At 37.7% G+C, this 57,671-nt stretch carries 52 protein-coding genes and 1 tRNA gene (1 of these 53 cut by a window edge); 21 read left to right on the forward strand and 32 right to left on the reverse strand.

The window, feature by feature from the left end:
* Positions 1-259: 259 nt before the first annotated feature.
* The 3 genes from F938_RS20010 to prfB all read right to left on the reverse strand — a co-directional run bounded on the left by F938_RS20010 (position 260) and on the right by prfB (position 2,890).
* Positions 260-1,318 (reverse strand): alkene reductase, encoded by a 1,059-nt coding sequence (locus F938_RS20010; protein WP_005034642.1) that lies wholly within the window; start codon positions 1,316-1,318, stop codon positions 260-262.
* Positions 1,319-1,354: 36 nt separating this feature from the next.
* Positions 1,355-1,654, reverse strand: coding sequence for an ArsR/SmtB family transcription factor (locus tag F938_RS20015; protein WP_009585144.1), 300 nt, complete (start codon positions 1,652-1,654; stop codon positions 1,355-1,357).
* A gap of 140 nt (positions 1,655-1,794) precedes the next feature.
* Positions 1,795-2,890, reverse strand: a protein-coding gene (gene prfB / locus F938_RS20020; protein WP_100250478.1) for a peptide chain release factor 2 whose coding sequence is annotated in 2 segments (ribosomal slippage) — positions 1,795-2,817 and positions 2,819-2,890 — 1,095 coding nt in all. Because the reading frame shifts where the segments join, the coding sequence is not laid out codon by codon here.
* A 175-nt stretch (positions 2,891-3,065) separates the two neighbouring features.
* Between prfB and F938_RS20025 the strand changes: the two genes are divergently transcribed.
* Both F938_RS20025 and F938_RS20030 read left to right on the forward strand, forming a co-directional pair.
* Positions 3,066-3,938 carry a hypothetical protein gene (locus F938_RS20025; protein ID WP_005034646.1) on the forward strand — a complete coding sequence of 291 codons (873 nt, stop codon included), beginning with the start codon at positions 3,066-3,068 and terminating at the stop codon, positions 3,936-3,938.
* Between the two features lie 298 nt (positions 3,939-4,236).
* Positions 4,237-5,004 (forward strand): putative porin, encoded by a 768-nt coding sequence (locus F938_RS20030; protein WP_004832053.1) that lies wholly within the window; start codon positions 4,237-4,239, stop codon positions 5,002-5,004.
* Between the two features lie 94 nt (positions 5,005-5,098).
* Here the strand turns inward: F938_RS20030 and F938_RS20035 are convergent, their stop codons facing one another.
* From F938_RS20035 to F938_RS20050, 4 genes are all read right to left on the reverse strand, one after another.
* Positions 5,099-5,773, reverse strand: coding sequence for an HNH endonuclease (locus F938_RS20035; protein WP_005034648.1), 675 nt, complete (start codon positions 5,771-5,773; stop codon positions 5,099-5,101).
* Positions 5,774-6,053: 280 nt separating this feature from the next.
* The gene (gene guaA / locus F938_RS20040; RefSeq protein ID WP_004832057.1) at positions 6,054-7,622 is read right to left on the reverse strand and encodes a glutamine-hydrolyzing GMP synthase; all 1,569 of its coding nucleotides are present in this window, start codon (positions 7,620-7,622) and stop codon (positions 6,054-6,056) included.
* Positions 7,623-8,093: 471 nt separating this feature from the next.
* On the reverse strand, positions 8,094-8,369 hold the full coding sequence (locus F938_RS24825) for a hypothetical protein (protein ID WP_005034650.1): 276 nt from the start codon (positions 8,367-8,369) through the stop codon (positions 8,094-8,096).
* Positions 8,370-8,485: 116 nt separating this feature from the next.
* Positions 8,486-8,902 (reverse strand): DoxX family protein, encoded by a 417-nt coding sequence (locus F938_RS20050; protein WP_004832061.1) that lies wholly within the window; start codon positions 8,900-8,902, stop codon positions 8,486-8,488.
* Between the two features lie 196 nt (positions 8,903-9,098).
* On the opposite strand from F938_RS20050, the gene F938_RS20055 reads away from it, so the two are divergent.
* Positions 9,099-9,749, forward strand: a complete 651-nt coding sequence (locus F938_RS20055) for a DedA family protein (RefSeq protein WP_004832063.1) — start codon at positions 9,099-9,101, stop codon at positions 9,747-9,749.
* A 72-nt stretch (positions 9,750-9,821) separates the two neighbouring features.
* On the opposite strand, the gene F938_RS20060 is transcribed toward F938_RS20055, so the two are convergent.
* From F938_RS20060 to F938_RS20075, 4 genes are all read right to left on the reverse strand, one after another.
* On the reverse strand, positions 9,822-10,235 hold the full coding sequence (locus F938_RS20060; RefSeq protein WP_005034652.1) for a hypothetical protein: 414 nt from the start codon (positions 10,233-10,235) through the stop codon (positions 9,822-9,824).
* A 13-nt stretch (positions 10,236-10,248) separates the two neighbouring features.
* Entirely contained in the window at positions 10,249-11,085 is an 837-nt protein-coding gene (locus F938_RS20065; protein ID WP_005034655.1) for a ParA family protein, read from the reverse strand.
* Between the two features lie 84 nt (positions 11,086-11,169).
* On the reverse strand, positions 11,170-11,562 hold the full coding sequence (locus F938_RS20070) for a SirB2 family protein (protein WP_005034657.1): 393 nt from the start codon (positions 11,560-11,562) through the stop codon (positions 11,170-11,172).
* An 18-nt stretch (positions 11,563-11,580) separates the two neighbouring features.
* Complete coding sequence (locus tag F938_RS20075; RefSeq protein ID WP_005034659.1) at positions 11,581-11,889, reverse strand: BolA family protein; 309 nt, start codon at positions 11,887-11,889, stop codon at positions 11,581-11,583.
* 217 nt (positions 11,890-12,106) lie between these two features.
* Between F938_RS20075 and F938_RS20080 the strand changes: the two genes are divergently transcribed.
* The 9 genes from F938_RS20080 (at position 12,107) to F938_RS20120 (ending at position 23,426) form a co-directional block, all read left to right on the forward strand.
* Positions 12,107-12,182 (forward strand) — tRNA-Gly (locus F938_RS20080).
* An 892-nt stretch (positions 12,183-13,074) separates the two neighbouring features.
* Entirely contained in the window at positions 13,075-13,827 is a 753-nt protein-coding gene (locus tag F938_RS20085; protein ID WP_005034660.1) for a class II aldolase/adducin family protein, read from the forward strand.
* A 6-nt stretch (positions 13,828-13,833) separates the two neighbouring features.
* A complete protein-coding gene (locus F938_RS20090; RefSeq protein WP_005034662.1) occupies positions 13,834-14,745 on the forward strand; it encodes a C-terminal binding protein in 912 nt (303 codons plus the stop codon).
* A gap of 23 nt (positions 14,746-14,768) precedes the next feature.
* Entirely contained in the window at positions 14,769-16,280 is a 1,512-nt protein-coding gene (locus F938_RS20095; RefSeq protein WP_005034665.1) for a sodium:solute symporter family protein, read from the forward strand.
* 40 nt (positions 16,281-16,320) lie between these two features.
* On the forward strand, positions 16,321-17,283 hold the full coding sequence (gene speB, locus F938_RS20100; RefSeq protein WP_005034667.1) for an agmatinase: 963 nt from the start codon (positions 16,321-16,323) through the stop codon (positions 17,281-17,283).
* A gap of 721 nt (positions 17,284-18,004) precedes the next feature.
* Positions 18,005-19,159 (forward strand): iron-containing alcohol dehydrogenase, encoded by a 1,155-nt coding sequence (locus tag F938_RS20105; protein WP_005034669.1) that lies wholly within the window; start codon positions 18,005-18,007, stop codon positions 19,157-19,159.
* A 2-nt stretch (positions 19,160-19,161) separates the two neighbouring features.
* Positions 19,162-20,598: a sigma-54 interaction domain-containing protein gene (locus F938_RS20110; protein ID WP_227567308.1), complete on the forward strand. Its 1,437-nt coding sequence runs from the start codon at positions 19,162-19,164 to the stop codon at positions 20,596-20,598.
* Between the two features lie 6 nt (positions 20,599-20,604).
* Positions 20,605-22,062, forward strand: a complete 1,458-nt coding sequence (locus F938_RS20115; protein WP_005034672.1) for an NAD-dependent succinate-semialdehyde dehydrogenase — start codon at positions 20,605-20,607, stop codon at positions 22,060-22,062.
* Between the two features lie 26 nt (positions 22,063-22,088).
* Positions 22,089-23,426, forward strand: coding sequence for an MFS transporter (locus tag F938_RS20120; protein ID WP_005034674.1), 1,338 nt, complete (start codon positions 22,089-22,091; stop codon positions 23,424-23,426).
* 207 nt (positions 23,427-23,633) lie between these two features.
* Here the strand turns inward: F938_RS20120 and F938_RS20125 are convergent, their stop codons facing one another.
* The 3 genes from F938_RS20125 to F938_RS20135 are packed head-to-tail and all read right to left on the reverse strand — an operon-like array spanning position 23,634 to position 28,578.
* Complete coding sequence (locus F938_RS20125; protein ID WP_005033560.1) at positions 23,634-24,896, reverse strand: HlyD family type I secretion periplasmic adaptor subunit; 1,263 nt, start codon at positions 24,894-24,896, stop codon at positions 23,634-23,636.
* Positions 24,893-27,028, reverse strand: coding sequence for a type I secretion system permease/ATPase (locus F938_RS20130; protein ID WP_005033558.1), 2,136 nt, complete (start codon positions 27,026-27,028; stop codon positions 24,893-24,895). Before F938_RS20130 ends, F938_RS20125 begins: the two co-directional genes overlap by 4 nt.
* The gene (locus F938_RS20135) at positions 27,025-28,578 is read right to left on the reverse strand and encodes a TolC family protein (RefSeq protein WP_005034677.1); all 1,554 of its coding nucleotides are present in this window, start codon (positions 28,576-28,578) and stop codon (positions 27,025-27,027) included. The genes F938_RS20130 and F938_RS20135 overlap by 4 nt, the downstream gene beginning before the upstream one ends.
* 414 nt (positions 28,579-28,992) lie before the next feature.
* Here F938_RS20135 and F938_RS20140 point away from each other — a divergent pair, with 414 nt between their 5' ends.
* The gene (locus F938_RS20140; RefSeq protein WP_010590921.1) at positions 28,993-30,363 is read left to right on the forward strand and encodes a phosphohexomutase domain-containing protein; all 1,371 of its coding nucleotides are present in this window, start codon (positions 28,993-28,995) and stop codon (positions 30,361-30,363) included.
* A 52-nt stretch (positions 30,364-30,415) separates the two neighbouring features.
* On the opposite strand, the gene galE is transcribed toward F938_RS20140, so the two are convergent.
* The 16 genes from galE to rfbB form a co-directional block, all read right to left on the reverse strand.
* Positions 30,416-31,435 (reverse strand): UDP-glucose 4-epimerase GalE, encoded by a 1,020-nt coding sequence (galE, locus tag F938_RS20145; protein ID WP_005034682.1) that lies wholly within the window; start codon positions 31,433-31,435, stop codon positions 30,416-30,418.
* Positions 31,436-31,445: 10 nt separating this feature from the next.
* Positions 31,446-33,056 (reverse strand): glucose-6-phosphate isomerase, encoded by a 1,611-nt coding sequence (gene pgi / locus F938_RS20150; RefSeq protein ID WP_010590920.1) that lies wholly within the window; start codon positions 33,054-33,056, stop codon positions 31,446-31,448.
* A gap of 17 nt (positions 33,057-33,073) precedes the next feature.
* On the reverse strand, positions 33,074-34,333 hold the full coding sequence (locus F938_RS20155; protein WP_005034687.1) for a UDP binding domain-containing protein: 1,260 nt from the start codon (positions 34,331-34,333) through the stop codon (positions 33,074-33,076).
* Between the two features lie 15 nt (positions 34,334-34,348).
* Positions 34,349-35,224, reverse strand: a complete 876-nt coding sequence (galU, locus tag F938_RS20160) for a UTP--glucose-1-phosphate uridylyltransferase GalU (protein WP_005034689.1) — start codon at positions 35,222-35,224, stop codon at positions 34,349-34,351.
* 24 nt (positions 35,225-35,248) lie between these two features.
* Entirely contained in the window at positions 35,249-35,869 is a 621-nt protein-coding gene (locus F938_RS20165; RefSeq protein ID WP_005034690.1) for a sugar transferase, read from the reverse strand.
* A gap of 16 nt (positions 35,870-35,885) precedes the next feature.
* Positions 35,886-36,716: a glycosyltransferase gene (locus F938_RS20170; RefSeq protein WP_010590919.1), complete on the reverse strand. Its 831-nt coding sequence runs from the start codon at positions 36,714-36,716 to the stop codon at positions 35,886-35,888.
* 12 nt (positions 36,717-36,728) lie between these two features.
* Entirely contained in the window at positions 36,729-37,538 is an 810-nt protein-coding gene (locus F938_RS20175; RefSeq protein WP_005034695.1) for a beta-1,6-N-acetylglucosaminyltransferase, read from the reverse strand.
* A gap of 1 nt (position 37,539) precedes the next feature.
* On the reverse strand, positions 37,540-38,583 hold the full coding sequence (locus F938_RS20180) for an EpsG family protein (RefSeq protein WP_005034698.1): 1,044 nt from the start codon (positions 38,581-38,583) through the stop codon (positions 37,540-37,542).
* A 27-nt stretch (positions 38,584-38,610) separates the two neighbouring features.
* Complete coding sequence (locus F938_RS20185) at positions 38,611-39,450, reverse strand: DUF707 domain-containing protein (protein WP_005034701.1); 840 nt, start codon at positions 39,448-39,450, stop codon at positions 38,611-38,613.
* A 95-nt stretch (positions 39,451-39,545) separates the two neighbouring features.
* Complete coding sequence (locus F938_RS20190; protein WP_005034703.1) at positions 39,546-40,592, reverse strand: glycosyltransferase; 1,047 nt, start codon at positions 40,590-40,592, stop codon at positions 39,546-39,548.
* Between the two features lie 10 nt (positions 40,593-40,602).
* On the reverse strand, positions 40,603-41,739 hold the full coding sequence (gene wecB, locus F938_RS20195) for a non-hydrolyzing UDP-N-acetylglucosamine 2-epimerase (protein WP_005034706.1): 1,137 nt from the start codon (positions 41,737-41,739) through the stop codon (positions 40,603-40,605).
* Positions 41,736-42,998: a flippase gene (locus tag F938_RS20200; RefSeq protein WP_005034708.1), complete on the reverse strand. Its 1,263-nt coding sequence runs from the start codon at positions 42,996-42,998 to the stop codon at positions 41,736-41,738. The genes wecB and F938_RS20200 overlap by 4 nt, the downstream gene beginning before the upstream one ends.
* Positions 42,999-43,050: 52 nt before the next feature.
* Positions 43,051-43,623: a dTDP-4-dehydrorhamnose 3,5-epimerase gene (gene rfbC / locus F938_RS20205; RefSeq protein ID WP_005034711.1), complete on the reverse strand. Its 573-nt coding sequence runs from the start codon at positions 43,621-43,623 to the stop codon at positions 43,051-43,053.
* Between the two features lie 36 nt (positions 43,624-43,659).
* A complete protein-coding gene (gene rfbA / locus F938_RS20210; protein WP_005034713.1) occupies positions 43,660-44,562 on the reverse strand; it encodes a glucose-1-phosphate thymidylyltransferase RfbA in 903 nt (300 codons plus the stop codon).
* A complete protein-coding gene (rfbD, locus tag F938_RS20215) occupies positions 44,559-45,467 on the reverse strand; it encodes a dTDP-4-dehydrorhamnose reductase (protein ID WP_010590917.1) in 909 nt (302 codons plus the stop codon). The genes rfbA and rfbD overlap by 4 nt, the downstream gene beginning before the upstream one ends.
* A gap of 15 nt (positions 45,468-45,482) precedes the next feature.
* Complete coding sequence (gene rfbB / locus F938_RS20220; protein ID WP_005034717.1) at positions 45,483-46,553, reverse strand: dTDP-glucose 4,6-dehydratase; 1,071 nt, start codon at positions 46,551-46,553, stop codon at positions 45,483-45,485.
* Between the two features lie 389 nt (positions 46,554-46,942).
* Here rfbB and F938_RS20225 point away from each other — a divergent pair, with 389 nt between their 5' ends.
* From F938_RS20225 to F938_RS20245, 5 genes are all read left to right on the forward strand, one after another.
* Positions 46,943-48,043: a polysaccharide biosynthesis/export family protein gene (locus tag F938_RS20225; RefSeq protein WP_005034719.1), complete on the forward strand. Its 1,101-nt coding sequence runs from the start codon at positions 46,943-46,945 to the stop codon at positions 48,041-48,043.
* A gap of 1 nt (position 48,044) precedes the next feature.
* The gene (locus F938_RS20230; RefSeq protein ID WP_005034721.1) at positions 48,045-48,473 is read left to right on the forward strand and encodes a low molecular weight protein-tyrosine-phosphatase; all 429 of its coding nucleotides are present in this window, start codon (positions 48,045-48,047) and stop codon (positions 48,471-48,473) included.
* Positions 48,474-48,494: 21 nt separating this feature from the next.
* Positions 48,495-50,690: a polysaccharide biosynthesis tyrosine autokinase gene (locus F938_RS20235; RefSeq protein WP_005034723.1), complete on the forward strand. Its 2,196-nt coding sequence runs from the start codon at positions 48,495-48,497 to the stop codon at positions 50,688-50,690.
* A gap of 189 nt (positions 50,691-50,879) precedes the next feature.
* Positions 50,880-51,590 carry a BamJ family beta-barrel-assembly machinery protein gene (locus F938_RS20240; RefSeq protein WP_005034725.1) on the forward strand — a complete coding sequence of 237 codons (711 nt, stop codon included), beginning with the start codon at positions 50,880-50,882 and terminating at the stop codon, positions 51,588-51,590.
* 47 nt (positions 51,591-51,637) lie between these two features.
* On the forward strand, positions 51,638-52,327 hold the full coding sequence (locus tag F938_RS20245; protein ID WP_005034729.1) for a BamJ family beta-barrel-assembly machinery protein: 690 nt from the start codon (positions 51,638-51,640) through the stop codon (positions 52,325-52,327).
* Positions 52,328-52,403: 76 nt separating this feature from the next.
* Here the strand turns inward: F938_RS20245 and murJ are convergent, their stop codons facing one another.
* Together murJ and ampD are read right to left on the reverse strand one after the other, a co-directional pair.
* Positions 52,404-53,954: a murein biosynthesis integral membrane protein MurJ gene (gene murJ, locus F938_RS20250; RefSeq protein ID WP_171067104.1), complete on the reverse strand. Its 1,551-nt coding sequence runs from the start codon at positions 53,952-53,954 to the stop codon at positions 52,404-52,406.
* A 75-nt stretch (positions 53,955-54,029) separates the two neighbouring features.
* On the reverse strand, positions 54,030-54,617 hold the full coding sequence (gene ampD / locus F938_RS20255; RefSeq protein WP_005034734.1) for a 1,6-anhydro-N-acetylmuramyl-L-alanine amidase AmpD: 588 nt from the start codon (positions 54,615-54,617) through the stop codon (positions 54,030-54,032).
* Positions 54,618-54,770: 153 nt separating this feature from the next.
* Between ampD and nadC the strand changes: the two genes are divergently transcribed.
* The 3 genes from nadC to F938_RS20270 all read left to right on the forward strand — a co-directional run.
* Complete coding sequence (nadC, locus tag F938_RS20260; RefSeq protein WP_005034737.1) at positions 54,771-55,616, forward strand: carboxylating nicotinate-nucleotide diphosphorylase; 846 nt, start codon at positions 54,771-54,773, stop codon at positions 55,614-55,616.
* Positions 55,617-55,765: 149 nt separating this feature from the next.
* Positions 55,766-56,929: a tetratricopeptide repeat protein gene (locus F938_RS20265; protein ID WP_005034738.1), complete on the forward strand. Its 1,164-nt coding sequence runs from the start codon at positions 55,766-55,768 to the stop codon at positions 56,927-56,929.
* A gap of 172 nt (positions 56,930-57,101) precedes the next feature.
* A protein-coding gene (locus F938_RS20270; RefSeq protein ID WP_005034739.1) for an LTA synthase family protein crosses the window boundary here: on the forward strand, positions 57,102-57,671 show its 5' portion. The gene runs 1,305 nt beyond the window's last position; only the first 570 of its 1,875 coding nucleotides appear in the window; the start codon lies at positions 57,102-57,104; the stop codon falls past the right edge of the window.

Here is a 57,671-nt window from a genome sequence, read left to right on the forward strand (position 1 = left end):
ACTGAAAAACTTTTTGCTAAAGCCAAGACATCTAATCCATTAGTACAAAAGCATGCTTTGTTTAGCTAATCAGAAATGAAATCTGATCGAAATTTTATGGGTTGAAGCATAGATATTTATACTACAACCCAATCTGATCTTTTGCGATTGCGATATGAACGAGATCCTATGATACAAAGCTTTGCATATTTTAGCTACATGAAGCCAGCTACATACGCTCTAGTAAAAAATCGTTTTAGCTTATAAAACAACAATGTGATTAAGCTAAAGCTGGATAATCAATATAGCCTTCTGCTGTTTGCGAACCAATCATATTTTCAAACACCAATTCATTCAAAGGTGCATCCTGAACCAGGCGCTCAAACAAATCAGGGTTGGCAATATACGCCTTACCAAATGACACAGCATCTGCCTGACCAGATGCTAGTAATTGAATCGCATCTTCACGACTTAAACGCATATTGGCAATATACGGTACGCCACCTGAACGCTGCTTCATATATTGACTGATACTGTCTTCAGCCAAATACTCACGGGTAAAGAAAAATGCAATTTTACGCTGACCAAGTTGCTCAAGTGCATAACCAAAAGTTTCACGTGGATCAGCATCACCCATATCATGTTCATCGCCACGCGGTGCGAGATGCACACCAACACGACCTGCGCCCCATACTTCGATTAAAGCGTCTACTACTTCGAGTAAAAAGCGGGCGCGATTTTCTACCGAACCACCATATTCATCCTCTCGGTGATTGGTTGAACTTTGTAAGAATTGATCGATCAAATAACCATTGGCTGCATGTAATTCCACACCATCAAAACCTGCTTGTTTGGCTTTGATTGCAGCTTGTTTATATTGTTCCGTAATGCTGTGAATTTCAGAAATTTCTAAAGTACGTGGAATCACATAGTCACGTTTAGGACGTAGTAGACTGACCTGACCTGCTTGCTGAATCGAACTCGCAGATACAGGGGTTTCACCATTGAGTAAATCTGGATGTGAAACACGACCAACATGCCATAACTGCGCCACAATTAACCCACCTCGATCATGCACTGCTTGAGTCACAGGTTTCCATCCTGCTACCTGTGCTTCAGTAAATAATCCAGGGGTATTGAGATAGCCATTGGCTTCTTCTGAAATGACAGTAGCTTCAGAAATGATTAAACCTGCACTAGCACGTTGTGCATAGTATTCAACCATCATTGCTGTAGGTACACGATCAGCGGTGGCACGGCTACGCGTTAATGGAGCCATCACCACACGATTTTTGAGATGTAAATCGCCAAGTACAAGGGGAGAATTGAGTTCAGCCATATTTGCCTCATCACTCGCTGTCCCGAATTTGAGACCTTAAAGCGAGTTTTGTAGATAATCAATATATTGCTGAATGAGCGCTTCATTGCGTGAAAAGTATGACCACTGACCATATTTTTCTGCCTGAATTAATCCTGACTGTTGTAAAACAGACAAATGATTTGACATGGTAGATTGAGAGACATTACCGAGTCTTTCGATATTCCCTGCACACACACCACGCCCAAAGCCACCGCACTGCTCTTCAGACAAATATTGTTGTGGGTTTTTAAGCCACTCCAAAATCTGACGTCGAGTCGGATTCGCCAATGCTTTAGAAATTAAATCAATATCCATCTTAGACACATTCAATTCAGAGCAAAGCTCCATTCAGCATCTTTGCATTTAATATATCGCATTTTTTCGATTTTAATATCGATTTTTTTGGATATATTGCAAAAACACAGATAAAGCTTTGCTTTTGTTAAAATTTTAAATTAAAGACCTTGTTTTAAACTGGCTTCAATAAATTTATCCAGATCACCATCCAATACTGCACCGGTATTTGAGTTTTCTACGCCTGTACGTAAGTCTTTAATACGAGAATCATCCAATACATATGAACGAATCTGACTTCCCCAACCGATATCCGATTTGGAATCTTCAAGCGCTTGAGCTGCCTCATTACGTTTACTCATTTCCAATTCGTATAATTTGGCACGTAATTGTTTCCAAGCATGGTCACGGTTGGCATGTTGTGAACGTTGGTTCTGACAAGCCACCACAATTCCTGTTGGTGCATGAGTTAAACGGACGGCTGAGTCTGTTTTGTTAATGTGCTGACCACCCGCACCTGATGCACGGTAGGTATCTGTACGCACGTCAGCAGGATTAATATCAATTTCAATATTATCGTCAACTTCAGGTGAAACAAATACCGCTGAGAATGAGGTGTGACGGCGGTTACCAGAGTCAAATGGTGACTTACGGACTAAACGGTGCACACCTGATTCGGTACGTAACCAACCATATGCATACTCACCTTCTACACGGATTGTTGCTGATTTGATACCCGCAACATCACCATCAGATTCTTCCATCAACTCTGCTTTAAAGCCATGACGTTCAATCCAACGCATATACATACGTAACAGCATAGAAGCCCAATCTTGCGCTTCGGTACCACCAGAACCTGCTTGGATTTCTACATAGCAAGGATTCGGATCCATTGGATTACTAAACATACGACGGAATTCAAGTTTTGCCAACTCTTCTTCAGCCGAGCTCAATTCAGCTTGTACATCAGCCAATAAGCTTTCATCATCTGCTTCAACTGCTAGATCAAGCATAGCTTGGGCATCATCTAACTGCGTTGCCAAACCTTCTAACACATTGATGACGTTTTCAAGCTCACCTTTTTCTTTCGCCATAGCTTGTGCACGGCTTTGATCATTCCAGATCGCAGGATCTTCTAACTCGCGGAGAACCTCTTCTAAACGCTCTTTCTTTAGATCGTAGTCAAAGATACCCCCGTAGTGTTAGACCACGGTCATTTAAGTCTTTTAGCTGAACTAGATAAGGATTAATTTCCACGAGTTTTAATCTCACATTTGACGTCTTTTAATTCGCAGGCATTCTACCACAGAGTACAAAAAGTTGAGATATGGCTTTTTTTTAACTTAAATAATTGACCAAGGTATAGTTTTTGTGAACAATGTTATTATTATGTAATCAATACACTTCACAACAAAAATATCTTAGGAAATTTATGAAACGATCACTCATGTTTTTCGCTATGAGCTCTGTCGCTTGCTCTAGCTTCGCTTATATTGTGCAATTGGACGCAGCCGTCACCTCTCTTGATCATGATAACAACTACATAGATAAAGATTATCAAATTGATATTAAAGGAAAATATTTATTTGATACTGTGCAAATCAAAAACAACCCATATAATGAAGCTGCTTTTTTGAACCACAATAGTAATGCTTATGCGACTTATAACTATCACAGCATCAAAAGTCAGGACTATTTGACCTATGATCCTTTAGCAACAGATAATTTTTATCAACTTGCACGAGCAAAAGACAAACAAGATGTTCACTATTTCACAGGTGGTCTAGAGTTTTTCCACGAGCAATTTTATTTAAATGGCGAAATGGGTTTAGCAGCAGTCAAAATAAAAAGTGATCTAGATTCAAACTATGGTTCTATAAACTATAAAAACGATTATAACGTGACCATGTATCGCGCATTGGTAGGTTATATGCCGATCAATAATTTGCTCGTTGCTGTAGGCGTGGATGGTTATCGTGGAGATAAGTATGCTGATGATCAAACTGATTTTGCAGCGAGAATCAAATATGTAACACCTATTGGTCAGAATGGAAACTACCTAAACCTTGAGGCAAATGGCACATTTGGTGATGAAAATAATGTGATCTTTGCTGCAGATTATTATTTAACACATGCTTTCAGTATTGGTAGTGGGTATAGCTTAAAAGACGACGACGAAAGCAATAATAATTTTCTTTGGTTCCGAAGCAAATATTTTGTTAATCCAAATTTTGCTGTGGGTGCAGAAGTTGGTTTGAGTAGCGGAATGGACCTTTTTAGCTTAAATGGAACTTTCCGTTTTTAAAGGCAAAGGGTTACAAAGAATCTAGGTATTTCATTTATGAAATACCTTTTTTATTACAAAGTATGTCCATCACTTACCCAAAGCCTACTAATATCCACATTATCTACACAGTTTTAATAAAACAAAACACAATATTTAAATTATATTTATCATATATTTAATATTAATTATTTACATATACTCACTATTGTTACAGTCTCGTTACTATAGCATGGTTGACGATTTTTGAATTTCACCTAGACTCGAAATTGTAACTAAACATGTATAAATCAATTCTTCTTCATAGGGGGCAAATTCCATGAAAAAATTAGCAATTGCATCTGCAATCTTTTCCGTAGCCGCTTTAACTGGCACTGCACATGCTTACCAAGCAGAAGTAGGTGGTTCTTATACTTATAATGATTGGGACAACTCTGATGCTACTCATAACTTCGGTGTAGATGGTACTTATTACTTTAAACCAGTACAAACACGTAACTCACCGTTGAATGAAGCTGCATTCTTAGATCGTGCAAGCAATGTAAAAGCCAATGTTGATTATGCAAAAAATAGTGGTGTTAAAGACAGTCAATATGGCGCTGGCATCGAATACTTCGTACCAAACTCTGATTTCTATGTAAGTGGTCGTCTCGCTCGTGATGAGCATGAAGTTGATCGTACAGACATTGACAATAAAGTAACAACTTATGGTGCTGAAGTGGGTTATTTACCTGCACCAGGTTTATTACTTGCGTTGGGTGTAACGGGTTACGACGTTAAAAACGGTGATGACGGCGCAGACCCAACTGTACGTGCTAAATATGTAACTAAAGTGGGTCAATATGATGCTAACTTTGAAGCATATGGCGCATTCGGTGATTTAGACGAATACAAAGTACGTGGTGACTTATATTTAGATAAAACTTTAAGTGTTGGTGCTGATTACTATAACAATGATCTTACGAAACGTGATGAATGGGGTATTTCTGCGAAGAAATTCTTCAATCAAAACGTAAGCTTAGAAGGTCGTGTTGGTTTCGGTGATGACTACAACACTTATGGCGTTCGTGCTGGATACCGTTTCTAAGTTAAAATCTAAGACGACATTAAAAGCCAGTCACTTGACTGGCTTTTTTTGTTTTTTATAACAATTTATAATGTCGCTAATTTTGCAGCATAAATTATTTACCAAAAATTGTATCTCGATGAAATTCTAAATAATATTGATGATTCGAATGAAATTCAAAATATGCTTTTGATGGTATTTTAAAAAATTCTTTATCGACATCAGTTAATTGAGAACTCAATAAAGTATTTCCGCTCTGATCAAAAGAAATTAAACCTTGATCAAATAATCTGTCAAAATTTGGGATGAGCAATAATCCATTATATTCATCACTTCTTTCCTCATTCTCAGATTTTGCCCAGGGTTTTATATGAGATGCTGTCAATAACTGCGGATTTTTGTAGCCAGTTACAGCACAGTAGGGATGCAAATCAAATAATTTTTTTCGAAACTTGTATTGCGTGAGACGTATCATCACCAATCTTTCAGCTTCTGAGGTAAAGTTTTGATTTTCCGTGAATATATTTCGATCTCGAATATCAAATTCTTTTAAATAATTTCCATAATGGTTGAGCGCAGAAGAGTACATATTATTCCCAACATGATTGCGCTCTTTATAAATATCTAGTGTGAAGATCATCTTTTTTAGAGCGTCAAACTCAATACTATTTTTTGGCAACTGATAACTTGGAAGCCATTCACCGATTCTATTTTGAATCACCAAAACATATTTGGACGCAGTTGCGGTTGATAATCTTCTTTCTTCTATCAACCAATGATAAAAATCCATAAGCATCTCTAATTATTCTATTTTTCAACTATACATTAAAAAAGGACGCTTATGCGTCCTTTAATTTAGTCATTAATTTTTTCTAAACTACTGCTGCCGTGAGCATAGCTCTTGGCGTAAAATCAGCAAGAAGCGTTGCTTTTAGAAAGCCCCTACTGCCGCGGGCACAGCTCTTGGCGTAAAATCAGCAAGAAGCGTTGCTTTTAGAAAGCTCCTGCTGCCGCGGGCACAGCCCTTGGCGTAATTCAGGCAAGAAGCGTTGCTTCTTGAAACCCCTGAATTACTCCCATTCAATTGTTGCTGGTGGCTTAGAAGATACGTCATATACCACACGAGAAACATCTTTAATTTCATTCATGATACGTGTCGAGATTTTATCCACCAACTCATACGGCAAGTGAGCAAAACGAGCAGTCATAAAGTCAACAGTTTCAACCGCACGCAGCGCAATGACCCAAGCATAACGACGACCGTCACCCACCACACCCACTGATTTGACAGGTTGGAATACAGCGAAAGCTTGCGCAGTTTTATCATACCAACCACTTGCACGAAGCTCTTGCATAAAGATGTCATCTGCAAGGCGAAGAATATCAGCATATTCTTTCTTCACTTCACCCAAAATACGAACACCTAAACCTGGACCTGGGAATGGGTGACGATACAGCATTTCATGTGGTAAGCCTAAAGTTGTCCCTAAACGACGCACTTCATCTTTAAACAAATCACGAATTGGCTCAACCAACTCGAATGCCAAATCTTCAGGTAAACCACCCACATTATGGTGTGATTTAATCACATGCGCCTTACCATTTTTAGTTGCCGCAGACTCAATCACGTCAGGGTAAATCGTACCTTGCGCAAGGAAGTTTACACCATCAAGTTTACGTGCTTCTTCTGCAAATACTTCAATGAATTCACGACCAATAATTTTACGTTTTTTCTCTGGATCAACTTCACCTGCAAGTGCAGATAAGAAGCGATTTTCAGCATCCGCACGAATCACACGAATACCCATGTTTTTCGCGAACATATCCATCACTTGCTGACCTTCGTTTAAACGAAGTAAACCGTTGTCAACAAATACACATGTCAATTGATCACCAATTGCTTTATGAAGCAATGCAGCAACAACTGAAGAATCCACACCACCAGAAAGACCTAAAAGAACTTTTTGATCACCAATTTGCTCACGTAATTGTTCAACACGTAAGTCGATGATATTTTCAGAGTTCCAAAGATTACGGCAACCACAGATTCCATGTACGAAGTTAGACAATAACTCTGCACCTTTAGCTGTATGAGTAACTTCTGGGTGGAATTGCACACCATAAAAACGACGAGTTTCATCACTCACTGCTGCAAACGGGCAACTTGGTGTACTTGCAGTCACTTTAAAGCCTTCAGGGATTGCTGAAACTTTATCGCCATGGCTCATCCAAACATTGAGTTTGTCTTCGCCATCGTTTAAATCGCCAAGCAGTTGGTCACGAACCAAGACATCAACGGCAGCATAACCAAACTCATGTACTGTACCTGGTTCTACTTTACCGCCAAGCTGTTCAGACATGGTTTGTAAACCATAGCAAATACCCAATACTGGTACGCCTAATTCGAATACACATTTTGGCGCACGTGGACTACCTTCCTCATGCACACTCTCTGGACCACCCGACAAGATGATACCATTTGGATTAAAGGCACGAATGTCTTCTTCAGACATATCAAAAGCATACATTTCAGAATATACACCAGCTTCACGTACACGGCGTGCAATAAGCTGGCTATATTGAGAACCGAAATCCAAGATAAGGATACGATCTTCAGTAATTTGAGTATTGGTAGTCATGAGTCAACAACTATGCAGGCAAACGAATATAAGCGCCGTATTCTATCATTTTTATAAGCTGTACGCACTCCATTCAAGCAAGTTCGCAATCTTTCTAAAAAATCATTTTAAATAATCAACTTATAGATTCATTTTCCGTTTAATGATTTCGATCAATTCGGTTGGTGTCACACATCGATTTAAAAAACTTTCTAAACAACCTTCATTCGTCACTTCTCTAAAAAAAACCTCATGATCTGTGCCGAATAGGGTCGGATTTTCAGGACAGGGATCTGAGGCACAAATATATAAATGATCAGGAAAACCATAGCGGTAAAAGAGTTGTAAAAGCTCAGGTTTTGGATTTTGAGTCAGTTGGATGATTGCGTTGAGATCAACATCATCGTCTAAAAAGTCATCATTCCATTCTTTAAAATCAGCCGTGCCTTCTTTATAAGGAGTAAAGAGTATGGGTTGCCAAAAGCTTTGCCCTCATCCTTCTTCAGTCAGTTGATAATATTCTTGAATAAGTTGAGTGAAAAACGCATCAGGATTTTTATCGAGTTCGGCTTGATGTTGATCTATATATTCACCTAGACCATAAATAGGTTCTTGATCATCCGCTGTTGCCCAAGGCGTATCTTGAGGTCGTTCATATAAAACGCTATTGAAACGAATAGCGCATAAATCATCTATCCACGATACACCTTTGATCTGATCAATATTACCACCAAGTGCTTGTATTCTTTCTAAGATTTCTTTTTTCATTGTGCAAGCTTAAATAAGGTCTTTGACATAGCATAAACCGATTCATCTGTTTGAATAAACCAAAATCAAAACACAAAAAAGCCAGAGATTGATCTGACTTGTTTGTATGTTCAGTTTTATTTTTCAATGGCATGATCAATACTGAAGCGTCCTGCTCCATGAAGCATTAAGAAAAATAGACCACCCGCCATTGCAAAGTTTTTCATAAAGTTAATTGCATCTGTTTCACCACCGTGGAACAAGAAAGCCGTAATCAAACTAAAAAAACCTAAACCAAATGCAGCAAATCGTGCTTGGAAACCAAATAACAATGCTAAACCACCACCAAACTCAACCAAAATTGTTAAAGGCAACATTGCACCCGGTACACCCATAGATTCCATATAACCGACTGTTGCACTATATGCTGTGATTTTTCCCCAGCCTGCCACAAGGAAAATATAAGCCATTAAGATTCGAGCAACCAATGCAATGAATGCATTCGTACTTGGCTGATTTACAATATTTTTAACTACAACATTTGGATTAAACATGAGAACACCTAAATTTGTATTTCGTTTTGAAGATGGATATATATTAGTCAGTAAAAATTTTCAGATCGATACCTAAATTTTAAACTTATCGTTGCAAATTAAGAACAATGATAAATTTAAATATTTACTTTTTAATACTGACTTTCATAACTCACACTGCTAGGATTTGTGCACCAATTCGCATAGTTTTTGCCTTATGGATCTGATTGATTTTATTTTGCATATAGATGAGCACCTTTTTGAATTTATTAAAAATTACGGTGTTTGGGTATATGGAATCTTATTCCTGATTATTTTCGTTGAAACAGGTCTAGTGGTCATGCCCTTTTTACCTGGGGACAGCTTACTCTTTGCAGCGGGTGCTTTAGCTGCATCTACAGGTGCAATGGATCCAACCGTTTTAATTGTACTGTTATTTATTGCCGCCGTTCTTGGTGATACTTTAAATTACCATATTGGCAAGTATATTGGTCCACGTGTTTTCGAAATTGATTCAAAATTTATCAATAAAGAACATTTGCTTAAAACCTCACAGTTTTTCGAAAAGCATGGTGGAAAAACGATTATTTTTGCTCGTTTTATTCCTTTTGCCCGTACATTTGCGCCCTTTGTGGCAGGTGCAGGAAGTATGAATTATAAATACTTTCTCACTTATAATGCGGTAGGTGGAATTTGCTGGGTGGGTTCTTTTATTATTTTAGGTTATTTATTTGGTAATATGCCAATCGTGAAAGATAATTTTACCCATTTAGTATTTGGTATTATTATTTTAAGCGTACTCCCTGGCATCATTGGCTATATCCGTCATAAGTTTTTTAACAAACATAAACTGCCAGACAATGAATAAATGACTCGCAAAAGATTCATATAACAACACAGCCGATTTTAAAATCGGCTGTGTTGCTTCTGTTTAAAGTGTTTATTTTTTTACTTGCTGACGTTTAGGCACATAAGGACAGTTTTTAAATTGAGCTGCTTGTGAAAGCGCATCTTGCTCACCATAGAGGCGAGATAGTTCAGTGTTCTTAGTGTTTGAAGATTGTCCTAAATTCACCGAGATACTTGGACCAATTCCCCAACCCCAGCCACCGCTGCCCCAACCACCACCAACACCTAAACCAACTCCAACACCTGTGCGTTTTGCTGGTTGAACGCCATTATTGATATATTGTTGAATGCGGTTAAATTCTGTTGCCAGTTGCATACAGTTCATGGATTGATACTGCGTTGGTGACACATAGGTCGGCTTCACCGTCGTCGCACATGCAGATACAAGTACCGTCGTTAAGGCAACAACAGCTAATTTAGCAGAAGTCATTTTCAATGATTTCATTACAATCTCGAAATTATTTTTTATCAATCTCATTGAACAATGATTGATAGGCTTGAGTCAATTTATGATCTGTAGCCAAATGAATTAATGGTAGATTTTTATGATGTGACTCTTTCATTAACACGGATGGTGGCAACATATTTTCTAAAACAGGCAAGCCTTCATCTTTGAGTTGCTGGACCACTTCACGCGGTAATTTGGCTTGTGCCTGATATTGATTCACCACAATACCTTCAATTTCAAGTCGATCATTATGGTCATCTTGTGTTTCAATAACATTTTCAATCAAAGTTTGTAATGCTCGTTTTGAGAATACATCACAATCAAATGGAATCAATACGCGATCTGCCGAAATCAACGCAGACAAGGTAAAGAAGTTAAATGCCGGAGGTGTATCAATATAAATACGCTCATATTGATCAGACAAAGTTTGAATAGCATCACGCAGTTTATAAATCTTATGCTTTGATTCTAAAGCATGCTCTAATTCACCCAAACTCGGACTCGCTGGCAATACATCTAAATCTTTAAAGGGTGAGCGATGAATGTATTGTTCAAAGCCCTTATTCTTTGTTTTGAGAAGTGTGCCCAGTGCATTACCAATCAGACCTTTTTGCTGATTATTCCCCAGCACATCATTAAAGAAGTTTTCAATATTGGGTTCTAAAGCTGTCTTTTCCGCAGAATAGGTTGCATCGTCGCCTAACAAATATTGGCTTGAGTTCGCTTGAGGATCTAAGTCGATCACCAGTGTTTTAAAACCCTGATAGGCACTAATGGCTGCGAGATTTACGGTAATACTTGATTTCCCTACACCGCCCTTTTGGTTAAACACCACACGAGTCAACATATCAATCCCCAATATCTCATTATTTTTAAACGTGTATACAGTTTAACCTAGACCTTATCCAAGTGTGAAATTCATGTCTAACAATCAACTAAAAACTGGTTTAATCATCACCAAGCTTAAGGTTGCAATCAACGCTACTGCTCCAATCACCATACCTGCACGGCGTTGAACCAAAAGCACCGAATCATCTTTTTTATAGGCTTTAATTTGTGAGGAAAGAAAGACAATAAACAGCATGACTTTGGCATAGAACCACGGCTGTACTTTGAAATCATTGATGATTAATAAAGTGATACCCGTGAGCACAATGACCGTCAAAGCAAGATGCTGTAAGGCAACCAAAACAACACGCCCTTGTGAACTTGGCTGTTGATCTTGCGTACCCACAAATAAAGTCACTGCATGTAACACAAAAACCAGTATGAGTAAGACCACACTGCTCATGTGAATAATTTTAACTAATAGATGTATATCCATCTTAAATCGTCCTAAGTGTTATGACTTAGGTGCATGTGCACATTCAGGGCTTGCAGGTGCTTGACCTTGCCATTCACTTGGCATGTAGGCATGAATCGCCAAAGCATGAATTTTTCCAGGGCTAAGGAGTTCTTGAGCAACTGCATAGACCTTTTGATGACGCTGTACCAAACGTAACCCAGCAAATTGCTCACTGACGATCACCACTTTAAAATGTGATTCTTTACCCGGAAAATATCCACCATGACCTGAAGACTCATTGATCACTTCTAAATGAGATGGCTCAAGTTGATTTAACTGTTCAATCAATTGCTGTTCTAAACTCATGCGCTTTCCTTTTAGAGATGCCAACGGGTAGATTCCATAGTATAACGGATTCTTGATACTTCTCCGTGACTAAAGCTAGACTTTTACAACCAGATTAGAATGTTTTAAATTGAATTTTGAATTTTTTTCATAAAAATGTCTTTATTTTATGCAATTAACCGTGAACCTTGCAGAAAAATCTTGACCCTATCATTTGTTGATGTATTATACACCGCATGCGGGAATAGCTCAGTTGGTAGAGCATAACCTTGCCAAGGTTGGGGTCGGGAGTTCGAGTCTCCTTTCCCGCTCCAAATTCAAAAAGCTCTAATCGAAAGATTGGGGCTTTTTTATTGATTCTATTCAAGGTTTATAAAGTTATATCGTCAAAACGTTTAATTTCTCATAAAGCGATGAAAGAATATTTGAAATAAGCAAACCATAGAATCTACTAATATTCCCAACGCTTACGTTTAACCCTTATCTACGATTCTCTATTGGATTAAATCAAGACTATCTCAATTAAAGCTCGATCATGAATTTTTGGGGGTCTACGAGGACATGTACGTTTTTAATTCCAATACGTTTTCTCCAGCTTAAAATAGTATTTTTTATGAATTTCAAATTAAGCAACAACGACTCGAATAGAAAAACGTCCATCACACTTGGCTAAAACTGTCCATCTAAAATGTTCTGAATAACCTATAAAATCTAAGGTCTTAGATTTTATCTGTTTGACTACATTTCATTGTCAAAGTTGATTGGTTTCCAAGTCTCAATCAACCAGATAGATGTTGAGATGACATCTTTGCAGTCACCTGCATCAACAATGTTAGTCTTATTTTTCAAGCTCTATTTTTTTCTTTAAATACTGTCATATGCAGACTAAGCAAGCCAATAATTATTTTTCAGCAAGTGATTTGATTGGCTCCTTTGAGTTTTATCAAATTGGCTCTCGTTTGTCATTCATCTACGCGACATAGTAGAAACAGGAAATTCGTGTAGAGCGCGAGCTGGATTTAATATAACCGGCACAGTAGTTATTACATTAGAGGTGATATTTATATTAGACCTCTTGCATTGGTTAAAATTTGAGCACGGATAAGCTTGGATTTATAAGGTATTGCATAAAGCCTGAATGACCACAAAACTACTTTTAAAAGCGCTCTAGTGTTCGAAAAATAAAGACAAATTGAAGGAATAAAAATGATCAGTGACCCAGCTAAAATCATTGATGATGAAAGCACGTTACGGCGTGATTTGGCTGCTGCCTATCGTTTGGCTGCCATGTTTGGTTGGGAGGACACTTTATATACTCATTTTTCAGCCCGCCTCCCTGGTGAAGGGGAACCACGCTTTCTGATTAATCCATTTGGTCTAATGTTTGATGAGGTGTGTGCCAGTGATCTGATTGTGGTTGATTTACAAGGTAAAGTCATATCAGGACACTCTCCATATAATCCAGCAGGATTTACTATTCATAGTGCCGTACACATGGCAAGAGAAGATGCACATTGTGTTATCCATACGCATACATTAGCAGGTATGGCGGTAGCTGCCAGTGAACAGGGGTTGTTGCCACTCAATCAGATCAGTCTTGAATATTACAATCGGGTTGGTTATCACGATTATGAAGGCGTCGCTTTTAATCTAGATGAGCGTAGTCGCCTCCAGACATCACTAGGCAATAATAGTGCATTAATTCTACGTAGTCACGGTTTGTTATCAGTTGGAGCAACCGTTGCTGATGCTTTTCAGATCATGTACTACCTGAACCGTGCTTGTGAAATACAATTGGCCGCAAGTCAATTGGCAATACTTGGGCAGGTGCGACAGGTCGAACCTGCTTTATGTCAACATGTGAGTCAGCAATTTCAAGGTGTAGAACATGAGCGTCAAATTGTTTGGCAGGCGTGGTTACGTAAACTAGATCGTATAGATCCGTCATATAAGGATTAATCGAACATGGCAAGAATTGCTATTACCGATACAGGGGGACTTGACTTTACCCCAGGTATTGCTGTGTTGGATGCGGCTGGACATGACACGATTTTGCTTCATGAAGGAGAAGGTTTGCTTACACACTTGGCTGATTTGGAAGGGCTGATTGTCAGTTTTTGCCGTATTGATGCAAGTGTAATTGCAGCAGCCCCATTGTTGAAAGTAATTGTGACCACCACAACAGGGCTAGACCAAATTGACATGCATGCTGCAAAAGCAGCGGGCATTGCTGTTTTTTCACTGCCTAGTCCAGCCACTGAGGAGGTCGCAACACATGCATTGGCAGGCATACTGACGTTGTTGAGAGAAATTCCTGCTGCACGTGAGGCATCAAAGTGTTGGGATTTTAAAAAAATTCCAGCACCTACACGAATCAGTGAACTCACACTTGCTGTTTACGGTATGGGGCGTATTGCTAGAGCATTGGTCACACTTGCCCTGCCATTATTTGGACGTGTTGTTGCCTATGATCCATATATATCCACTGAGGCATGGCCTAAAACGGTTGGACGTGTTGATTCACTCAATGATCTTTTTCAGATTGCAGATGTGCTGACCTTACATGCGCCAGCTACATTGGAGAATCATCATCTTGTGAATACGCGCACGATTGAGTTAATGCCTCAAGGTGCGTCGATCATCAATGTTGCACGTGGTGAATTGGTGGATACACAAGCACTCATTGCAGCTGTTCAGTCTGGAAGACTGCGTGGCGCATTTCTGGATGTTGTTGATCCAGAGCCTCCTGAAGCAGATGCCCCTGTACTGCATGAACCAAGGATTGTGGTAACACCCCATTCAGCTTTTTTTAGTAAAGAAACTGAACTGGCTTATGTCATGCTTGCTGTTGAAAATCTACAGCAAATATTTGAATAAAAAAAAGGAAAAGGAAAATTTCTATGGGTATTGATATTGCGATTGTTGTTTTTTATCTAGTTGTAATGCTGATATTTGGCTTTTTAGGAAAAGCAAGGACCAAGAACAGTAGTGATTTTTTGGTCGCAGGTCGTCGTCTTGGTTTTGGGCTATATACAGGTACTATGGCAGCGGTCGTACTTGGCGGTGCATCCACCGTTGGTGGAGTTGGTCTTGGTTACAAGTTTGGTATTTCTGGTATGTGGCTCGTGGTCGCCATTGCTATTGGCATAATTTTGCTCAGCCTGTTTTTTGCCAGCCCAATCCAACGATTGCGCGTGTTTACGGTTGCCCAGATGCTACAATTACGTTATGGCATTAATGGGACTGCAGCATCTGGTATTGTGATGGTGTTATACACACTAATGCTGACAGTCACCTCAACAATTGCATATGCAACCATCTTTAATGTGTTATTCGGTACACCACAGTGGATTTCTGTGATGATCGGTGCTGTCATTGTCATGCTTTACTCTTCGATTGGCGGGATGTGGTCAATCACATTAACTGACATGGTGCAGTTCGTGCTTAAGACGATTGGCATATTTGTTTTATTGCTACCATTTGCTTGGACTCAGGCTGGGGGTTACGATGGTATTATGGCAAAGCTAGGTCCAACAGCTGGTGCGGCACATTTTGATATGGGTACCATAGGTATCGACACAATCATCACTTATTTTGTGATTTATTCGTTTGGTATGTTAATTGGTCAGGATATTTGGCAACGTGTGTTCACAGCCCAGTCACCTAAAGTCGCTCGTTGGGGTGGTACTATAGCGGGGATTTATTGCTTGTTGTATGGGGTTGCTGGGGCTTTGATCGGGGTTGCAGCTTCTGTTTTGTTGCCAGATATTTCTGCGAAGAGCGATGTATTTGCAGCTGTTGCTGAGAAGGTATTGCCTGTAGGGTTATCGGGAATTGTACTTGCTGCAGCTCTCGCTGCGATGATGTCTACAGCTTCTGGCGCCTTAATTGCCTGTGCCACAGTATCCAGAGCCGATGTGATGCCATTTTTTGGTCATTTGATGGGTCGCAAAAGTGATTCTAGCGGGGTTAATCCTGAACATGATATACGCGCCAATCGGTTATATATCATTGGACTGGGCATGATTGCGACTATTATTTCGATGATGGTAAGTGATGTGGTGACTGCATTGACCATTGCCTATGATATTCTTGTGGGTGGTTTGCTCGTTGCAATTCTTGGTGGGTTTATATGGCAAAGAGCGACTGGGATTGGCGCCTTGGCTTCTATGGCTGTAGGTACGGTAGTGACACTTGCGACAATGATCTTTACCAATATATTGGCCAATGAACCAATTTATTTTGGTCTGCTGTCGAGTTTGGTGACCTATGTTGTAGTGAGCCTGATGAGCAAGCCTACGCCTGCTGAGGTGCTGAATACATGGCAAGACCGATTATCAGGTCGAGAGATTGCTATTTCAGATGATCTAATGAATGCAACAGAATCAATAAAAGTAGAACAAAAGCATTGAGCATTGCCACCATATTAAAAATCATCATTGGAGTATAAAAATGAGCAATAAACCATTTAACCAGCCTTTAAGTGGCAATGAAATGCCGCGTTGTGGCGGGATAGCCACAATGATGCGTTTGCCTATGCAAGTGAATGGTGAAGGGCTAGATGTGGCTTTCGTAGGTATTCCGTTTGATATAGGCACTTCTAATCGTCCTGGCTCCCGTCTGGGACCACGACAAATTCGTGATGAGTCACGAATGTTGCGTCCTTATAACGTTAATACCTTTGCTGCACCTTTTGAAAGTTTACAAGTAGCAGATATTGGTGATGTGCCAATCAATACGTTTAACTTGCTGAAAAGCATAGATATCATTGAGTCATTTTATCAAGAAAACATTTTAAAATACGACTGTAAGCCAATTACTTTGGGTGGTGATCATACCATTGTATTGCCTATCTTGCGTGCTATTAGCAAAAAGTATGGACCTGTGGCAGTCGTACATATCGATGCGCATGCTGATGTGAATGACGAAATGTTTGGTGAAAAAATTGCACATGGCACACCATTTAGGCGCGCCGTGGAAGAAGGCTTGTTAATCAACGACAAAGTATTTCAGATTGGATTACGTGGCACTGGCTATAGCGCTGATGAATTCAAGTGGTCTATTGATCAAGGCTTTACCGTTATTCCAGCTGATCAATGCTGGTATAAATCATTAGCACCAGTAATGGAAAAGATTCGTGCCAAAATTGGTGATAGTCCATTGTATTTAAGCTTCGATATAGATGGTATTGATCCTGCATATGCCCCAGGTACAGGAACTGTTGAAATTGCAGGACTAACCGTTCCACAATCATTGGAAATTATTCGTGGTTTGAAAGGTTGCCAGCTGGTTGGAGCTGATTTAGTGGAAGTCTCTCCTCCCTATGATCCATTTGGTTCAACGGCAGTATTGGCAGCTAATTTGGCATTTGAGATGCTCTGTGTATTTCCTGGTGTCAAATATGATGGATTGTAGGCTAAGCCGATTAACTTGAGTTCGGCATATTTACAATAAAGTTGTACTGTGAATGTTCAATCTGATGCGAGTTTTTAACTGATCATTCACTGTTTCAATCAGGTCTCTTTTACTCAGCAATTGTTTTTTGTTCTATGTGAGTTGGAATCTTTTTTATATTTCTCCCTGCGATAGTTAATAGTTTTAGACCTCTTGCTGCCAAGACTTCTGTTTTAGATGAACTCAAATAATCTTAATCTCGCCGTCAATTTTACCGACCTAATTTTGGTCACACCAAATACTTGACAATAGTTCACTCAGTCAACGATGTCCTTTCTTTTATACAAAAGACCTAGAATTACTTTTAGCTCAAAGGCGAGAGCCAATTGCGCAGTTTGCTCGGAGAGCATGTATTGTTAGAGTTACAGCAAGAAACAAGGGGCGCATTACAGCAACTGTATGACAAGCGTCGACTTATTTAGTCAAACTAATTCAGCGTTATTTGAGTAAATTTTTTTCTTCTGAATTCGATGGAGACCCTGGTCTACATCTGGCGATGCAATTACCCAACAAATGCGATGACAGAAAAATCGATCATCAATTTATGATATTTTTCATAAATAATGAAAAATATCATATAAAATCTTTTATAAAAAATTCAAGTCATTGATTTATATAATTAAAAATAATTGGCACAGCAATTGCTTAAAACACAAAAATTGTACTTCTTAATGGAATAAAGATGCCGATTCATACATTCAAGTCTGCGCATAAATTAGTGACTGGCTTTAATGCATCCAAACAGTTAGCCAAATACTGCCATGATTTAAATATGTCTAAAGTTTTAATATTGACTGATCATGGCATCTTAAATTCAGGTTCATTAACACCCATTACCAATCTTTTACAACAACAGCATATTGAATTTTCGATTTATGCGGACATTACGCCTGAGCCTGAAATTGAAGTGGTTTTGCAATCCAAAAAATTCTTTGAGCAAGATCAATATAATGGCGTGATCGCAATTGGCGGTGGAAGTGTTATTGATACCGCAAAATGTATTGCAATTTATGGCAACAATCATGAGCCTTTGGAAAGCTTTTTTGGCGAAAACAAAGTCAGTCAAAAAGGTCTTCCTCTGATTGTATTGCCGACTACCGCAGGGACAGGTTCAGAAGTCACGAATATTGCCATTCTTTCTGACTCTAAAAACCAAATTAAAAAAGGCATCGTGAGTGACTTTTTACTCCCAGATGTTGCAATTGTCGCACCTGAAATGACGTTAAGCTGTCCAGCACATATTACGGCTGCCAGTGGTGTGGATGCTTTGGTTCATGCAATTGAATCATTTATTTCTGTCAATGCTTCACCCTTAACAGATGCTTTAGCGATTCAGTCAATGAAATTAATTATCAATGCCTTACCCAAAGCCTATGCCAATCCAGATGACTTACAAGCCCATGAAGATATGGCAAATGCCAGCTTAATGGCAGGTTTGTCCTTTGGTAATGCTGGCGTTGGTGCAGTGCATGCACTCGCATATCCTTTAGGTGGGCGTTTCCATATGGCACATGGTGTCAGTAATGCCTTATTGTTGCCTTTCGTCATGGAATACAACCGCATCGCCTGTTTGGACAAATTTAAAGTGATTGCTGAATGCTTTAATGAACCGACAACAGGGCTGAATGATCTTCAAATTGCCGATCGTGTGATTAGCCGTTTACATAATATTTGTGAGATGGTCAATATTCCAAAAGGTCTTCGAAATTTCAATATTCCTGAGTCAGTGATTCCAGAACTGGCTGCGGAAGCGATTAAAGTCGAAAGATTACTCCGCAATAATCCTCGACGTTTAACACAGCAAGAAATCGAAAACATTTATTATGAAGCTTATTAATAATGAATGAGTTTCTTGCCATGACTTGGGTCAATCTTCTTGCAAACAATTCTAAAGATGCGGATATTTCTTATCAAATATTAACATCGATCATGAATGCCTTAGATGACGGTGTATATATCACCGATCATCTGGGCACAACTTTATTTGTTAATGATGCCTATTTAAAGCTGACACATTTAAATCGAGAAGATTTAATCGATCATCCGATCCAAGACTTGGTCAATCAAGGGGTTTTTTCACGTTCAGTCTCTATGGACGTGATTCAAACTCATCAAAAAACCACCATTTTACAGTCCTTACAAAACCAGACTGAACTACTGGTCACAGGACATCCTGTATTTGATCAGGAAAATCAACTCATTGCAGTCATCACGTCAGTTCGTGATATTACAGTTCTACTTCAAGCGCAAAAAGATCAAAAAGAACTCGAAGATATTCGCAATACACAAAAGAAATATTCAACACGCAAGCTGAATGACAACTATCTGACCAACTTAAGCGACAGTACCAATAAGACCTTCAATCGAGCGAAACGTATCGCACATTCAGATATTAAAATTCTCATTCAGGGCAACACAGGTACAGGGAAAACTGTACTGGCACGTTTTATTCATAAAAACAGCCCACGAAAAGATCAGCCCTTCTTAGAAATTAACTGTGCCACCATGCCAGATGGTTTACTGGAATCTGAATTATTTGGCTATGTGCCTGGTGCTTTTACAGGTGCCTTGCAAAAAGGTAAAAAAGGTTTATTTGAAGTCGTCAACGGCGGTACTTTATTTTTGGATGAAGTTGGCGACTTACCTTTGGCACTGCAAGCAAAATTACTCAAAGTTATTGAAGATAATCGTTTTATTCCAGTCGGTGGTTTTGAATATGTCTACACTGATGTTCGTATTATCTCTGCAACGCATCACGATTTATTAAAACTGGTTGAGCAAGGTAAATTTAGACGAGATCTTTATTACCGCCTTTGCGTCACCTCATTAAAATTAGAAGATTTAAAAAATCGTATCTCTGAAATTGAACCATTGTTAGAACTGTATTTGGCAAATTTCAATAAGAAATATCACACCAACAAACGCTACTCGGCAGAAGTGATCGACTTGGTAAAAGCCTATTCATGGCCAGGAAACATTCGAGAGCTGACTAATTTTGTTGAGCAAACTGTTGTACTGAGCGAGTCGTCCACCATTTTGCCTGAAGACATTCCTGAAGATATACAGTGCGCTTTACATGGTGAATCCCAGTTCAATACGCCCCTTTCGAACTCAGCAGAAACCCTTAAAAAACAAGTGGATGATTTTGAGTTCAAGATCATTTCCCAAGCCCTTGCTGTGTTTAAAACCACACAAAAGGCAGCCCAAGCTTTAGGTATTGACCAATCAACATTGGTTAAAAAACGACAGCGTTATCAGCAACTTTATCAAGAGTAAACCAATATGGATATTGCTTCTTTATCAATCTTTAAACAACAGGCCTATGTCAATGGTGATTGGATCAACTCAACTGATCAACGTCATATCGATGTACAAAATCCAGCGACAGGTCAAGTGATTGCACAAATTCCTGCGCTTACTGTGGCACAGGTTGAGCAAACCATTATTTTTGCTCAAGAAGCATATCTGGATTGGAAAAAGCAGTCCGTCAAATACCGTTCTGACCTCTTAAAAAAATGGTTTGCACTCATCATTGAACACAAACAAGAACTTGCCAGCATCATGACGCTTGAGCAAGGTAAGCCGCTCAAAGAAGCTGAAGGCGAGATTGTTTATGCTGCGAGTTTTATTGAATGGTTTGCTGAAGAAGGTCGTCGTATGTATGGCGAAACGATTCCTGCACCGAGTCAAGACAAGCGTTTACTCACTTTCCGTGAACCTGTGGGGGTATGTGTCGCCATTACACCATGGAACTTCCCTGCTGCCATGATCACACGTAAAGTAGCACCAGCATTGGCTGCGGGTTGCAGTATCATTGTCAAACCTGCTCAAGAAACACCTTTAACTGCACTTGCGCTCGCTTATCTTGCTGAGCAAGCTGGTATTCCCAAAGGTGTTTTAAATGTTGTGACAGGTCATTCAAAAGAAATTGTTGCCCCGTTGACACAGAGTCCAATCGTACAAAAATTAAGTTTTACAGGTTCAACGCCTGTTGGCGCTTTATTGATGGAACAATGTGCACCAACCATTAAAAAACTCTCACTGGAATTAGGTGGAAATGCACCTCTCATCGTCTTTGCAGATGCAGATTTAGACAATGCCGTACAGGGAACCATTGACAGTAAATTTCGAAATGCAGGGCAAACGTGTGTTTGTAGTAATCGCATCTTTGTACATAGCAGTATTTACGATCAATTTATTCTCAAACTCAAAGATAAAGTCTCTCAGTTAAAACTTGGTAATGGGTTAGATTCTGATACAGATCTAGGACCACTCATCAATCAAAAAGCGGTAGAAAAAATTCAGCAACATATTGAAGATGCAATCAGCTTAGGTGGTGAATTGGTTTATGGCGGTCAAGTTTCCACACTAGGGGCGCAATACTTTGAGCCAACCATTATCGCCAATGCGCAAGACAACATGCTGTGTTTTAGGGAAGAGACTTTTGCCCCTCTCGCTCCAATTTTTAAATTTGAAAATGAACAAGACGTAATTCAGCGTGCCAATAACACTGAATTTGGTCTGGCTGCCTATATTTTTACTGAAAATCTTCAACGCACATTTAGCGTTGCCGAAGTGCTGCAATATGGCATGGTTGGAATTAATACTGGTTTAATTTCTACCACGGAAGCCCCTTTTGGAGGAGTTAAAGCTTCGGGACTTGGACGCGAAGGCTCAAAACATGGTTTGGATGAATATACCGAATTGAAATATTTATGCTTGGGTAATTTTAAAGCTTAACTTTAATTAAATAAGGACATGATGGAATGGAACAAGTATCAGGAAATACTTCTACACCGCTTGCAAGTGACAGCGCTCCACCGAATATTAAAAAGGTGGTCGGCGCCTCCATGGCAGGGACTGTCGCTGAATGGTATGAATTTTATATTTATGGTATTGCCAGTACTTTAGTGTTTGGTCATTTATTTTTCCCAAATGCAGGAACCACGCTAGACGGGATTATTGCTGCCTTTGCAACCTATGCGATTGGTTTTATTGCACGCCCTTTAGGTGGTCTAGTATTTGGTCATTTTGGTGATAAATATGGACGTAAAAAGCTGTTACAACTGAGTCTATTTTTAGTGGGTGCTTCCACATTTTTGATGGGATGCTTACCCGGTTATAACAGCATTGGCTATATGGCACCTGTGTTATTGATTGTCCTGCGTTTTATCCAAGGTTTTGCAGTCGGTGGAGAATGGGGCGGTGCAATCTTATTGGTGGGTGAACATAGTCCAAATCATCAACGTGGATTTTGGGCAAGCTTCCCACAGTCTGCCGTAAGCGCTGGAAATATTTTAGCAAGCTTGGTGATTTTGGCACTGTCGATGATTCTCTCCAATGAGGATTTCTTGAGCTGGGGATGGCGTGTCGCGTTTTGGCTTTCAACCATTATTATTTTTATTGGTTATTGGATTCGTCGTAGTGTGGAAGATGCCCCTATTTTCCAAGAAGCACTGAAACAAGCTGAGGAAAAACAAGATAATTCTTCTAATTTTAAAGAATTGGTCACCACTTATCCAAAACGTTTAGCGTCTGGATTATTACTCCGTTTAGGTGAAAATACCTCTTACTATATGATCGTGGTATTCACCATCACTTTCCTCACCCTGAAAGTCGGTATTGAATATAAAACAGTGCTGATGATTCTGCTGGCAGCCAATGTTTTCCACTTCTTCACCATGCTTTTCAGTGGCTATTTATCTGACAAAATTGGACGTAAGCCAACCATGATGGCTGGAAATATCGGGTTAATCATCTGGGTATTCTTCTATTTCTCAGCAATTAGCACAGGCAATTACGGCACGATTTTTGTGATGATGTGTATTGGTCTATTGTTCCAAGCGATGGCATACGCCCCTGAATCTGCAACATTGGCGGAATTATTCCCAACCAAAATGCGCTATTTAGGTGTATCTTTTTCTTATCAATTTGCATCAATCTTAGCAGGTTCAATGGCACCGATCATTTGTGCATATTTATTTAAGACTTATGATGCAACATTGCCTATCGAAATTTATATCGCGATCGTTTCATTCATTTCAGTACTTGCTGTAGCAAGCCTAAAAGAATCGAAAGGCATTGATTTAAAAGATGTGAAATAGTTTAAAGCATGGCTCAAACACATTAAATTTTCCAACAAGGAAAGTTTAATGTGTTAAAGGAATACACCTAATTTTATTTGTTTCAACTTTCTGAAATCGACGCTATTCAGCACCAATGTCTAATATAGACACCAATAAAAAACCAATCCGTAGATTGGTTTTTTATTTCCATTGATGTATTTCAATCCATGCTTGATGATCTAAAAATTAACGCTCTCTTAATGCTTCTTTGGCTTTATTGAATGGTTTCAACAAGTATTCAATAATGGTTTTCTGACCTGTGCGAATATCAACTGTAGCCACCATACCCGGCGTAATCGAAAAAGATTTACCTGCCTTATTCACCAGTTTATCTTTATTGGTTCGAATATAGACGCGATAGTAAAACTGATCTTGTTTCACCTCATCACGGATAGTATCCGGTGAAATCACCGTCACTTTACCTTCCAAACCACCATAAATAGAATAGTCATAGGCTGTGATTTTCACTAAAGCTGGCTGCCCCGGATGAATAAATGCAATATCTCGTGGGGAAATTCGTGCTTCAATCAATAACTGCTCATCAATCGGAACAATGGTCATCAACTTGCCATTTTGCGGTACCACCCCACCAATCGTGGTCACGGCAATTTCTTTGACCACACCACGGACAGGCGCTTTAAAGGTGGAACGTTTGACTGAGTCATTTCGACCTGCCACGATTTGCTGTAACGATTGAATATCTGCATTGGCTTTCGCCAACTCTTCGCGTGACTTTACATAGTAGTCATTACGCTTGTCATTGATCTGATTTTCAAAGTTATTGATATCTCGTTTTAGACGTAATACTTCAACTTCGGATGCCGCACCTTTGGCGACCAATGGTTGAGTCATTTGCAATTCATTTTGCACCAAAGCCAAGGCATGTTTTAACCCCGTGATGGACTCATCCAAATTGGCACGACGAGAGGTATACAGTGCCGTTTCCTCTCGAACCAAGGCTGGTACTGCCAATACATCTTTAGGGAAGCGTAGCGGTGTACCGTTCACTTCCGCCTCTAAACGTGCAGCGGTGGCTTGGGTTGCCAGTAATTTAGTCTGGCTTTCTCCGACTTGTGACTCAAATCGAGTGGGGTCAATCTGAGCAAGAGTTTGTCCTTTTTGTACAATATCACCTTCTTTGACATCCAAACTGGTGAGCACCCCACCATCTAAGGATTGAATAATTTGCTCTTTGGACGAAGGAATTACTTTACCTGTGCCCGTTGAAACTTCTTCCAATTTAAAAACGCATGCCCAAATCAAGAATGCCAATAAGCCCACTGCCACGATCCAAATAATAAAACTGGATTTAGGCAAGGGTGGTTCTGAAAACTTGAGTGCTGAGGGATTACTAGGACGCTTGAGTAGATCGCTCGTCTCACGATCATCGGAGTCAACAGCTGTCGTGCTTTGCAGTTCAATCTTTTGCGGATTTTGTTCTTGGCTCATGCTGAAGCACCTCCCGCATTCGGTTGATGTTGAGGATTTAAAATGGCATCTCTTGGTCCATCTTTAATGATCTTTCCTTCATGTACCACAATAATCCGATCCACCAGTTGTAATACTGCAGGGCGATGGGTGGCCACCACCAAAGTGCGATGACCCAGCCATTGTTTAAGATGTTGAATCAAGACTTTTTCAGAGACATCATCAATCGAGGCAGTGGGTTCATCCAACAACACAATATTCGGGTTTCTCAACAGCAACCGGGTCAGCAATAGCGCTTGTTTTTGTCCACCTGAAAAGCCCACACCTCCCTCAAGAATGGTATGGTCCAAGCCTTCTTTTTTCTGCTCTACGATTTCCAGTGCATTGGTGATTTGCAAAGCACGCACGATTTCTTCATCGGTTGCCAAGGGCGCACCCAAGGTTAAGTTTTCTCGGATGGTCCCAAAGAATAAATGGGCATTTTGATTGAGCAGTGCCATATCTCGGCGAATATCATCAGGATCAAGCAAGGATTGATCGACACCATCCAGACTAATTTTGCCCTGTACAGGCAGTTGCATCCCAGCAAGTAATTGTAAAAGGCTCGATTTTCCTGCACCATTGCGTCCCAGAATCGCCACCTTTTCTCCGACCGCAATTTTGAGTTGCGGTATGACCAAGGTCGGACGTGGGTCATCTTCAGTGTATTTAAACACCACCCCTTTAAAATCATAATCCCCTAACAGCACTTTACGCTGAATCAATTGAGCACGCTCAGGGCGGTCAACCGGTTTTTGCATCAACTCATCTAAACCATTCTTTGCTACTTTGGCTTGTTGCCAACGCCCAAGCACACCCGTCACTTGAGAAATGGGTGCCAGCATCCGTGAAGAGAGAATCGAACACGCCACCAATGCACCCGTGGTCATGTCACCTTTCATCACTGCAAAACAACCGACCAACACCACAATGGCATAGGTCAAGCCCTGGATCTTCTGTGTCCATGCATTTAACCAACCGACAATTTTTCGTTGACGCATGCTGACATCTGCTGAGACTTCATTCATGTGATTCCATTGATTTTGGAATCGGGCTTCAGCACGCAGTAGTTTGATATCTTCGATGCCTTGCACCGCTTCAACCAAAATCGCATTACGAATTGCCGATTCACGCATACCTTCAGTTGCCAATTGTGCCAATTTCTTTTGTACCAAAAAGCCCGGAACAATCATCAGCGGCACCACCAGCAACATCACCCAGAAAATGTTGCCTCCAATCATCCAAAAAATCACCAAGAACAGGAAGAAAAAAGGAAGGTCGGCAATTGCACTGATGGTGGTTGAGGTGACCAATTCACGGACCCCTTCTAGTTCGCGAATCTGCGAAATAAAAGAGCCTGTTGAACGTGCTCGGTCTTTATTGCGAATGCGCAGTGCATGACCAAATACCCGATCTGAAATCTTTAAGTCGGCACGTTTACCGATAATATCGGATAAATAGACCCGTGCAATTCGCAGAACAAATTCAAAGATTGCAGCGATCAGTACGCCACCTGCAAGCACCCACAAGGTCGGAATGGATTGAGACGGCACCACACGGTCGTAAACTTGCATGGAGAAGATAATGGTCGCCAATGCCAAAATATTGGCAATCATTGAAGCTACCATGATGTCGGTATAGCGTTTCCAGTCTTTTAAAACAATGTCCCAGAACCAGCTTTTTTCATAAGGCTTAATGTATTCATCAACACGCGCATCCGGTACAGAGGTTTCAGGTCTAAATATATAGACGCGCTTGGCATGGGCTTGTAGTTGCTGCACACTGAAGCTTTGTGACAGCCCTTGATCACCACTGAGTTGTAGGCTGACATTTCCAGCAGCATCTACTTTCTCAATCACCGCCACCTGACCATCATTCAGCTCAACCACCACCGGCAAGCGCCATGGATTGAGAACATCCGTGCTAAAGTCAGCTTGACGTATATTTAAGCCAACTTGACGGGTAATCAGTGCCAGCATGTCATCAAGATTGTGATATTTATTCCAATCCAGTTGCAGACGAATTTGTTCTTCTGAGGGTTGAATACGATAATGTTGTGCAACCGCGATAATGGCTTGTAACCAGGGTTGATAATTTAATCTATTATTATTCATGGCTGAACTTCAAACCCCTGAATTTGAATATTATTTAAATGATAAGCATGTCTACTCTTTCCGGTTACATTGATAAATAATGCAATCGTGTCATAGATATCAAATCGTGCTGCTTCTCTTTCAATCCTTGAACTTTGGTACGATTGTTCTGAACTGAGTAAATCTAAAATCGAACGTTTGCCGAGTTTGTATTGTTCTTCATACAGCTCTCGGGTTTTGGCGGTTGAGCGTTCTCGGTCCATCAATACCCAAATTTGTTTATCGGTGTTTTCAATACTTTCACGGGCAATTTGGGCTTGATCCATAATATTGAGATAGGTGGCATTCAGCTTGGCACGTGCCGCTTGTTCAGCATAATTTGCTGCTTTAACCTGTGAACCCACTGCACCGCCTTGATAGAAATTACTCGACATCTGTACCCCAATCGAACTGTCGGTATCATTCTCAATTCCAGTATTGGGATTTTGACCATTCAATGCTTTGGTCACCGCACCCACCAAAGAAATGGTCGGATAGACACTGAGTTGAGTTTGTTTCTTTTGGCTTTGTGCCACATCAATTTCAGCCTTTGCGGCAATCATACTGGGGATGGTATTGACTTCGGGGTCGTCATATAGCCCTGATTGCTTGACGAATTCATCAGGAATATTGAACTCAATTTGACTGACATCAAAACCCAATAAGGTGCGTAACTTTTGTTCTTGCTGTTTAAGAAAATTCTGCTGGGTAATCAGGTAGGAACGAGAATATTCAACATAACTTTGCGCTTGCACAGGATCTGCATGACTGCTGATGCCCGCTTCGGCTCTTAAACGTGCAATCTCATGTAAGCGACTGACCCCATTAAATTGATCTTGGGCGATTTTTATAATATTACGATATCTCAATAAACCTAAAATATCTCGAGCCGTCTGGGTAGAGATTTCATCAATACTGATCAAGACATTGGCTTGTTCAACCGCCAATTTATTTTGTTGTGTGGTGACACTGCTTTTGACTTTGCCAAAATCATAGAGCAATTGATTGGCTTCAACAGAATATAACTGCCGCCCTTTATCATTTGAGGTGAAGTCACCAGTATTCATGCCAGCTTTTAATTGTGGATAGTATTGTGCCTTGGCGACATCAATATTGGCGTTTTGGGAAGCCAGAGTAGAAATGGTTTGGGCAATATTGGGATTGCGTTTGACAGCGATTTGCACGGCTTCTTCAAGGCTTAAGGTCCGTGTGGGTACTGCATATTGCTGGGCAGTTGGTGGATTTTCCAGATAAAGATTATTTAAAGACGCCTTTTGCCCCAGATAGGGTTTGACCACGGGCAAAGGGCTCGCTGTGCTTTGCTCGGGTTGGTATTCAAAGTCAGCGAGTTGTTTAAGTTGCACGGTACGAAAGGAGGAGTCATCTTTAGGTTTGATTAAACTCGATACACTTTCCTTGATGCCTTTTAAATAGCGGGTGTCTTGTGCATGGCTATTGTTCTGAATCAGAACACATAGACTGATTGCACCCAAGCTTTTTAAAAAAATTATGGGTTTGTGAGTGATTAACATTCCTGAATGGCACCTAATCATGCTTGTAATTATCGGCATTGAATTATTTTGAATTATTTCCTTACTCGATTGCTATTCTACACATTCTAAAATTCAAGCAAATATATATTTCATTTTTTATTGGCTAACTTTGTTAAGAAAAGAGTTTAAATTTCAAAAAGTAAGTCCAATAATTGTGATATTTATCACATGAATTATCAATTTAATAAATATTAATTTTTTATCCATCAAAAATCATGAATCAAAAAATAAACAACCATACTTAAAATATTTTTAAAATGAACAAGAAAAACATAAAAAATTTCAATTTTATAAATCAACCTAAAATTACATCTTCTCATCTCATTTTTTACTTACTTTGAGGTTAAAATGGTGTTTCACTTAAACCCAAGCTTATACAATAGAAAGATGGACATGAATAAACTGACTTGTTTTAAAGCCTATGACATCCGAGGCAAACTTGGTACAGAACTCAATGAAGAAATCGCTTATCAAGTCGGTCGTGCTTATGGGCAAATCTATCAACCAAAAACTGTCGTCGTGGGTTGTGATGTTCGCTTAACGAGCGAAGATTTAAAACAAGCGACGATTCGCGGTTTAAATGATGCTGGTGTAGATGTACTTGATTTGGGGATGACGGGAACTGAAGAAGTTTATTTTGGTGCTTTTCATCTCGATGTACAGGGTGGAATTGAAGTCACAGCCAGCCATAATCCTATGGACTATAATGGGATGAAACTGGTTCGTGAAAATGCCCGTCCGATTAGTGCAGATACTGGCTTAAAAGATATTCAAGCCTTGGCTGAATCCGAACAGTTCATTGAAGTTGAGAAAAAAGGTTCAACGCAAAAATACAATATTCTGCCTGAATTTATTGAACACTTACTCACCTATATTGACCCAGCAAAAATTCGCCCACTCAAATTGGTGATGAATGCAGGCAATGGCGCTGCTGGGCATGTAGTTGATGCCATTGAAGAGAAATTCAAAGCATTAAACATCCCTGTTGAATTTATCAAAATCCATAATCATCCAGATGGTACATTCCCAAATGGTATTCCTAATCCAATTTTGGTCGAAAATCGTGACAGCACTCGTAATGCGGTTTTAATCCACCATGCGGATATGGGGATTGCATGGGATGGCGACTTTGATCGTTGCTTCTTATTTGATGAAAAAGGTCAGTTTATCGAAGGTTACTATATCGTCGGTCTATTGGCACAAGCGTTCTTATTAAAACAATCAGGCGAAAAAATTGTCCACGACCCTCGTCTGGTTTGGAATACTTTAGATATCGTCAATCAGTATCAAGGAACACCTGTCCAATCCAAATCTGGACATGCATTCATTAAAGATGTCATGCGTGAACATAATGCGGTCTATGGTGGAGAAATGAGTGCGCACCACTATTTCCGTGACTTTGCTTACTGCGACAGCGGAATGATTCCATGGTTATTGGCGATTTCAGTGCTATCTGATACACAGCAATCACTTTCAAGCCTTGTTGAAGATATGATTGCGAAATTCCCATGTAGTGGTGAAATCAACTTTAAAGTGAAAGATACTCAAGACACCATTCAAAAGATTTTTGACCATTTTGCTGATTTGAATCCAGCCATTGATCAAACAGATGGGGTGAGCCTTGATTTTGGTGCATGGCGTTTAAATGTACGTGCATCAAACACTGAACCGCTCTTACGTTTGAATATTGAAAGCCGTGCAGATCGTAATCCTAAACCAATGCAGGATTATGTAGATGAATTAACCCAGTTGATTCAGGCTTAGTTTTTTCATCATAAAAATAGGCGCTCAATGCGCCTATTTTCCTTTTACAAGCTTATGATTGGTAACCTGTTGGATTTTGTTTTTGCCAGTTCCAACTGTCTGCTAACATATCTTCGAGGGTATATTTTGCTGTCCAACCGAGTTCTGTAACAGCTCGTGCATTGTTGGCGAATGATGTTGCTACATCTCCCGAACGGCGCGGTGCAATTTCATAAGCGACGGGAACGCCATTCACTTTTTCGAAAGTATTCTTCACTTCAAGTACAGAACAACCGTTGCCTGTGCCAATGTTCCAAGCACGACAACCTTTGGCATTTAAACGATTATTTAGCGCACACAAGTGAGCATTGGCTAAATCAACCACATGGATATAGTCGCGAACCCCTGTCCCATCAATCGTGTCATAGTCATCACCATAGATCGACAGTTTTTCACGACGTCCCACAGCAACCTGAGTGACATAAGGCATTAAATTATTTGGAATCCCTTGCGGATCTTCTCCAATACGGCCACTTTTATGTGCACCCACAGGATTAAAATAACGTAACAAAGCAATCGACCAACGTGAGTCTGCAATGGCTAATTTCTGCAATAATTGCTCAACAATCAGTTTGGTGTAACCATAGTTATTAGAAGGCATACCTGTTGGCATAGTTTCATCTAAAGGAGATATATTGGCTTCATCATAAACTGTTGCTGATGAGCTAAAAACGAGATTAAAAACCCCTGCTCTTTCCATGGCTTGCGCCAACTGTATTGATCCTGCAATGTTATGGTCAAAATAACTCAATGGAATTTGTTGACTTTCTCCCACTGCCTTTAAGCCTGCAAAATGAATCACAGCATCAATTTTATGTGAAGCAAATGCTTGGTCTAAATCATGTGGATCACGAATATCACCTTGGATAAACTCCAAGCGTTTGCCAGTAAGTTCTTGTACCCGCTTGAGTGATTCTTCTGAACTATTCGACAAATTATCAAGCACAACCACATCATGTCCTGCTTCTAGAAGTTCCAAGCACGTATGTGAGCCTATATAACCCGCCCCACCTGTGACCAAAATATTCGCCATACGTTTTTCTCTATTCTTTACCTAGTAATATCTTGATTAAGCCTTGTGTCGAAGCATCTAGTTGAGAAAAGTCTTTTTCTTTTCCACTCAGAATTGGAAGCAATTGATTGGCAATTTCTTTCCCTTTTTCAACGCCCCACTGATCAAATGGATTGATATTCCACATGACCGACTGTACAAAGACTTTATGTTCGTACAAGGCAATCAACATTCCAAGACTATAAGGACTGAGTTCTTGTAATAAAAGTGTAGAGCTGGGTTGATTGCCTTCATATTGTTTATATTCAGGTAAACTCTCCAACTCATCTGCATTTAAAGCCTGATTACCAAAAGCCAATAACCGTGATTGAGCCAAACAATTAGATAAAGCCAAATGATGTTGTTCAATCAATGCTTCTGCATTTTCAGCATAGGTAAATTGGTTAGCATTGTAGCGCTGTACAGGTGCGATGAAATCACAACTCACCGCATGCGTTCCTTGATGGAGCAACTGATAAAATGCATGTTGCGCATTGGGTCCAACTTCACCCCATACGATCGGACATGTTTTTAGCTCAACTTTTTGATTGTTGCGTTGAATGGATTTACCATTCGACTCCATTTCGAGCTGTTGCAAATAGGATGCAAAATATTTCAATCGCCCATCATAGGGCAATACCGCATGGGTTTGGATATCCAGAAAATTATTGTTCCAAACACCCAACAGCCCCATCAAGACTGGAATATTGTGTTGAAATGGTGTCTTTTGAAAATGTTGGTCAATCGCATAAGCACCCGCCAAAAGCTGTTTAAAACCTTCGACACCGATTTGCAAAGCAATCGGTAATCCGATACATGACCACAATGAATAACGTCCACCGACCCAATCCCAAAGCAGGAATTGGTTTTCTGCTGCAATGCCCCATTCAGTCATTTTTTCAGGTTTGGTTGAAACCCCAATAAAATGATGCTGCACGACACTTTTTTGATGACCTAATGCTTTTTCTAACCATTGGCGCACAGTCTGTGCATTGGATAAGGTATCAATCGTCCCAAAAGATTTTGAAGAAATAATAAATAAAGTCGTTTCAGGGCGCAGTTGATGCAACAGTTCAGAAAGCTGACTTCCATCCATCGTCGAGACGAAATGGACTTTTAATGGTTTAGCTGTAGTAACTTTATAATCGGATAAGGCATGGCTGACCATAAGGGGTCCAAGGTCTGATCCACCCACACCGATGTTGACAACATCTTGAATCACTTCACCCGTTGAACCACGACATTGCCCTGCATGCACTTTTTCAACAAGCTGAAACATGCGATCAAGTTGTTGATGCACAGCTTGAGCTAATTTAGGGTAATCTTGATCATGTTTAGGTAAACGCAATGCCCAATGCATTGCCGCCCGACCTTCAGTGTAATTAATCTGTTCTTCTGTAAATAAGCGCTTAATCCATGCACTCAGTTGCTTCGAATCTGCAAATTTAATTAAAGCTTCAAATGCCGCTTGATCAATACGATGCTTACTATAATCAAAACTGAGTTGATCAAAATGAACCGAAAATTTTTCAAAACGCTGTGGGTCTTGCTGAAACAAATCGGTTAAACGTAATTGTTGAACGCTTTGCTGACTTTGATCCATCTCTAATATCGACGTTATCATACGCGCCCCACACCTTGATAAGCAAAACCTTGTCCTTTGACAAATTCTGGATCCCAGATATTACGTCCATCTAGAATAAATGGATGCGCCATTTTCTGCACAAGTTGAGTGTAATCTGGACTCCAATATTGCTTCCAAGCGGTTAATAGGCATAAGGCATGTGCATTTTCGACGGCTTGATATTGATCATGGCACAAGATTAAATCACTGCGCTCACCATAGAGAGCAGATACTCGCTCTAATGCTTGTGGGTCATGGAGTTGAACAATTGCACCTTGTGCCCAAAGTGCAGCAAGCATGGCATGAATTGGAGAGTTTTCGATACTTGAGGTATTTTCTTTAAATGACGCACCCCAAATCGCAACAATTTTACCTGTTAGTTGCCCTTGGTAATAATTCCACAGCTTGCGAAACAAAATTTCCTTTTGCTGTTCATTGATATTCCAAACCTGATCAAGTAATTGGCTCTTTATTCCAGAACCTGCAACCGTGCCTGTGAGGGTTAAAATATCATGAGAAAAATTCTCACCACCAAAACCTACACCAGAAGAGAGATAGCTCGCACCAATTCGATTATCCGCAGCTAAACCTTGTTTTACATTTTGAATATCAATATTGAGTTTTTCTGCCACTTGCGCCATATCATTCATATAGCTGATACGTGTTGCTAACATGCCCGAAATACTCAGTTTGGTAAATTCAGCATCTAAAAATGGCATAAAAAGATATTGGTGTTTTAATTGGAAAAATGGTCTTAACAACTCTTTTACAATTGGTTGGGTCGCCACATGATCGACACCAATGATCACCTGCTTTAGTCCAGTAAAACTTTGAATTGCATTACCTTCTTGAATCGTATCTGGCAAATACGCCCAATGATCGGCAACCAAAATTTCTTTCAGTGTTTCTGTCCCCTCCAAACCAAAGGTTGAACCATTAATCATTAACTTTGGATGTATGATGGGGCTTCGCTTGAGTTCTTCAGCTAATTTTTTGGCTTGATCAAATTCAGACGGGTTAAAACTAAATAAAAAAACTTCACTGTGTAGTTGGAGTTGCTTTACCCCAACCAATTCAATGGCATGATTTTTAATTTGTTTTTGAATCAGCTGATTTAAATCTTCATCTTGGTAATGAACTGAGGACTGTTTTTCAACGCCTACTTGAGGGCACCAATACACATGATGCCCATATTCAGCAAACAAGCCAGCGAGAACGCCAGCTTGAAGTGTTGTGCCAAATACACAAATATTCATATCATACCCAATATTTTATAAATTCAGTTCTTTGATGAGTTGTTTGAATTCGTCACCGAGTTTTGGATGTTCTACACCATAGTGCAATACAGCTTTTAAATAACCAATTTTACTACCACAATCAAAAGTTTGACCTTTCATTCGATAGGCTTCTACATTTTCTATTTTTTGTAATGCTGCGATCGCATCGGTCAGTTGGATTTCGTTTCCTGCACCTTTTGGCGTTTGTTCAAGTAACTGCATAATTTTAGCAGGCAGTACATAACGTCCCACAACAGATAGATTTGAAGGTGCAGTACCAACTGCAGGCTTCTCTACAATACCTTGCATCACAACACTTTCACCTTCTTCAGGCGAGGCTTCAACATCTACAATACCATATTGATCTACCAAATGATCAGGCACAGCTTCAACCATAATTTGTGATGCTTTCGATGAGTTAAAGCGTTGAATCATACGTGCAAGATCATTTTCAGCGCTATTTTCTTTGACTAACACATCTGGTAATAACACAGCAAAATCTTCATCACCAACTACAGATTTTGCACATAACACAGCGTGACCTAAACCCAATGGTTGAGGCTGTCTGACGCTAACCACGCTGACATTGCTCGGTAAAATTTCAGTAATTTCTTTGAGTAAATCTATTTTTTTCTTGTTTTCTAATGTTGTTTCAAGCTCAAAATTACGATCAAAATAATTTTCTATAGATGCTTTTGAAGAATGCGTCACCAAAATAATTTGTTCAATACCTGCTGCCACAGCTTCTTTGACCACATACTCAATGGCAGGGCGATCAACCACAGTCACCATTTCTTTAGGAATAGATTTGCTTGCAGGTAAAAAACGTGTTCCTAAACCAGCAACAGGGAGAATGGCTTTTTTGATCATAACTTAAAACTTCAATATATTAACTTAAGACTTTACTTCATCATTTTTTGCTTCTGTTTCATTCCCTTTAAAAAGAGAAGGACCAACATGACCAGGAGCATTAATCCCCTCACGATTGGTCATAACAGAAACAGTTTTAAACATAATTTTAAAATCGACTAATAAGCTTTGGTTGTCGACATACCAAACATCGCATTTAAAACGTTCTTCATAGTCCAATTCATTACGACCACTAATTTGAGCAAGTCCTGTCATACCAGGACGAACTTCTAAACGACGTGCTTGTTCAGGTGAGTAAAGTTCAACAAACTCTTTCAGCATTGGTCTAGGACCAACGACGCTCATATCCCCTTTGAGCACATTAATCAGTTGAGGCATTTCATCTAAACTGGTTGAGCGTAGTTTTTGTCCAAAAGGCGTGATACGTTGCTCATCAGGTAATGGGTTACCATGAGCATCATTTGCATCTTTCATCGAACGAAACTTCATCATTTTAAAAAGTTTACCGTTCTTACCTGGGCGTTCTTGATAGAAAAAGATCGGAGAGCCTAGGTTTTTGCGCACTTTGTAGGCAACAAATAAAAAAATAGGCGACAAAATTATTAATGCCGTCAATGATATAACTATATCTACCAATCGTTTCATTACTTAATTTACCACTCTATTTTTTAACTTTTTTCCGCAGAAAAGTATTATAAATTTTTCCTAACAGTGAACTAGGTATCAGCCTAAATGCTGATCTTATTAAAAATAGCATATTAGCATGAATTGGATTCTGCAACTTAAGTTGTTTTTTTAAATTTAGTAATTGTTTTTCACTTTTAATATATTCTAAACCTTTACGACGTGCATGCATACCATTACCTACACGCGCATAAAGTACAATATCAGGCAAATTTGCTACCACATAACCAGCACCAATGACACGTAACCAGAGATTGTAATCTTCCATATATAAATGATGTTGATACCCACCTAATTCATTGATTATAGACTTCTTATATGCTACAGTCATATGATTGAAAGGACAACGCTTTTGCGCAAATTTTTGAATTTCGTCATTTGATGTTGGTACAGCTTTTAAAGCTTGAGAATCATTTGGTTCATTTTCAAACTCTAAAACTTGTCCACCAAACAAAACAACATTTGGATTATTATTTATAAATTCAATCTGCTTTTCAAATCGATCAGGAGTACAAATATCATCTGTATCCATACGAAGAACCCATTCATTTGAACAATGCTTTAAGCCTTCGTTTAAAGCTCTACCAAGACCAATGTTTTGCTCTAGCGCAATAACTTTTAAAATATTACCAAGTTCTCTTTGCCAAAATAAAAGACATTGTATTAACTCATCTCCAATTGGACCATCTAATACTAAAACTATTTCGTTGGGATGAGTTTTTTGATTAGTCCAAACGCTTTGAAAGCACTGATTTAAAGATACAGGGCTTTCCTTAAAGTAAAGTGATAATAATAATGAAAATTCCATACTGTACTTCATTTAATTTAGAGAAAATTTTTGCATTTCTTGAAATTCGACTTTTCTTGCAAACCAATAATTTTCTTTTTGGGCTTCCATCAACTGCCTTACAGTTAAAAATATTGGACTAGATCCATGTTGAAAATTAATATCAAATTTAATAAAACGTTTATTACCAAAACTAGAAACCTTATGTAGCATTTCATTTTTTGCAATTAAATATTGAAAAAAATGTTCATCAGGGCAAAGTTTCTTTCTAAAGTATTCTAGATCCTCTGTGGTAATAGACGCAGTTAATATTTGCAATTCATTTCTGCGAATCGAAAACCATTGACTTCCAAAATAGAAAGTTTCACTCGTTGGCAATATACTATCCAATTTCTTATAAAACTGTGTTATTAATTTTCCTAATAATGTTCGCTGATATTTCGTATCTGCATGCAGCATATTAAAACGCATTCTATATTGATGTTTTTTGGAAACATGACATTCAATATAAATATCTGAATTATTCCACTCTAATTTTTTTCCAAGAATTACATCATCACCACTAATTAAATGAAAAAAGGAATTTTCTTGATCATGCCTTAGAGCAAAATTAATTAAATTTAAAGTCGCCTTCACCATAGAAAAGCCAGCCCATGTTATATCAACCCTCTCATTTTCATTTAAAAAAAAGACATTATTTAGCTCTTTAGTTTTAATTAATTTAATATCAGTTTTTTTATCAATATGTATATAAAAATTAGAATCATGACGTTCTTTTGCATAATTATAAATATGTTCGATTGGCTTATGGGCAAGAACCAAGAAAGCATTTTTAGCTAACATACTAGATTTCCTTAAAATAATCAATAAATACATAATCAAGTTGATTTACTAAAATAAAAATCTGAGCAATCAAATAAAGTACAAACAAAATTAAAAACTTTATATCCGTTCTTTTATATGAAAAAATAAAACTAGTTAAAAAAATCTCAGCAAACAAAAAAAACTCTGAGAGACGGGTGCTTAAAATTGCAAAATCATTGAATCCTATACGAATACCCAATCCTACAGCATAGGTCACTAACAAAAAAACTAGAAAAAGACTTTCATTTTTATACAAATTATCTTGGGGTTTATTTTTAAAGAAAAAACAAAGAAATATTTGGAAAAAAATGAATAATAAATAGAATCTTAATGAGGTTAAACGGAAAGGGCTTAAAACCTCCGAATAATCACTATCTGTATAAGATGCTACACGTACAAAATAATCCGGAATAATAAACAATATAGACTTACAAACTAGAATAACACCTATAATTATGCTTATATAAACCAATAAATTACCTCTATATCTTTCAAAAAAAGATTTTGTCAGTAAATATCCAATAAAAAAGAAAACAAATGCAAAAGCTGTTTGATGAAATAAGCAGGCTATAATAAACAACCCTAAACTAGAGTAATACTTTTTATTAAAAAAAAGTAATGCTCCATAGAAAACAAGTGCCGTTGAAAGCCCTTGTCTTATTTGCATAAACTGTTGCATGACAAAGTAATAATTCGTTATATATACTAAAAAAAATACTATTATATTAATCCTAAGATACAATGACACCTTATACAAACAATATAAAATTGAAAAAGAAATTATAAAAAAAACCACACGATAATCATCAAACAAAATAGAAACTATATAGCTTAAATACCCATAACCTATTTCCATACCTGAGTTTGAATAAAATCCACTAACTGAACCTAAATTCATATACTCTAAATTTTCATATACATATTTATAAACTATTGTATCCCTAGTTTTACCGCGAAAAGTGACAATAAAAGCTAAGAAGATGAAAGAAATTAATAATAGTCTATGCCTACGAATTAATAGCATTTATAGAGTACTCACAATAATTTCAGCTTATTTAAAAAGAATTTTTTCAATTGTCTTTTTCCTTTCTTCATAATTATGATTATATTGGCATAAAAGTTTATTCATCTCATCAAAACTCTTATGATTAGAATAAGTTTTGCTTTGAGGTCTATAGCTATGATCTACAGCAACTTCATCAACAATACCTATTTTAAATTTATATTTTTCAGCGATTTTCGGCCAAATATAATCTAATCCCCATCCCATTTCAGCACCGTCAGGAAATGGTAGAACATATTGAAATATTGAGGAATGAAATGAAAAAATAGGACCAATTTCTACAAAATTAGTAACTCTTGCAATGGTATTTCTATTTTGTAAAACAATTTTATGAATATTAAAGCTATGCCTTGTCCTAGAAGGTTGAGCAATTTTTAGGTTATATCTATCCACTATATCAATATACACATCTAAAAACTGATCATGAACAACAATATCATCATCAGTAACTATCAAATAATCATATGTATTTAGCTTAATACCTGAAAAAATTTGATTTAAAAGTTTAAATTTCGGTGTTTTTTCTTTCAAATGTAAAATTGTCGATGATTTCAACTCTTCTGGAACTTCATTACCACCAATTGCGACCCATTTTTGATCAACAGTATGCTCATTTGATTTAGAAAATTGCTCCATCAAATGAATAGCTTGGTTTGGATAATCTGTTAAATAAATGCCTATGAGTAAAATTTTCTTTTTCCCAATAGATGAGTCTATCACAAACTTTTTAGGAACCTCATTTGTCAAGAATTTTTTTTGTTTATTAATCCTATTCAAACCTAAAATAAAATGATGTATTTTATTAAACAATCTTATCGACAAACTCATAAAACCTACCTAACATCAAATTTTAATTCAAAAAGATGAATTAATATTATATCATGATAAAAAATCACATAAAATCGTTCTCATACAATTAATATTTAAAAAAATTTATAGATCTCAGCTTTTAGATCGTAATCATTTTTATCAAATATCTCTTGAATAACTGCTAAGTTCTTCATACTTTTTCGTAAAGGTAATTGATTATTCAATTCATCCAACATGATATATTCATAGCCATAATCCTCAAAATCACCTATTTTTTCTGAGAGTACGATAGGTATAATACCGTAGGTTAAATATTCAATAATTTTTGTCGGACAAGCTACTTGATTCACTAAAATATCATTTCTTAAAACAAAACCATAATGGCTTTTCCTATAGTAATCTTCCAATTCATTAGGTTTTACTGATTTTACTAATAATTGGTTATGGTCTATCTGAAACTCTTTTAATTTTTTTAAAATCTGATTAGGCTCTCCAGTCAATATTGTAAATCTAAACTTATCATCTAAATTCTTCTTTATCGCTTCAAGCATAAGATCTATATTTTGCCAAATTTGTGTATTTCCACTGTATATTATTTCTATCTTATCAGACAAATAATCATTATCATTAATTTCTTTTCTCTTTAAATGACTAGGAATAATTGCATATACAATAAATTGACAACTACTTGATGGATATTTTTTCTTATAATGTGTCACCATTTTATTAGTTACAGCAATACACACGTTTATCTTTTTAAACAATACACGCTCTATAAATCCAGCAACTAATGTATGAATTTTCTTATTCTTCATCATTAACTCTTCAGGAACAACTCCATGAAGATCTAGAACAAAGAACTTATTAAATATTAAAATAAAAAAAATAGAATATATTGCATTATAAATTGATTGTATATATACAAATGAAGATTTATTAAAACAATTTAGTATATAAAAAAAGTGCAACAATATATTACAAGAAACATCTATTCTTAAGCCATTTTTTGAAGCTTTTTTTTTCCAATTATGAAACAAACTTATATCTAAATAAATTCGCTCATCTTTTTGATAAAACTGATCGATACTCGCTACCCTCTGAAAAAAACCATCACGATATTCTGATTCAGTTTGTGGAAATTTACTTAGAAATAATATCACGGCACTAATCTCATTTACTTAATTCTGTATAAATTTCGACGATTCTAGAACATGAATTCCCATCACCATATGGATTATAAGCACGTGCCATTTTTTCATATTCCTCATTGTCATGAAGTAGTTTTTGGGCTTCAATCACTAAAGTTACTTTATCACAACCTATCAATTTAACTGTGCCAGCTTCAAGTGCTTCTGGACGTTCAGTCGTATCACGCATCACTAACACTGGTTTTCCAAGTGATGGAGCTTCCTCTTGAATACCACCACTATCCGTAATAATAAAATATGCTTGATTCATTAGAAAAATGAACTCTTCATACTGTAATGGTTTAATCAAATAAATATTTTCAATATCAGATAAAATTTCATTGACAGGTTTTTGAACATTTGGATTTAAATGGACCGGATATACAATATCAATATTAGGATTATTCTGGGCTAATTCCTTTAAACCTTCACAAATATTAACAAACCCTTGACCAAAATTTTCACGCCTATGTCCTGTGACTAAAATAATCTTTCGTGTTTCATCTAATCTATATTGATTGCAAATATTTGATTTAATTTTCTGCTTTAAAGTTGGTTGATGTTCAATTCTTCGCAAGACATATTTCAAAGCATCAATAACAGTATTTCCTGTCACATAAATATTTTCATTTTGTTTCCCTTCTCTTAATAGATTATTTTTACTTTGTAAAGTCGGCGCAAAATGGTAAGTTGATAAAACTCCTGTCAATTGGCGATTTCCCTCCTCGGGCCATGGAGAATAAATGTCAAAAGTTCTTAAACCTGCTTCAATATGACCAACTTTAATCTTAGAGTAGAAAGCTGCTAAACTAGTTGAAAATGTTGTAGAGGTATCGCCATGCACAAATACTATATCTGGCTTGAAATCCCCTAAAACCTCTCTTATTCCTACTAAAACATTTGCTGTAATATCATACAGATCCTGACCTTTTTTCATGATATTCAAATCATACTCAGGAACAATATCAAAAATCTCTAAGACTTGATCCAACATTTGTCTATGCTGAGCAGTCACACAAACTTTCGTTTCAAAATTATTATTTTTTTTGAACTCTTTAACTAATGGAGCCATTTTAATCGCTTCTGGGCGTGTACCAAAAACAATGAGAATCTTTTTCATAATTTAAACCTATAAATCAATGCCAACATACAAATAGTTAGAAGCACTTCACCTACAATCATTGAAACTATCACACCATTGATCAATAAATGTGGAATTAATACTAAATTCAAGAATACTGTAATCAGTCCAGCCACAATGAATGAAAATGTATAAAATTTATCTTTTCTTGACGCAGATAAATATTGTATGCCAATAATGTTATTGATCACTCCAAAAAACAACCATATCATCATAACTGCCAAAATATAGCTATAAGGCTGAAAGGCTATACCGTACACCAAGGCGATTATTTTTTCGGAAAAAATAGCAACTGTTACTCCTATAAATAGTGCCATTCCACCAATAATTAAAGCGACTTTTCTTATATATAATCTTGCTGTTTCTTCATACATAACTTTTCTACAACTTATAGGATAAAGTGCTTGTGTAATTGGGGCAAATAAACCCACTATTGCTCTAAATAATCTTTCCGCTGCCGAATAATATCCAACTATTGTGTTTGTTGATACAAAAGACAAAACAACTGTTCCAGATGAGATTAGTAAATTTCCAAGTAATGATGTATAAAATAAATTTGATCCACCCTGCAAATAACTGATCACAATATTTATTTTTTGAATCTTGAATTCAATATCAAACTTTTTATAAACCAAAAATAAAGAATAAATTCCTGCACATATCGCTCCAAGTGAAGTCAATAATGGAACCAATAAATAATCAGAACTCTGTTTAACCAAAATAAAAATAGTAATAGTAAAAAATACTTTGGATATGATGTTTATAATAGTAATATAGCGCATTTGCTCTATACCCTGAAAAAACCATACAGGAAATAGAATTTGCCCTAGTACTGTTCCAAATGTTAGATAGTATAACCAAGGGTCAACACTAAACTTATTAAATATTATAATTAAAATTGTAAGTATAAATAATGAAACAATAAAAAGTATAAATTTTATAGTCATTACTGAACTAAAAATTTCACTTAATTTATCTTTGTCATCGCGATGAAGTGTAACTTCTCTTGTTGCAGTAAAGTTGAAACCATAATCCGTTAAAACAATAAAATAACCTATTATTGCTGTTGCAAAAGCTAATAAACCAAAGTTTTCCGCACCTAAAACTCGCACAAGATATGGTAGGGTCAAAAGGGGTAAAATATAGTTTAGACCCTGCAACATTGCTAGGGAAAAGAAGTTACCTAAAAATCTTCTTTTCTCTTCGTTATGTATTAATTTATTAAATTTAGCTAACAACGTTGTAACTCATCTCAATCTCTTTACATGTTTAATATGATTTTAAAAGCAACTAACTTAATCTTAATCCTTTCATAATATTAAGTGTAGATACCTCGGCATCCTTATTACTTACTAAAATATTATCAATGTCACCTATTGGCCATTCAATCGCAATAGCTGGATCATTCCATACAATTCCTCTCTCACTTTTTTTATTATAATAATTTGTGGTTTTATATAAAAATTGAGTATTGTCCTCTAATGCAATAAAACCATGTGCAAAACCTTCAGGAATCCAAAATTGCTTATGATTTTCACCCGAAAGTTCAACACCAACCCATTGCCCATACGTTTCTGAGCCTTCTCGAATATCAACAGCCACATCCCAAGCACGCCCTTGAACTACCCGTACAAGCTTACCCTGTGCATATGGGTCAAGTTGATAATGAAGACCTCTCAATACACCTTTTTGAGATAAAGAATGATTGTCTTGAACAAACTGAGGAATATTTAAACCGCGCTCTTGGAGTATGAGTTCAAAAGCTTTCTGATTAAAGCTTTCCATAAACCAACCACGGTCATCCCCAAACACTTTAGGTTCAAGTATTAAAAGGCCTTTAATTTTTGTTTCAATTACATTCATTTAGTTCTCTACCCAGGCTTTAAGCTTGATTACAAATTAATCTTTTGATTTCTTTTGGTGTTCTTGGTACAATTTTAACAAATATTGACCATAACCTGTCTTCTTAAAAAAAGTTGCTCTATTGAATAACTGTTCAGCATCAATCCAACCATTATTAAAAGCAATTTCTTCTAAGCACGCAATTTTCAGTCCTTGGCGATGCTCAACTGTTTGAACAAATTGACTTGCTTCAAGTAACGACTCATGTGTACCTGTATCCAACCAAGCAAATCCTCGACCAAGTAGTTCAACATTGAGCCCTTCTTGTTGTAAATAGACATTATTTACATCAGTTATCTCTAACTCACCACGATGTGATGGTTTAATATTTTTTGCAATTTCAACCACCTTATTGTCATAAAAATAAAGTCCAGTAACTGCATAATTTGATTTAGGTTGTTTTGGTTTTTCTTCTATGCTTAGCGCTTTGCCGGTTGAGTCAAAGTCAACCACACCAAAACGTTCAGGATCATTAACATAATATCCAAACACAGTTGCCCCAGTTTGTCGTTCAGAAGCCCGTTTTAACTGTGCTCCAAAGCTTTGTCCATAAAAGATATTATCTCCGAGGATAAGACAAACATTGTCATTACCAATGAAATCTTCACCTAAAATAAAAGCCTGAGCTAAGCCGTCTGGTGAAGGCTGTACTTTATAAGAAAGTGTTATTCCCAACTCTTCTCCCGTACCTAATAACTTTTCAAAATTAGGTAAATCTTCTGGTGTTGAAATAATAAGAACTTCATTAATTCCAGCCAACATCAACACTGATAAGGGATAGTAAATCATCGGTTTATCATAAATTGGAAGGAGCTGTTTTGATGTACCCATTGTGATCGGATACAAACGTGTTCCAGACCCACCAGCAAGAATAATACCTTTACGTTTTATTTGGCTCATTTAATTATTTCCTCTAAAACTTGTGCTACACCTAACTTCCATTCGGGTAGATGTATTTTAAAATTTGTTTGTAGTTTCATGGTATTTAAACGCGAATTTAATGGACGTCTTGCAGGTGTTGGATATGCCGATGTTTCAATCGGATTGACTTTTTGAATTACTAAATTTTGACCTTTTTGTTTTGCAAAATCAAAAATAAACTGCGCATATTCATACCATGAACATTGACCTGTAGGCGCAAGATGATAGTGACCATGTAACTGTTTTTGTTGATCTAAACCAGCCAGTAAGTAATATTTCAAAGCTTGACAAGTAACATCAGCAATCAAGGCAGCTCCTGTTGGAGCACCTATTTGATCATCGATAATATTTAACTCTTCACGACTTGATGCTAATTTCAACATGGTTTTGATAAAATTATTACCATGTGAGCCATATACCCAACATGTTCTAAAGTTGATATATGCGCACCCACTTTTTTCAATAGCAATTTCACCCAATCGTTTAGTTTGTCCATAAAGATTTACAGGCTCAGATTGATCATTTTCAGACCATGCTGTTCCTCCCTTACCATTAAACACATAATCCGTCGAATAATGGATCAGCAACGCCTTTTCTTTTACACAAAGTTCAGCAAGTTTTTTAACAGCAAGATGGTTAATCAGATCAGCATTTTCTTGATCTGATTCAGCTTGATCAACAGCTGTATATGCGGCAGCATTGACTACGATATCTGGTTGAACTTTTTCAAATACATTTTTAATTTGATCAAAATTTGCTAGATCGCCACATAAACCATTTTTATTAATCGTGCGGTCAAGAGCAATGACTAGACCTACTGGCTGTAAGGCACGTTGCAACTCCCAGCCAACCTGCCCATTTTTTCCAAGTAATAAAATCTTCATCATAGTATTCAAAGCTTAATCATTTTCAGATTGATATTGTTGCTTGACCCAATTTTTATATTCACCACTTTGAACATTTTCAACCCAATCCTGATTAGACAAATACCATTCAACTGTTTTACGAATGCCTGTTTCAAAACTTTCCTCAGGAACCCAGCCTAAATCTTGCTTAATCTTACTTGCATCAATCGCATAACGTAAGTCATGCCCAGGACGATCTTTTACAAAGGTAATCAATGTTTCGTAAGGTCGGTTATTTATTTGCGGTTTTAACTCATCCAAAATTTTACAAATCGTTTTGACCACTTCAATATTTTGTTTTTCATTGTGTCCACCAATATTATAAGTCTCACCTACCACACCTTCGGTAACAACTTTATAGAGTGCGCGCGCGTGATCTTCGACAAATAACCAATCACGAATTTGATCACCCTTGCCATAGATAGGTAAAGCTTTACCATCTAAAGCATTTAAAATCACCAATGGAATCAATTTTTCAGGAAAGTGATAAGGACCATAATTATTGGAGCAATTGGTGACAATGGTGGGTAAGCCATAAGTTCTCTGCCATGCTCGAACTAAATGATCTGAACTGGCTTTACTTGCAGAATAGGGTGAGCTTGGTGCATATGAGGTTGTCTCTGTAAAAAGATCACTTGTATTTTCCAAATCACCATATACTTCATCCGTTGAAATATGGTGAAATCTAAAGGTCTGTTTTTGTTCTTGGGACAATGTTAACCAATATTTACGAGCGACTTCTAAAAGTGTATAGGTCCCAACGATATTCGTACTAATAAACTCTGCTGGCCCATCAATCGAACGATCCACATGAGACTCAGCCGCTAAATGCATGACTACATCAGGCTTAAACACTTCAAAAGCTTGCGTTAATTTTTCTGTATCGCAAATATCAATTTGTTGGAATTGGTAACGACGTTCTGTATCTATTTCTTTTAATGACTCAAGATTACCCGCATAGGTTAATTTATCTATATTAAGCACTTCACTTTGGGTGTTTTTTATAATATGTCGCACCACTGCTGATCCAATAAAACCCGCACCACCAGTCACCAAAACTCTCATAAAAAATCCTGCAAATCGTTTTAATAAATATATCGTTAAAGTATTTCAATATCATTCACTCATGCAATATAAGTATGATCACAAAGCGTGCTTTTACTCACATTTACAACTGTAAAGATTATATCTAAACTCAAGTTAAAATCATATATGAAAAGCTTTTATCCAAAGTAATTTAGCCGCTATATCATGCCATTCAAGATTAGTATGGGACACTTTATTCTTTCTATATTCAAAAATCATTGCAAAGATACAACTCAACACAGTTCTTTTTCGGTTTTAATACAATTACAGCGATATAAGAAGATACCCAACCTGTGTTTTTTAGCTTACAATCCATCTTCAAGATTTAATTCTAAGTAACAACGCAATATAAAATAAGGGTTTTGAATGTGAAGTATCCGTACACATCACTGTTGACTATTTTAGCCATATCGATTTCATTTTCTGGTTGTGCAATCACTTCAGGGCTTCAAACCTATGATTTACCAGAACAAGGGCAATATAAAACAGATCAAGGTGCAGAACTCTCAGTTGTTCAATTAACCCAAACCACCATTCCAAGTCTAAATATTACCAATCAAGCCCAATCTAGCGACCTTGCTTCATTGTTTCATCATCAACAAAATACTTATCGTTTAAGTTCAGGGGATGTTCTTTCTATTCAGCTTTGGGCATATCCTGAAATTACACCTCCTATTCAAGATGCAACCAACATCAAGGCTGTAGGCTATCCAATTGACTCAAACGGCAATGTTCAACTCCCTTTAGTAGGTTCTGTACGTATTGCAGGCAAAACTTTAGCGGAAACTAATCGTTTTTTACACAATCAGTTTGCAAAATATTTAAAACATCCAGATGTGGTTGTGCGTGTACTGTCTTATGAAGGGCGTCGTTATTTTGTTAATGGTCAAGTCATGCGTAGTGGACAATATACTTTAAATGACCAACCGATCAGTATCTATACTGCATTAGGTCAAGCCGGTGGTATAGACACTAAAACAGGTGATACCACAAATATTCAACTGATTCGAAATGGTCAAACTTATAATTTAAATACCATTCAGTTAGAGAAACAGGGACTGTCTCTACATCAGTTGTTGATTCAACCGAATGACACCATTTTCGTCCATACCAAACAAGATCAAAAACTTTATGTGATGGGTGAGTCCAGTCGAAGCCAAGCACTGACTTTACGTGATCAAGGCATGACCTTGAGTGATGTACTTGGTGAAAGTGAAGGCATTAGTCCTTATTCAGCAAGTGCCGCACGAATTTATGTCATGCGTACTGACTTAAATACCAAGCAATCGACTATTTATCATCTTAACTTAAGTAGTTTAGGTAATTTGGCTTTAGCCAATCAATTTGCTATGCAAAAAAATGATATCGTTTATATTGATGCTACAGGTTTAACCCGTTGGCAACGTATCATGAATCAAATTATTCCATTTTCAAGTGCTTTATATAGCTTTGACCAACTGGGTAAATAAGATGCAAATCCAAAATATACTGGTGGTCTGTATTGGCAATATTTGTCGAAGCCCAATGGCAGAGTTTTTTTTAAAGCAGAGTCACCCTAATTTAAGTATTGAGTCTGCTGGTCTTTCCGCAATGGTTGGACATAGTGCAGATGATAAAGCCATTGCTTGTATGGATGCTTTAAGTATTGATATGCGTAGTCATATTGCACGACAAATTAATGCAGAACTAATCAAAAAAGCAGATTTGATCTTGGTGATGAGTAAAAATCAGTCTCAACATATTGAACAAAAATGGCCATTTGCTAAAGGTAAAGTGTTTCGTCTAGGACATTGGCAAGGTCAAAATGTGCCTGATCCTTACCAACATGATCAAGCTTTTTTTGATGAAACATGTAAAAATATCCAAGCCTATGCCAAAGATTGGCAATCACATCTATAAATTTTAATTAGTTGTTTACCTATGAATCAAAATTCAAAAACTAATGATGATACGATTGACTTAAAAGAGTTGTTTTTCTCTTTAATCGCCCAATGGAAAGTGATTGCGCTTTGTATCATTTTAAGTTTGATCTGTGCGCTACTTTATTTACGTGTCACCTCCCCAGTTTACTCCACAGATGCAATGGTACAAGTGGAAGATGGTAAAAGTGCCGCATCAGCAGCGCTTATGGGTGAACTTAAAGATGTAGCGGGCGGTTTAGGACAAAAATCTCCTGCCGATGCTGAAATTGAGATCTTAAATTCACGTCTGGTACTTGGAAAAGTCATCAAAGATTTAAATCTAGATATTCAAATCCAAGACAATGCTGATACTTTTTTACATCGATTAATTTCTAAAGACAAAACAAAACTCACTTATACTGCTCAAACTGTTGATTTTAAGAAAAATCAATCTAGTTTTTCTATTTTAAAGTTTGATGTTCCACAATATTATTATGATAAAAAGCTAACATTACATTTTATCGATAAAAATCAGTTTAATCTAAGTTATCAAGATCAAGTTGTGTTTAAAGGCACTCTTAATCAGCTTAATCAAACTCAAGACAGCAAAGGTCTGTGGTCTATCCAAATCAATAGCTCAACACCGTTCCAGCAAGATTTTACAATTACTAAATTTGCACTTCCTTCTGCTGTGAAACTGATGCAAGAAAGCTATTCTGTTGCAGAAAAAGGTAAAATGACGGGGGTGATTGGACTAAGTTACAGTGGTGGAGATCAGCAACATATTACTCAAGTGTTAAATCATATCCTTAATGTTTACCATCAACAAAATATTGAACGTAAAACCCTAGAATCTAAACAAACCTTAAGTTTCCTTGATCAGCAATTGCCAGAACTAAAGCAACAGCTTGAAGAATCCGAAATTAAATTTAATAAATTTCGTGAACAATACAACACCGTTGATGTCACTCAAGAATCAGAGTTGATGTTAAAGCAAAATGTTGAATTGGAAAAAATGCGTATTGAGTTAAAGCAAAAGCAAGCGGAATACTCGGCCAAATACACCCCTGATCATCCGCTGATGACCGAGATCAACGCACAACTTGCGGCAATTCAAAAAAAATCGACTGAGTTGAATCAAGCGATTAAACGTTTGCCTGAAACACAACGTCTGTACTTACAACTGTATCGTGATGTTAAAGTCAATACTGAACTTTACACCTCTTTATTAAACAGCTATCAGCAATTAAAAATTGTAAAAGCAGGTGAAATTGGTAATGTCCGTATTATTGATACCGCTGTCGAACCTGTAAAACCAATTAAGCCTAAAAAATTGATTGTACTGATTCTTTCTATTTTTGTAGGTGGTTTTATTGGTGTACTGATTGCTCTACTTCGTAATATGCTTGCATCGGGCATTAAAGATTCTTCTCGTATCGAAAATGAACTTGATTTACCGGTTTATGCAACTGTGCCCCGCTCTCCGATTCAGGAAAGCCGAGTACAATTGCTGAAAAAGAAAAAGTCGATTCCGATCCTTGCAGTTAAGAATAGTGAAGACATTGCAATTGAAAGTTTACGCAGTATTCGTACAACCATCCATTTTGCATTGAACAACGCTAAAAATAATATCATTGCGATTTCAGGACCTGCACCAGAAATTGGTAAATCCTTTATCTCAACCAACCTTGCCGCAATTTTTGCGCAAGGTAATAAAAAAGTCCTTTTGATTGATGCCGATATTCGTCGTGGTTATTTACATAAATACTTTGACCATGATACGGCGCCAGGTTTAACTGAATATCTAACCAATCAAAGTTCTTTAGAACAATGTATTGTCCATTCAAGCACTGTAAGTCATCTAGATTTTCTGCCTCGTGGTAAAAATCAAGGTAATGCAGCTGAAATGCTGAGTTCACCGCGTTTTAGTGAATTGCTTTCACTACTGTCTCAGCAATATGATCATATTATTATTGATACACCACCGATCTTGGCGGTGACGGACGGTATCATCATTTCACAATTTGCAGGTGTCAACTTGGTGGTTGCGCGCTATGCCAAAACACAGATGAAAGAGTTGGAGCTGACTGTGAATCGCTTTGAACAGGCAGGAAGCAAAGTGAATGGGATTATTCTCAACGATGTTCAAGCCACAGCTGGTGGTAATTATGGCTATAATTACGCTTATGCTTATACATCTACTAAAGATGATTAATTTTAAATAAGACAAAAAAGCCAGATTCATTCTGGTTTTTTTATGCTGGGTCAATGGGCAATATAACTGTATATTTTTAGTTGTTCAGCTCAGATAACTATATCGTTTAGACTAAAGAAGTTATATGCTTGAGCAGTTTATGTTCATCTGTAAATGAACTTGTTAAAAGATTAAAATTTGGAAATTTTTATGAGTAAAGCCTTACCCATCGCAATCGCTGTAATCTTAGGTGGTGCTGCACTTGTTCCTGTTTATTATGCATCTCAACACCCTGCTGATGTAAACAGTAGTCATTCAATGTCAAAAGACGCAAAACCTGTAGAAAAAATCAGTTATGCGCTTGGTTATGAAGTTGCCAGCCAAACTCCTCCAGAAGTTGATGTCAATACCTTTATCAATGGTATTCGTGATGGTCATGCGAAAAAGCAACGAGCCTATACCGATGAAGAACTACAAAAGGCCTATGTTGAGTTTCAAAAAGAAATGCAACAAAAGCAATTGCAACAAACGAAACAGTCTAATGCATCAAGTGATGCTTTCTTAGCAGAAAATGCAAAGAAAGAAGGTGTTAAAACAACTGCTTCAGGATTGCAATATAAAATCACCAAAGAAGGCACAGGCAAACAGCCATCTGCGACTTCACAAGTCACAGTGCATTACAAAGGTCAACTTTTAGACGGTAAAGTGTTTGATAGCTCTTATGACCGTGGTCAACCCGTTGAGTTTCCTTTAAACCAAGTGATTCCAGGGTGGACTGAAGGTTTACAACTGATGAAAGAAGGCGGTAAAGCGACCTTGTATATTCCTGCAAAATTGGCGTATGGTGAGCAAGGTGTGTCTGGAACGATTCCTCCAAACAGTACACTCATTTTTGATGTTGAACTGATTCAAGTGAAATAACGTTTAAAAAAAGGAGAGGTTTACTCTCCTTTTTTGGATTTTTAATTATGAAAAAGACACTGATTGCACTCAGTATGAGTTTACTAAGTAGCGTTGCTTTTGCTACACCCATTAACAATAAAAGCACTCAGCAAGATCAACTTGGCTACAGCTATGGTTATGTCATGGGGCGTAGCAATGCTGATACACTTAAACAGATCAATTTAGATGCCTTTATTCAAGGGATTAAAGAAGGATCTACAGGTCAAAAAGCTGCATTGACCGATGAAGAAATGGCCAAAGCATTAGCGCAATATAAACAGCAGACTGAAGCTAAACAGTTACTAGAATTTAAAAAAGCGGCTGATGAAAATGCGCAACTCGGTGAAAAATTTCTTGCTGAAAATGCAAAAAAAGCAGGGGTGATTACACGCCCAAGTGGTTTACAGTACAGTATCTTGCAACAAGGAACTGGAAAATCACCTTCAGCAAAGTCTAAAGTATCTGTCAATTATGAAGGTCGCTTACTGGATGGCACTGTATTTGATAGTTCGTTTGCACGCAATGAAGCTGTTGAATTCCAAGTCAGCCAAGTCATTCAAGGCTGGACTGAAGGGTTACAATTGATGAAAGAAGGTGCTAAATATCGCTTCTTTATTCCAGCAAAACTCGCCTATGGAGACATGGGTGCAGGTGATGCGATTGGACCAGACAGTACCTTAATCTTTGATGTAGAACTGTTGAAAGTGTTACCTTAGTTTCTTCAGTATAAATATTAAAAAACATCGCTTAATCTGCGATGTTTTTTATTTCTAATAAGCATCAATCTTATCGTTAATGCTTTAAATGTCTTGGTCTAAACCCCGATGCAAGTAAAGCAACAGCATAAGCAATTACGCCGACCAGACATAAACCCACTACTTCAAGAATCCGGATCCATTGAGAAACGCTACCATCATACCAAGTTAAAGCGCACCATAACGCTGCGATCATGGCGATATTGGCAATCGCAAACTGAATGAAAAGTTTTTTCCAATGTGCGCCAAAACGGAAAATGTCTTTTTTATGCAAATAAAAATACAACATCCCGGCATTCACCAAAGCTGAACCAGATGATGCAATCGCTAAAGCCATATGCTCTGCTTGCCAATTAATTAATTTAAAAATACCAATAAAGATAATATTTAAAATGGCATTAGCAGCAACGGCCATTAGTCCAACGCGTACAGGGGTTTTGGTATCCTGAATCGCATAGAAACCTGGTGCAAAGACTTTAATCAACATAAATGCCAATACACCGCCACTCATACATTGCAAAGCCAATGCAGTCATCTGTGTATCACGTGCATCGAAAGCACCATGCTGGAAAAGTGCTTGAATAATTGGGGTAGACAGCATAAATAATGCAATACTGGCAGGAACACCCACCAGAACAATCACACGTGCAGCCCAATCTAACATTCTACGGAACTTGGCTTGATCTTGTTCAGCTTTACTCACCGAAAGCGAAGGAAGAATCACGGTACCAATCGCCACACCGATCAGCCCTAGAGGCAATTCAGTCATACGCTCTGCGCTATATAACCAAGATACAGAACCATCTTGCATAAACGATGCCCAGATTGTATTCAGTAACAAGTTAATCTGCGTCACCGAGACCCCAAATAAAGCAGGTAACATCAGCTTTAAGATTCGGTCCACACCCTCATGTTTAAAATCAACTTTAGGTGGAATCAGTAATTTTTTCTTCCAAAGTTCAGGAATTTGTATCGCAAGTTGTAAAACCCCTGCTGCAACCACAGCCCAACCTAAGGCCATAATCGGCTCTGCCATATAAGGTGTTAACCACCAAGCCCCTGCAATCATCGCAACGTTGAGCAGCACAGGTGAGAACGCAGGTGAAGCAAAAGAACCGTAACTGTTTAAAATACTGCTGGCAAAAGCGGTCAATGACATAAACATCAGATATGGAATCGTCAAACGAAACATATCGACAGCAAGGTCAAATTTAGCAGGGTCACTGTGGAAGCCAGGTGCGTAAACATACAAAATGACAGGTGCAATAATCATACTGATTAGCGTTAATAATGACATCACCATTAACAAACAACCAAACACTCGACTAATCAAAATTTGCACTTCAGCATGCAGTTTTGTAGTTTTATATTCAGTGAGGACTGGAATAAATGCTTGAGAAAAAGCCCCTTCAGCAAATAATCGCCTGAAAAAATTGGGAATACGAAAGGCAACAACGAATGTGTCAAAATCTTTACCTGCACCAAAGACATTGAGTAGGACCATGTCTCGTACCAAACCCAAGACTCGAGACAGCATGGTCATTGCACTAACAATAAAGGTGGATCGCCACAGCGCCATCGTATTCACCTAGTTAAAATAAAGTCGCTATTGTAATTAAATATTCTCAAAATTGCGTTGTTAAATCATAAACAGAAATCTATTTTAGCCATCTTTTTCGATACTGAATTTTTTCTGTGTCAAATCTTCCCGAAAACGTTGCCATTCAAAGTGTGTTCCAGGATCTGTTTTCCGACCTGGGGCAATATCTGAATGCCCTGCTAAATGATGATCAGTCTTCGGATAAGCTTGTTGCAAAGCAGCTACCACATCAACGAGCTGTTGATATTGCACTTCTTCAAAGTCGAGATCGTCACTGCCTTCCAATTCAATGCCAATGGAATAGTCATTACACTCCACTTTCCCCAAATATGATGAACGTCCTGCATGCCAAGCACGATCATTAAAATTAACAAACTGGATAATCTCGCCTGTTCTTAATATCAATAAGTGGGTAGAAACTTGCATCCCTTGAATGGTTTGAAAATAAGGATGAATTGACCAATCTAATTGATTTTGAAAAAATTGTTCGATATATCCACCACCGAACTGTGATGGCGGCAAACTGATATTATGAATGACAATCAGCTGAATCTCAGTATTTTCGGGACGTTGATTATAATTTGGAGATGGAACTTGTCTTGCGCCAATCAATTGACCATTTACGACCTGAAACCTTGATGCCGATTGCATATCTTATTCCTACAGGGCTTGTTTATTTTCAACAAAGCGAATTTCAATATTTTAGTGTACTCTCATCCATATAAAATAAAAACTTCTTCAAACTTGCAATGACAATGCTAATATATCGCTCAGTTTTTAAGGGCGACAACAATAGGGATATCCATGAGCATACCTGAAGCTTTGCTTGAACAATCGATTCAAATTAATATTCAACAAGCACTCCAAGAAGATATTGGCGATGCGGATATCACCGCCCTACTCACGCCAGAAGATGAGCAAGCAACAGCAACGATTATTTCACGTGAAGACATGGTTCTTGCTGGGCAACCTTGGGTGAATGCCTTGATTAAAGCCTACGATCCAACAGTAAAAATCACTTGGTTGAAAAATGATGGCGATGTCGTCAAAGCCAATGAAACGATCTATCAATTGGCAGGTTCTGCACGTAGTTTACTGACAGTGGAACGCCCAGCATTGAATTTTGTTCAGACTTTATCTGCTGTCGCAACTAAAACTGCAGCATATGTAAAATATCTGGAAGGCACAGCAACCAAACTTTTGGATACACGCAAAACCCTACCCGGTTTACGCATTGCACAAAAATATGCGGTGGGTGTAGGAGGTGGACAAAATCATCGTTTGGGCTTATTTGATGCTTTCTTAATTAAAGAAAACCATATCATGGCAGCAGGTGGAATTGCACAGGCGATCGCCAAAGCACGTCAAATTGCACCCAACAAGCCCGTTGAAGTTGAAGTTGAAACATGGGATGAACTGAATCAAGCCCTTGAAGCTCAAGCTGACATTGTGATGTTAGATAACTTTAGCCAACAGCAAATGATCGATGCAGTTAAGCATGTTGCGGGACGTTGTAAATTAGAGGCTTCAGGCAATATCACCTTAGAGACTTTAACTGAAGTGGCGCAAACCGGTGTGGACTATATTTCAATGGGTGTCTTAACTAAAGATGTTAAAGCTATTGATTTATCAATGCGTTTTAATGGCTAAATACTCGGAATATCTCTTGATCAAGCAGTACCACGGTACTGCTTTTTTTATTACAAAATATAACGATCAGTGAATAAATAATCAGCTACTTTTATGCTCAATATACTTTAAATAATCAATAAATCATCTGTATAGATAAGAGATAAACAATGAAAAATCATATTCTATCTTCATCACTCCTCGCTTTAGCGATTCCGATTTTCAGCCATGCAGACACCGTCAATGTTCATGTGTTAAGTGCAACCGTCAAAGATCAAAATATTGCCAATGCCGAAGTGATTTTACAAAAGAATGGTGAACACTCTGCCTCAAGCTCTACCAATGTCGATGGACGAAGTACAGTCAATAGCAATGGTGCAGACGGCGCTGATAATTTACTGATTATCAAAAAATCAGGTTATTCAACACTTGTGGCAAAATGCCCATGTGATGGTATGACCTATGCACTCAGCCCTGTGCTTAAAGATTTAAACAGTATGCGTATTGTCCTGAACTGGGGCAAAAATCCTTTGGATCTTGATTCACATTTAAGTTATAAAAATCAGCATGTTTACTGGGACAGTAAACAAGGCTTATCAGCAAATCTAGATGTCGATGATACTGACTCTTATGGTCCAGAAACCGTCACCATTGATCAACGTCTTGAAGGTCAATATTACGTTTATTCAGTGCATGATTTTTCAGATCGTGATCGACCCAACACAAACAATCTATCCAATAGCCAAGCCAAAGTCATGGTCTATGCAGGAGAGTCGCTGATTCGTTCCTATTATATCCCGACAGGTCAAACCGGGAATTTATGGACTGTCTTCCGAATTAGCCCAGAAGGCGAAATTCAAGACATCAACCGTATTTCTGGAACCACCGTGAATGCCAGTCAAGTTGGTTCAAGCATCTCGAATTATCAAAATCAAACTACACGGGTAAATATAGTTCCTGTTTCTACTGATGCACAGAAGCGAGCTAAAACGCTCAACCTAAATGCAGATAAAGCTTATAAAAATAATCAGATTGAACAAGCAGCCATGCTCTATCAACAATCAATTGACTACAATCCGAATGTTGGCCAAACCTATAGTAATCTTGCCGTGGCCTATCAAAAACTCAATCGTGCCTCAGAAGCATTATGGGCAAATCAAAAAGCGATTGCTTTGGCGACCAATGACAATACCAAAGCGTATTCTCATTATAATATGGGTAAAATCTATGAAAATAACCAGGATTTTGCCCAAGCCAAACATCATTATCAATTGGCAAATCAATACAAGCCAAGTGAGACTTATAATGAAGCAATACAACGAGTAAGCCGTTAAATCTTAAGCCCAAAAAATGAGTCATTTCTTTGGGCTTTTATCTTGGTTAACTCAGTCAAAATTTTAGTTAAAAAGTTTAATTTGCTTACAAAATAGACAGTTTTTACATAGAATAATTGCCTGAATCAGCCTATAATTTTTGGCTCTCCAAGACTTTGCTAAAATTAGGCCGATGAAGACGTTGAAACAACAAGTTTTGTTTTTACTTGTCGCTTTTTTATCAGTATTTGCTTTTTTCTTATACCAAGAAGATATCACGCGTTTCTTTCAATTACGTGACATCTATCTAAAGCCACGCCTGTATAAATATGCTTTTTCTATCTTACTGAATTATGCTTTCATCAGCTTATTCTATTTAATTTTAAGAAAAACCTTTGCAACGATTTTACTGAGCCAATTTATTATTTTTTTACTCAGTTTTATCAACATTAAAAAAGAGCAATATCTTTCAGCCAGCTTAGTCCCTAGTGATTTTTTATTATTTAAAGAAACCTTTATTGCTTCCCCCATCTTATTAAAAATTGCTGTTTTTGCTGCTATCGCGGTGTTTATTGCATTGTTTGTATTTTTATACCGTAAAGAAAAATTAGGTAGTAAACCCTTACTCTTAACCAATAGCATTCTATCTTTTGCGATTCTTGGATTTTTTATTACTGCTAATTTTAAAAATAATTTTAGTGAATCCTGCGCCAATGCTGCAAAAAATTCGATTTGTCAGTATGCACAATACTTACCCAATACA

Origin of the sequence: Acinetobacter bereziniae LMG 1003 = CIP 70.12 (genome assembly GCF_000368925.1) — a bacterium.
Taxonomy (GTDB): domain Bacteria; phylum Pseudomonadota; class Gammaproteobacteria; order Pseudomonadales; family Moraxellaceae; genus Acinetobacter; species Acinetobacter bereziniae.

Excerpts from the sequence above, each read along its gene's own strand:
- F938_RS20055 (WP_004832063.1), top strand. The coding sequence starts at position 9,099 with ATGGATCTGATTGATTTTATTTTGCATATAGATGAGCACCTTTTTGAA.
- F938_RS20110 (WP_227567308.1), top strand. The coding sequence starts at position 19,162 with ATGAATGAGTTTCTTGCCATGACTTGGGTCAATCTTCTTGCAAACAAT.
- F938_RS20030 (WP_004832053.1), top strand. The coding sequence starts at position 4,237 with ATGAAAAAATTAGCAATTGCATCTGCAATCTTTTCCGTAGCCGCTTTA.
- F938_RS20065 (WP_005034655.1), bottom strand. The coding sequence starts at position 11,085 with ATGTTGACTCGTGTGGTGTTTAACCAAAAGGGCGGTGTAGGGAAATCA.
- F938_RS20155 (WP_005034687.1), bottom strand. The coding sequence starts at position 34,333 with ATGAATATTTGTGTATTTGGCACAACACTTCAAGCTGGCGTTCTCGCT.
- rfbD (WP_010590917.1), bottom strand. The coding sequence starts at position 45,467 with ATGAAGATTTTATTACTTGGAAAAAATGGGCAGGTTGGCTGGGAGTTG.
- F938_RS20230 (WP_005034721.1), top strand. The coding sequence starts at position 48,045 with ATGCAAATCCAAAATATACTGGTGGTCTGTATTGGCAATATTTGTCGA.
- F938_RS20035 (WP_005034648.1), bottom strand. The coding sequence starts at position 5,773 with ATGGATTTTTATCATTGGTTGATAGAAGAAAGAAGATTATCAACCGCA.
- F938_RS20070 (WP_005034657.1), bottom strand. The coding sequence starts at position 11,562 with ATGGATATACATCTATTAGTTAAAATTATTCACATGAGCAGTGTGGTC.
- pgi (WP_010590920.1), bottom strand. The coding sequence starts at position 33,056 with ATGGATCAAAGTCAGCAAAGCGTTCAACAATTACGTTTAACCGATTTG.
- F938_RS20085 (WP_005034660.1), top strand. The coding sequence starts at position 13,075 with ATGATCAGTGACCCAGCTAAAATCATTGATGATGAAAGCACGTTACGG.
- rfbA (WP_005034713.1), bottom strand. The coding sequence starts at position 44,562 with ATGAGCCAAATAAAACGTAAAGGTATTATTCTTGCTGGTGGGTCTGGA.
- F938_RS20170 (WP_010590919.1), bottom strand. The coding sequence starts at position 36,716 with ATGGAATTTTCATTATTATTATCACTTTACTTTAAGGAAAGCCCTGTA.
- F938_RS20245 (WP_005034729.1), top strand. The coding sequence starts at position 51,638 with ATGAAAAAGACACTGATTGCACTCAGTATGAGTTTACTAAGTAGCGTT.
- galU (WP_005034689.1), bottom strand. The coding sequence starts at position 35,224 with ATGATCAAAAAAGCCATTCTCCCTGTTGCTGGTTTAGGAACACGTTTT.
- ampD (WP_005034734.1), bottom strand. The coding sequence starts at position 54,617 with ATGCAATCGGCATCAAGGTTTCAGGTCGTAAATGGTCAATTGATTGGC.
- F938_RS24825 (WP_005034650.1), bottom strand. The coding sequence starts at position 8,369 with ATGAAAAAAGAAATCTTAGAAAGAATACAAGCACTTGGTGGTAATATT.
- F938_RS20265 (WP_005034738.1), top strand. The coding sequence starts at position 55,766 with ATGAAAAATCATATTCTATCTTCATCACTCCTCGCTTTAGCGATTCCG.
- wecB (WP_005034706.1), bottom strand. The coding sequence starts at position 41,739 with ATGAAAAAGATTCTCATTGTTTTTGGTACACGCCCAGAAGCGATTAAA.
- F938_RS20180 (WP_005034698.1), bottom strand. The coding sequence starts at position 38,583 with ATGCTATTAATTCGTAGGCATAGACTATTATTAATTTCTTTCATCTTC.
- galE (WP_005034682.1), bottom strand. The coding sequence starts at position 31,435 with ATGGCGAATATTTTGGTCACAGGTGGGGCGGGTTATATAGGCTCACAT.
- F938_RS20165 (WP_005034690.1), bottom strand. The coding sequence starts at position 35,869 with ATGAAACGATTGGTAGATATAGTTATATCATTGACGGCATTAATAATT.
- F938_RS20175 (WP_005034695.1), bottom strand. The coding sequence starts at position 37,538 with ATGTTAGCTAAAAATGCTTTCTTGGTTCTTGCCCATAAGCCAATCGAA.
- F938_RS20025 (WP_005034646.1), top strand. The coding sequence starts at position 3,066 with ATGAAACGATCACTCATGTTTTTCGCTATGAGCTCTGTCGCTTGCTCT.
- F938_RS20010 (WP_005034642.1), bottom strand. The coding sequence starts at position 1,318 with ATGGCTGAACTCAATTCTCCCCTTGTACTTGGCGATTTACATCTCAAA.
- F938_RS20015 (WP_009585144.1), bottom strand. The coding sequence starts at position 1,654 with ATGGATATTGATTTAATTTCTAAAGCATTGGCGAATCCGACTCGACGT.
- F938_RS20120 (WP_005034674.1), top strand. The coding sequence starts at position 22,089 with ATGGAACAAGTATCAGGAAATACTTCTACACCGCTTGCAAGTGACAGC.
- F938_RS20130 (WP_005033558.1), bottom strand. The coding sequence starts at position 27,028 with ATGAATAATAATAGATTAAATTATCAACCCTGGTTACAAGCCATTATC.
- F938_RS20075 (WP_005034659.1), bottom strand. The coding sequence starts at position 11,889 with ATGAGTTTAGAACAGCAATTGATTGAACAGTTAAATCAACTTGAGCCA.
- nadC (WP_005034737.1), top strand. The coding sequence starts at position 54,771 with ATGAGCATACCTGAAGCTTTGCTTGAACAATCGATTCAAATTAATATT.
- F938_RS20135 (WP_005034677.1), bottom strand. The coding sequence starts at position 28,578 with ATGTTAATCACTCACAAACCCATAATTTTTTTAAAAAGCTTGGGTGCA.
- rfbB (WP_005034717.1), bottom strand. The coding sequence starts at position 46,553 with ATGAGAGTTTTGGTGACTGGTGGTGCGGGTTTTATTGGATCAGCAGTG.
- F938_RS20115 (WP_005034672.1), top strand. The coding sequence starts at position 20,605 with ATGGATATTGCTTCTTTATCAATCTTTAAACAACAGGCCTATGTCAAT.
- F938_RS20140 (WP_010590921.1), top strand. The coding sequence starts at position 28,993 with ATGAATAAACTGACTTGTTTTAAAGCCTATGACATCCGAGGCAAACTT.
- F938_RS20095 (WP_005034665.1), top strand. The coding sequence starts at position 14,769 with ATGGGTATTGATATTGCGATTGTTGTTTTTTATCTAGTTGTAATGCTG.
- F938_RS20105 (WP_005034669.1), top strand. The coding sequence starts at position 18,005 with ATGCCGATTCATACATTCAAGTCTGCGCATAAATTAGTGACTGGCTTT.
- F938_RS20235 (WP_005034723.1), top strand. The coding sequence starts at position 48,495 with ATGAATCAAAATTCAAAAACTAATGATGATACGATTGACTTAAAAGAG.
- F938_RS20090 (WP_005034662.1), top strand. The coding sequence starts at position 13,834 with ATGGCAAGAATTGCTATTACCGATACAGGGGGACTTGACTTTACCCCA.
- speB (WP_005034667.1), top strand. The coding sequence starts at position 16,321 with ATGAGCAATAAACCATTTAACCAGCCTTTAAGTGGCAATGAAATGCCG.
- guaA (WP_004832057.1), bottom strand. The coding sequence starts at position 7,622 with ATGACTACCAATACTCAAATTACTGAAGATCGTATCCTTATCTTGGAT.
- rfbC (WP_005034711.1), bottom strand. The coding sequence starts at position 43,623 with ATGAATGTAATTGAAACAAAAATTAAAGGCCTTTTAATACTTGAACCT.
- F938_RS20185 (WP_005034701.1), bottom strand. The coding sequence starts at position 39,450 with ATGAGTTTGTCGATAAGATTGTTTAATAAAATACATCATTTTATTTTA.
- F938_RS20060 (WP_005034652.1), bottom strand. The coding sequence starts at position 10,235 with ATGAAATCATTGAAAATGACTTCTGCTAAATTAGCTGTTGTTGCCTTA.
- F938_RS20050 (WP_004832061.1), bottom strand. The coding sequence starts at position 8,902 with ATGTTTAATCCAAATGTTGTAGTTAAAAATATTGTAAATCAGCCAAGT.
- F938_RS20240 (WP_005034725.1), top strand. The coding sequence starts at position 50,880 with ATGAGTAAAGCCTTACCCATCGCAATCGCTGTAATCTTAGGTGGTGCT.
- F938_RS20125 (WP_005033560.1), bottom strand. The coding sequence starts at position 24,896 with ATGAGCCAAGAACAAAATCCGCAAAAGATTGAACTGCAAAGCACGACA.